64 protein-coding genes (2 of these 64 running past the window's edge) are annotated in these 54,326 nt (G+C 69.4%); 25 read left to right on the forward strand and 39 right to left on the reverse strand.

Features of this window, described 5'->3' with window-relative positions:
- The 3 genes from IE325_RS41310 to IE325_RS41320 all read left to right on the forward strand — a co-directional run.
- Positions 1–543, forward strand: the 3' portion of a protein-coding gene (locus IE325_RS41310) for a class I SAM-dependent methyltransferase (RefSeq protein WP_190075335.1). It extends 252 nt beyond the left edge of the window; 543 of the gene's 795 nt are visible here — the last part of the coding sequence; the start codon falls outside the window, past its left edge; it ends in the stop codon at positions 541–543.
- 186 nt (positions 544–729) lie between these two features.
- Positions 730–1,812 (forward strand): C40 family peptidase, encoded by a 1,083-nt coding sequence (locus IE325_RS41315; RefSeq protein WP_190075336.1) that lies wholly within the window; start codon positions 730–732, stop codon positions 1,810–1,812.
- A gap of 283 nt (positions 1,813–2,095) precedes the next feature.
- Positions 2,096–3,406, forward strand: coding sequence for a PP2C family protein-serine/threonine phosphatase (locus IE325_RS41320; RefSeq protein WP_190075337.1), 1,311 nt, complete (start codon positions 2,096–2,098; stop codon positions 3,404–3,406).
- A 47-nt stretch (positions 3,407–3,453) separates the two neighbouring features.
- Here IE325_RS41320 and IE325_RS41325 read toward each other — a convergent pair whose 3' ends face one another.
- From IE325_RS41325 to IE325_RS41335, 3 genes are all read right to left on the reverse strand, one after another.
- Complete coding sequence (locus IE325_RS41325) at positions 3,454–3,786, reverse strand: DUF2516 family protein (RefSeq protein WP_190075429.1); 333 nt, start codon at positions 3,784–3,786, stop codon at positions 3,454–3,456.
- A 141-nt stretch (positions 3,787–3,927) separates the two neighbouring features.
- A complete protein-coding gene (locus IE325_RS41330; RefSeq protein ID WP_190075338.1) occupies positions 3,928–4,635 on the reverse strand; it encodes a hypothetical protein in 708 nt (235 codons plus the stop codon).
- 143 nt (positions 4,636–4,778) lie between these two features.
- Positions 4,779–5,396, reverse strand: coding sequence for a helix-turn-helix domain-containing protein (locus tag IE325_RS41335; protein ID WP_190075339.1), 618 nt, complete (start codon positions 5,394–5,396; stop codon positions 4,779–4,781).
- A gap of 44 nt (positions 5,397–5,440) precedes the next feature.
- Here IE325_RS41335 and IE325_RS41340 point away from each other — a divergent pair, with 44 nt between their 5' ends.
- The 4 genes from IE325_RS41340 (at position 5,441) to IE325_RS41355 (ending at position 8,357) form a co-directional block, all read left to right on the forward strand.
- Positions 5,441–6,064, forward strand: a complete 624-nt coding sequence (locus IE325_RS41340; RefSeq protein WP_229912427.1) for a Clp protease N-terminal domain-containing protein — start codon at positions 5,441–5,443, stop codon at positions 6,062–6,064.
- 104 nt (positions 6,065–6,168) lie between these two features.
- Positions 6,169–7,029 carry a GNAT family N-acetyltransferase gene (locus IE325_RS41345; RefSeq protein ID WP_190075340.1) on the forward strand — a complete coding sequence of 287 codons (861 nt, stop codon included), beginning with the start codon at positions 6,169–6,171 and terminating at the stop codon, positions 7,027–7,029.
- Positions 7,030–7,165: 136 nt separating this feature from the next.
- Positions 7,166–7,330, forward strand: coding sequence for a hypothetical protein (locus tag IE325_RS41350; RefSeq protein ID WP_190075341.1), 165 nt, complete (start codon positions 7,166–7,168; stop codon positions 7,328–7,330).
- A gap of 91 nt (positions 7,331–7,421) precedes the next feature.
- On the forward strand, positions 7,422–8,357 hold the full coding sequence (locus IE325_RS41355; RefSeq protein ID WP_190075342.1) for an NAD-dependent epimerase/dehydratase family protein: 936 nt from the start codon (positions 7,422–7,424) through the stop codon (positions 8,355–8,357).
- Positions 8,358–8,497: 140 nt separating this feature from the next.
- Here the strand turns inward: IE325_RS41355 and IE325_RS41360 are convergent, their stop codons facing one another.
- Positions 8,498–8,845, reverse strand: a complete 348-nt coding sequence (locus tag IE325_RS41360) for a winged helix-turn-helix transcriptional regulator (protein ID WP_190075343.1) — start codon at positions 8,843–8,845, stop codon at positions 8,498–8,500.
- Between the two features lie 51 nt (positions 8,846–8,896).
- Here IE325_RS41360 and IE325_RS41365 point away from each other — a divergent pair, with 51 nt between their 5' ends.
- The gene (locus tag IE325_RS41365; RefSeq protein ID WP_190075344.1) at positions 8,897–9,790 is read left to right on the forward strand and encodes an NAD(P)-dependent oxidoreductase; all 894 of its coding nucleotides are present in this window, start codon (positions 8,897–8,899) and stop codon (positions 9,788–9,790) included.
- On the opposite strand, the gene IE325_RS41370 is transcribed toward IE325_RS41365, so the two are convergent.
- The gene (locus tag IE325_RS41370; RefSeq protein ID WP_190075345.1) at positions 9,759–10,316 is read right to left on the reverse strand and encodes an HAD domain-containing protein; all 558 of its coding nucleotides are present in this window, start codon (positions 10,314–10,316) and stop codon (positions 9,759–9,761) included. The genes IE325_RS41365 and IE325_RS41370 overlap by 32 nt on opposite strands.
- Positions 10,317–10,530: 214 nt before the next feature.
- Here IE325_RS41370 and IE325_RS41375 point away from each other — a divergent pair, with 214 nt between their 5' ends.
- Positions 10,531–11,370 (forward strand): nitroreductase/quinone reductase family protein, encoded by an 840-nt coding sequence (locus IE325_RS41375; protein ID WP_190075346.1) that lies wholly within the window; start codon positions 10,531–10,533, stop codon positions 11,368–11,370.
- 46 nt (positions 11,371–11,416) lie between these two features.
- Here IE325_RS41375 and IE325_RS41380 read toward each other — a convergent pair whose 3' ends face one another.
- From IE325_RS41380 to IE325_RS41410, 7 genes are all read right to left on the reverse strand, one after another.
- Complete coding sequence (locus IE325_RS41380; protein ID WP_190075347.1) at positions 11,417–13,474, reverse strand: HelD family protein; 2,058 nt, start codon at positions 13,472–13,474, stop codon at positions 11,417–11,419.
- 51 nt (positions 13,475–13,525) lie between these two features.
- Positions 13,526–14,194, reverse strand: coding sequence for a TetR/AcrR family transcriptional regulator (locus IE325_RS41385; protein WP_190075348.1), 669 nt, complete (start codon positions 14,192–14,194; stop codon positions 13,526–13,528).
- Between the two features lie 40 nt (positions 14,195–14,234).
- Positions 14,235–15,131 carry a hypothetical protein gene (locus IE325_RS41390; protein ID WP_190075349.1) on the reverse strand — a complete coding sequence of 299 codons (897 nt, stop codon included), beginning with the start codon at positions 15,129–15,131 and terminating at the stop codon, positions 14,235–14,237.
- 81 nt (positions 15,132–15,212) lie between these two features.
- Positions 15,213–17,396, reverse strand: a complete 2,184-nt coding sequence (locus IE325_RS41395; protein ID WP_229912428.1) for a phosphotransferase family protein — start codon at positions 17,394–17,396, stop codon at positions 15,213–15,215.
- A 224-nt stretch (positions 17,397–17,620) separates the two neighbouring features.
- The gene (locus tag IE325_RS41400) at positions 17,621–18,493 is read right to left on the reverse strand and encodes a GntR family transcriptional regulator (protein WP_190075350.1); all 873 of its coding nucleotides are present in this window, start codon (positions 18,491–18,493) and stop codon (positions 17,621–17,623) included.
- Positions 18,494–18,674: 181 nt separating this feature from the next.
- A complete protein-coding gene (locus IE325_RS41405) occupies positions 18,675–19,391 on the reverse strand; it encodes an HAD family hydrolase (protein WP_190075351.1) in 717 nt (238 codons plus the stop codon).
- Between the two features lie 29 nt (positions 19,392–19,420).
- On the reverse strand, positions 19,421–20,299 hold the full coding sequence (locus IE325_RS41410; RefSeq protein WP_229912429.1) for a winged helix-turn-helix domain-containing protein: 879 nt from the start codon (positions 20,297–20,299) through the stop codon (positions 19,421–19,423).
- A 154-nt stretch (positions 20,300–20,453) separates the two neighbouring features.
- Here IE325_RS41410 and IE325_RS41415 point away from each other — a divergent pair, with 154 nt between their 5' ends.
- The gene (locus tag IE325_RS41415) at positions 20,454–20,642 is read left to right on the forward strand and encodes a hypothetical protein (RefSeq protein WP_148000078.1); all 189 of its coding nucleotides are present in this window, start codon (positions 20,454–20,456) and stop codon (positions 20,640–20,642) included.
- Between the two features lie 39 nt (positions 20,643–20,681).
- Here the strand turns inward: IE325_RS41415 and IE325_RS41420 are convergent, their stop codons facing one another.
- Positions 20,682–21,608 carry a winged helix-turn-helix domain-containing protein gene (locus IE325_RS41420; RefSeq protein WP_190075353.1) on the reverse strand — a complete coding sequence of 309 codons (927 nt, stop codon included), beginning with the start codon at positions 21,606–21,608 and terminating at the stop codon, positions 20,682–20,684.
- A 130-nt stretch (positions 21,609–21,738) separates the two neighbouring features.
- Between IE325_RS41420 and IE325_RS41425 the strand changes: the two genes are divergently transcribed.
- Positions 21,739–21,918 (forward strand): hypothetical protein, encoded by a 180-nt coding sequence (locus IE325_RS41425; RefSeq protein ID WP_148000080.1) that lies wholly within the window; start codon positions 21,739–21,741, stop codon positions 21,916–21,918.
- 181 nt (positions 21,919–22,099) lie between these two features.
- On the opposite strand, the gene IE325_RS41430 is transcribed toward IE325_RS41425, so the two are convergent.
- The gene (locus IE325_RS41430) at positions 22,100–23,365 is read right to left on the reverse strand and encodes a GNAT family N-acetyltransferase (RefSeq protein ID WP_190075354.1); all 1,266 of its coding nucleotides are present in this window, start codon (positions 23,363–23,365) and stop codon (positions 22,100–22,102) included.
- Between the two features lie 173 nt (positions 23,366–23,538).
- Positions 23,539–24,162, reverse strand: a complete 624-nt coding sequence (locus tag IE325_RS41435) for an RsiG family protein (RefSeq protein ID WP_190075355.1) — start codon at positions 24,160–24,162, stop codon at positions 23,539–23,541.
- 145 nt (positions 24,163–24,307) lie between these two features.
- Between IE325_RS41435 and dtd the strand changes: the two genes are divergently transcribed.
- Positions 24,308–24,733 carry a D-aminoacyl-tRNA deacylase gene (gene dtd, locus IE325_RS41440; protein ID WP_190075356.1) on the forward strand — a complete coding sequence of 142 codons (426 nt, stop codon included), beginning with the start codon at positions 24,308–24,310 and terminating at the stop codon, positions 24,731–24,733.
- Positions 24,734–24,746: 13 nt separating this feature from the next.
- On the opposite strand, the gene ygfZ is transcribed toward dtd, so the two are convergent.
- From ygfZ to IE325_RS41470, 6 genes are all read right to left on the reverse strand, one after another.
- A complete protein-coding gene (ygfZ, locus tag IE325_RS41445; protein ID WP_190075357.1) occupies positions 24,747–25,718 on the reverse strand; it encodes a CAF17-like 4Fe-4S cluster assembly/insertion protein YgfZ in 972 nt (323 codons plus the stop codon).
- Positions 25,719–25,728: 10 nt separating this feature from the next.
- Positions 25,729–26,166 (reverse strand): Fur family transcriptional regulator, encoded by a 438-nt coding sequence (locus IE325_RS41450; protein ID WP_190075358.1) that lies wholly within the window; start codon positions 26,164–26,166, stop codon positions 25,729–25,731.
- A gap of 16 nt (positions 26,167–26,182) precedes the next feature.
- Entirely contained in the window at positions 26,183–26,758 is a 576-nt protein-coding gene (locus tag IE325_RS41455) for a heme-binding beta-barrel domain-containing protein (RefSeq protein WP_190075359.1), read from the reverse strand.
- A gap of 230 nt (positions 26,759–26,988) precedes the next feature.
- Complete coding sequence (locus IE325_RS41460; protein ID WP_190075360.1) at positions 26,989–27,852, reverse strand: hypothetical protein; 864 nt, start codon at positions 27,850–27,852, stop codon at positions 26,989–26,991.
- Positions 27,849–28,688, reverse strand: a complete 840-nt coding sequence (locus tag IE325_RS41465; RefSeq protein WP_229912431.1) for a hypothetical protein — start codon at positions 28,686–28,688, stop codon at positions 27,849–27,851. Before IE325_RS41465 ends, IE325_RS41460 begins: the two co-directional genes overlap by 4 nt.
- On the reverse strand, positions 28,685–29,398 hold the full coding sequence (locus tag IE325_RS41470) for a hypothetical protein (protein WP_229912433.1): 714 nt from the start codon (positions 29,396–29,398) through the stop codon (positions 28,685–28,687). Before IE325_RS41470 ends, IE325_RS41465 begins: the two co-directional genes overlap by 4 nt.
- Positions 29,399–29,548: 150 nt before the next feature.
- Here IE325_RS41470 and IE325_RS41475 point away from each other — a divergent pair, with 150 nt between their 5' ends.
- Entirely contained in the window at positions 29,549–29,911 is a 363-nt protein-coding gene (locus IE325_RS41475; RefSeq protein WP_190075362.1) for a DsrE family protein, read from the forward strand.
- Here IE325_RS41475 and IE325_RS41480 read toward each other — a convergent pair.
- The 9 genes from IE325_RS41480 to IE325_RS41515 form a co-directional block, all read right to left on the reverse strand.
- Positions 29,905–30,318 carry a VOC family protein gene (locus tag IE325_RS41480; protein ID WP_190075363.1) on the reverse strand — a complete coding sequence of 138 codons (414 nt, stop codon included), beginning with the start codon at positions 30,316–30,318 and terminating at the stop codon, positions 29,905–29,907. The two genes, IE325_RS41475 and IE325_RS41480, sit on opposite strands and share 7 nt — an antisense overlap.
- 9 nt (positions 30,319–30,327) lie before the next feature.
- Positions 30,328–30,588, reverse strand: coding sequence for a DUF3099 domain-containing protein (locus IE325_RS41485; RefSeq protein ID WP_190075364.1), 261 nt, complete (start codon positions 30,586–30,588; stop codon positions 30,328–30,330).
- 87 nt (positions 30,589–30,675) lie between these two features.
- Positions 30,676–30,963, reverse strand: a complete 288-nt coding sequence (locus IE325_RS41490; RefSeq protein ID WP_190075365.1) for a DUF1416 domain-containing protein — start codon at positions 30,961–30,963, stop codon at positions 30,676–30,678.
- A 67-nt stretch (positions 30,964–31,030) separates the two neighbouring features.
- Entirely contained in the window at positions 31,031–31,870 is an 840-nt protein-coding gene (locus IE325_RS41495; RefSeq protein WP_190075366.1) for a sulfurtransferase, read from the reverse strand.
- A gap of 127 nt (positions 31,871–31,997) precedes the next feature.
- Entirely contained in the window at positions 31,998–32,078 is an 81-nt protein-coding gene (locus tag IE325_RS47180; protein WP_350751515.1) for an Ms5788A family Cys-rich leader peptide, read from the reverse strand.
- Positions 32,079–32,285: 207 nt separating this feature from the next.
- Complete coding sequence (locus tag IE325_RS41500) at positions 32,286–33,020, reverse strand: LmeA family phospholipid-binding protein (protein WP_190075367.1); 735 nt, start codon at positions 33,018–33,020, stop codon at positions 32,286–32,288.
- Between the two features lie 266 nt (positions 33,021–33,286).
- Entirely contained in the window at positions 33,287–34,375 is a 1,089-nt protein-coding gene (locus tag IE325_RS41505) for a hypothetical protein (RefSeq protein WP_190075368.1), read from the reverse strand.
- Between the two features lies 1 nt (position 34,376).
- On the reverse strand, positions 34,377–34,631 hold the full coding sequence (locus IE325_RS41510) for a MoaD/ThiS family protein (RefSeq protein ID WP_190075369.1): 255 nt from the start codon (positions 34,629–34,631) through the stop codon (positions 34,377–34,379).
- A 36-nt stretch (positions 34,632–34,667) separates the two neighbouring features.
- On the reverse strand, positions 34,668–35,528 hold the full coding sequence (locus IE325_RS41515) for an alpha/beta hydrolase (RefSeq protein WP_190075370.1): 861 nt from the start codon (positions 35,526–35,528) through the stop codon (positions 34,668–34,670).
- A gap of 181 nt (positions 35,529–35,709) precedes the next feature.
- Here IE325_RS41515 and IE325_RS41520 point away from each other — a divergent pair, with 181 nt between their 5' ends.
- The 7 genes from IE325_RS41520 to IE325_RS41550 all read left to right on the forward strand — a co-directional run bounded on the left by IE325_RS41520 (position 35,710) and on the right by IE325_RS41550 (position 41,901).
- Entirely contained in the window at positions 35,710–36,489 is a 780-nt protein-coding gene (locus tag IE325_RS41520) for a winged helix-turn-helix transcriptional regulator (protein ID WP_190075371.1), read from the forward strand.
- A gap of 117 nt (positions 36,490–36,606) precedes the next feature.
- Positions 36,607–37,629 (forward strand): LacI family DNA-binding transcriptional regulator, encoded by a 1,023-nt coding sequence (locus IE325_RS41525; RefSeq protein ID WP_190075372.1) that lies wholly within the window; start codon positions 36,607–36,609, stop codon positions 37,627–37,629.
- Positions 37,630–37,865: 236 nt separating this feature from the next.
- Complete coding sequence (locus IE325_RS41530) at positions 37,866–38,888, forward strand: S1C family serine protease (protein WP_190075373.1); 1,023 nt, start codon at positions 37,866–37,868, stop codon at positions 38,886–38,888.
- Positions 38,889–38,913: 25 nt separating this feature from the next.
- Positions 38,914–39,093 (forward strand): hypothetical protein, encoded by a 180-nt coding sequence (locus IE325_RS41535; protein ID WP_190075374.1) that lies wholly within the window; start codon positions 38,914–38,916, stop codon positions 39,091–39,093.
- A gap of 63 nt (positions 39,094–39,156) precedes the next feature.
- Positions 39,157–39,891, forward strand: a complete 735-nt coding sequence (locus tag IE325_RS41540; RefSeq protein ID WP_190075375.1) for a response regulator transcription factor — start codon at positions 39,157–39,159, stop codon at positions 39,889–39,891.
- Positions 39,888–41,396, forward strand: a complete 1,509-nt coding sequence (locus tag IE325_RS41545) for a HAMP domain-containing sensor histidine kinase (RefSeq protein WP_190075376.1) — start codon at positions 39,888–39,890, stop codon at positions 41,394–41,396. The genes IE325_RS41540 and IE325_RS41545 overlap by 4 nt, the downstream gene beginning before the upstream one ends.
- Positions 41,397–41,499: 103 nt before the next feature.
- Positions 41,500–41,901, forward strand: coding sequence for a hypothetical protein (locus IE325_RS41550; RefSeq protein ID WP_190075377.1), 402 nt, complete (start codon positions 41,500–41,502; stop codon positions 41,899–41,901).
- Here IE325_RS41550 and IE325_RS41555 read toward each other — a convergent pair.
- From IE325_RS41555 to IE325_RS41565, 3 genes are read right to left on the reverse strand one after another with little or no spacing between them, the layout of a single operon-like run.
- The gene (locus IE325_RS41555; RefSeq protein WP_190075378.1) at positions 41,898–42,089 is read right to left on the reverse strand and encodes a DUF397 domain-containing protein; all 192 of its coding nucleotides are present in this window, start codon (positions 42,087–42,089) and stop codon (positions 41,898–41,900) included. The two genes, IE325_RS41550 and IE325_RS41555, sit on opposite strands and share 4 nt — an antisense overlap.
- Positions 42,086–42,289, reverse strand: a complete 204-nt coding sequence (locus tag IE325_RS41560) for a DUF397 domain-containing protein (protein WP_190075379.1) — start codon at positions 42,287–42,289, stop codon at positions 42,086–42,088. The genes IE325_RS41555 and IE325_RS41560 overlap by 4 nt, the downstream gene beginning before the upstream one ends.
- On the reverse strand, positions 42,286–43,110 hold the full coding sequence (locus IE325_RS41565; protein ID WP_190075380.1) for a helix-turn-helix domain-containing protein: 825 nt from the start codon (positions 43,108–43,110) through the stop codon (positions 42,286–42,288). The genes IE325_RS41560 and IE325_RS41565 overlap by 4 nt, the downstream gene beginning before the upstream one ends.
- Before the next feature lie 435 nt (positions 43,111–43,545).
- On the opposite strand from IE325_RS41565, the gene IE325_RS41570 reads away from it, so the two are divergent.
- From IE325_RS41570 to IE325_RS41585, 4 genes are all read left to right on the forward strand, one after another.
- Complete coding sequence (locus IE325_RS41570; protein WP_190075381.1) at positions 43,546–43,842, forward strand: hypothetical protein; 297 nt, start codon at positions 43,546–43,548, stop codon at positions 43,840–43,842.
- Positions 43,839–44,201, forward strand: a complete 363-nt coding sequence (locus IE325_RS41575) for a hypothetical protein (protein ID WP_229912434.1) — start codon at positions 43,839–43,841, stop codon at positions 44,199–44,201. Before IE325_RS41570 ends, IE325_RS41575 begins: the two co-directional genes overlap by 4 nt.
- Positions 44,202–44,542: 341 nt before the next feature.
- Entirely contained in the window at positions 44,543–45,400 is an 858-nt protein-coding gene (locus IE325_RS41580) for a hypothetical protein (protein WP_190075382.1), read from the forward strand.
- A 79-nt stretch (positions 45,401–45,479) separates the two neighbouring features.
- Positions 45,480–47,552, forward strand: coding sequence for a pectinesterase family protein (locus IE325_RS41585; RefSeq protein ID WP_190075383.1), 2,073 nt, complete (start codon positions 45,480–45,482; stop codon positions 47,550–47,552).
- A gap of 52 nt (positions 47,553–47,604) precedes the next feature.
- On the opposite strand, the gene IE325_RS41590 is transcribed toward IE325_RS41585, so the two are convergent.
- Positions 47,605–49,482: a sialidase family protein gene (locus IE325_RS41590; protein ID WP_190075384.1), complete on the reverse strand. Its 1,878-nt coding sequence runs from the start codon at positions 49,480–49,482 to the stop codon at positions 47,605–47,607.
- Between the two features lie 241 nt (positions 49,483–49,723).
- On the opposite strand from IE325_RS41590, the gene IE325_RS41595 reads away from it, so the two are divergent.
- A complete protein-coding gene (locus IE325_RS41595) occupies positions 49,724–50,464 on the forward strand; it encodes a carbonic anhydrase (RefSeq protein WP_229912435.1) in 741 nt (246 codons plus the stop codon).
- Positions 50,465–50,488: 24 nt separating this feature from the next.
- Here IE325_RS41595 and IE325_RS41600 read toward each other — a convergent pair whose 3' ends face one another.
- From IE325_RS41600 to IE325_RS41615, 5 genes are all read right to left on the reverse strand, one after another.
- A complete protein-coding gene (locus IE325_RS41600) occupies positions 50,489–50,887 on the reverse strand; it encodes a hypothetical protein (protein ID WP_190075385.1) in 399 nt (132 codons plus the stop codon).
- Positions 50,884–51,177 (reverse strand): hypothetical protein, encoded by a 294-nt coding sequence (locus tag IE325_RS41605; protein ID WP_190075386.1) that lies wholly within the window; start codon positions 51,175–51,177, stop codon positions 50,884–50,886. Before IE325_RS41605 ends, IE325_RS41600 begins: the two co-directional genes overlap by 4 nt.
- A 78-nt stretch (positions 51,178–51,255) precedes the next feature.
- Positions 51,256–53,010 carry an ABC transporter ATP-binding protein gene (locus tag IE325_RS41610; RefSeq protein WP_190075387.1) on the reverse strand — a complete coding sequence of 585 codons (1,755 nt, stop codon included), beginning with the start codon at positions 53,008–53,010 and terminating at the stop codon, positions 51,256–51,258.
- An 83-nt stretch (positions 53,011–53,093) separates the two neighbouring features.
- Positions 53,094–53,219: a hypothetical protein gene (locus tag IE325_RS46770; protein WP_268256392.1), complete on the reverse strand. Its 126-nt coding sequence runs from the start codon at positions 53,217–53,219 to the stop codon at positions 53,094–53,096.
- A gap of 162 nt (positions 53,220–53,381) precedes the next feature.
- On the reverse strand, positions 53,382–54,326 hold the 3' portion of the coding sequence (locus IE325_RS41615; RefSeq protein WP_190075388.1) for an LmeA family phospholipid-binding protein. It continues 279 nt past the right edge of the window; only the last 945 of its 1,224 coding nucleotides appear in the window; its start codon lies beyond the right edge, outside the window; the stop codon is at positions 53,382–53,384.

The raw sequence follows: 54,326 nt of genomic DNA on the forward strand, positions 1-54,326 counted from the left end.
GCCGCCGCGCTGCCGTATGAGCGGGACGGGCTCGTCTTTCGGCATGGGGGGTTTGAGATTCCGATCGCTCAGCGGCCCGTGTTGGTGCGGGCGGCGAATGTGTTGCGGCAGTACGAGGAGGGGGAGGTCGCGGGGGTCTGGGCTCGGCTCTGTGCGCGGCTGGCTGTGGGTGGGCTGCTGGTCGAGGGGACCTGTGACGAGATCGGGCGGCGGCATGTGTGGGTCGCGCTCGGGCCCGAGGGGCCTCGTACGGTGACCTTCGCGACTCGGCTGGGGTCGCTGGAGCGGCCTTCGGATCTTGCCGAGCGGCTGCCCAAGGCGCTGATTCACCGCAATGTGCCCGGTGAGCCTGTGCATGCCTTTCTGCGTGACTTCGACCGCGCGTGGGCGGCTGCCGCGCCCTATGCGTCGTACGGCGCCCGTCAGCGGTGGATGCGGGCGGTGCGGGAGTTGTCGGCGGACTGGCCGGTGACGGATGGGCCGGGGCGGTGGCGGCAGGGGGAAGTGACCGTGCGGTGGGGGGCGTTGGCGCCCCGCGGGTGAGTGGCCGGGCCCCCGGGGGAACGATCTCGGCGAGTCGTACGTCACAAAGGCGGGGAGACCGTCACTTCGGGGCATGACGGGGAGGGAACGGGGGGAAGCAGACCTCTGTCACTTTGCGCGCCGTCGTGGCACGATCCCCCGGACGTTCGTATGTTACTGACGGGACATCAGTTTGGGGGCACAGGTATGGGTACGGGCAAGCGCGGCCTGATCGCCGTTGCCGTGACCGTCGTCTGCGCGGTCACCGTACTGGGGGCGCCGGGTGCGGCGTTCGCCGCTCCGTCTCCATCTCCATCTCCTTCACCGTCGTCCGCCGCGTCTGCTGATGTCTCCAACAAGGATCTTGAGGCCGTGCGGGGGAAGCTGGAGAAGCTGTATCACTCCGCGGCCGTCGCCACCGATGAGTACAACGCCGCCGAGGAGGCGGCCGAGAAGCAGTCCGCCGAGATCGTGTCGCTGGCGAAGAAGATCGTCAAAGGGCAGGAGAGGCTCGCGGAGTTGAAGAAGCGGGCCGGGGCCGCGGCTGCCGCCCAGTATCGGTCGGGGGGACTGCCCGACGAGGCCCATCTGATGCTCAGTGACGATCCGCAGGCCTTCCTCGACGGTGCGCGGCGGGTGCTTCAGGGTGAGCGGGCGACCAAGGGGCTGCTCGCCGAAATGACCCGCACCCAGCAGGACTTGGAGCAGTACGCCAAGGACGCCTCCGCCCAGTGGCAGAAGCTGGAGGCCGGGCGCAAGGCCAAGGCCGCCGCGCAGAAGAAGATCGAGAAGCAGATCAAGGCGGCCGAAAAGCTCGAATCCCAGCTGGAGAAGGAGGAGCTCAAGCGCCTCGCCGAGCTGGAGGAGGAGGCCGCGCGCCGGGCACAGACCGACTGGCTGGACTCCGGCGTCCTCGACGACATCAAGGGCAAGGCGTCCGAGTCCGGGCGCAAGGCCGTCGAGTATGCGACGGCACAATTGGGCAAACCGTATGAATGGGGCGCCGAGGGGCCCAAGACATACGACTGTTCAGGGCTGACGTCGGAGGCGTGGGCGAGTGCGGGGGAAGGTATTCCGCGGACCTCGCAGGAGCAGTGGAAGCAGCTGAAGCGGATCGACATTCAGGACATGCGGCCCGGTGACCTCATCATCTACAACAACGACGCCAGCCATGTCGCCCTGTATGTCGGGGATGGTGCCATCATCCACGCCCCGCGGCCCGGGCGGACGGTGACCGTCGCGGGGGCCGGGTCGATGCCGATTCTCGGGGTGGTTCGGCCCGATGCGTGAGGATTCAGGGCGGATTGGGGTGCAGGGCGCGTGACTCGTACCACGTGACCCACAGCACGTCATATCGCCCTCAAACTGCCTGCTGACGTGACGTTCGTCATCCCTCGCCGCTCCCCGGCCTGTCCAACTGCGGTAGGGAACGCGGCATATGACAGCGGCCAGCGACCAGACGGCGTGTGCCACACCATTCCGCTGCGGCGCCGACACCCGCTATGGTCCCCGTCGGTGGATCGAGGTCCCTCGTTCCCACCAGCCCTCGGGGGGAGGGAAGGAACTCAACACGATGCCCGTACCCGTACCGCGGCAGAGAGCGATCCCGGCCGTGGAGACAGGTCAGGCGCCGGCCGCGTCCCCAGGCGGCACCTTGCGAGAGGTGGCTCCACGTAAGGGAGAACCGGTCGATAACACCACCCACACCAGTCTGACCCTGCTGCTGATCGAGGACGATCCCGGCGGCTCGGCCCTCGTGCCCGAGCTGCACGACTCGGCCGGCAAGCCGATCAGGGTGCGCACCGCCCGCAACCTCACCGAGGCCGAGCGGCTGCTCACCGACGACGTCCACTGCATCCTGCTGGACCTCGCCCTGTCGGCACCCGGCCGGGGCACCGACGACGAGCTGGCCGTGCTCCGGCACGTCCTGGAGCTCGCGCCCCGGCATGCCGTCCTCGCCCTCACCGCCTCCGGCGACGCCGAGCGCGCCGCCGAGGCCGTGCGTGTCGGCGCGCAGGACTATCTCTTCCGGGACGAGCTGGACGGCCGGCTGCTGAGCCGCGCGATCCGGTACGCCGTGGAGAGGAAACGTTCCGACACGGCCGAGCGGCGGCTTGCCGAGGGCCGGCTGCGGGCGCAGGAGAACCGGCGCCTGGAGCGCGGCCTGCTGCCCACGCCGCTCCTCGAGGGGTCGTCGCTGCGGTTCGCCGCGCGGTATCGGCCGGGGCGGTCGCGTGCCCTGCTGGGCGGTGACTTCTACGACGTCGTCCGCACCGCCGACGGCACCGTGCACGCCATGATCGGTGACGTCTGCGGGCACGGTCCCGATGAGGCCGCCCTCGGTGTGGAGCTGCGGATCGCCTGGCGGGCGCTGACCCTCGCCGGGCTGTGCGGGGACGCGCTACTGGGAACGCTGCAGAAGGTCCTCGAACATGAGCGGGCCGACGACGAGATCTTCGCGACCCTGTGCACGGTGGACATCGCACCGGACGGGCGCCGTGCCGGGCTGTGCCTGGCGGGGCATCCCTCACCGCTGCTGGCCCGGCCCGGGCGTACGGCACAGCTGCTGCCGTACGACAACAACGGGCCCGCGCTCGGTCTGCTGCCCGGGGCCCGGTGGCCCCGGATGGAGGTGAAGCTGGGGGCGGAGTGGAGCCTGATGCTCTACACCGACGGCTTGATCGAGGGGCGCGTCGGGGAGGGTCGGCGCGAGCGGCTGGGGCAGGACGGCATGGTGTCGATGGTCCGCCGCCAGCTCGCCGAAGGGCTGCGGGGCGAGGCCTTGCTGCGGGCCGCCGTCAATGAGGTTCGGGATCTCAACGGGGGCGAGCTGACGGATGACGTGGCTGTGTTGTTGCTGGATCGGGGGTTTGAGGGGAGTTGAGGGGGCGAGGCCTCGCACCCCTGGCAGTCACCCCCGCCCGGCGTTGATCAGCGGCCGCCGTTGTACGGACCGTACGGCCCGTCGCTGCTGGAGCCCCTTCTGCTGCGGCCGCCGCCGGGGAGGCCCTTGATGGCGGGGCGTACGTCGACCATGTACACGATGGTCGCGATGAGGCCGATGATCGGCAGGAACGACAGGATGTTGAAGATCAGGTTCACCACGAAGGCGAGGCCGAGGATGATCAGCCAGAACGGCTTGGTCTTCTTGTCGGCCGCCCGGTAGGCGTCCTCGCGGCGGACGGCCGCGTCGATCAGCGCGAAACCGCTGAAAAGGATCAGGGCCATGCTCAGCAGCCACATGAACCCCGCGAAGCCCTGCATCAGCACAACGTCCACCACCCGATTCGGCTCGTATCTACGCGGTCACGGTACCCGCAACCGCAGGACCGCTACCCGAACAACGGGCCGAGCACTCGCCAAGTGCCCGGCCCGTGCCATGCAGCCCCTTTTCACCCGTCCGGGTTACTTGGCGGGCGGCGTCGTCTTCTTCGCGGTGGTCTTGCGCGCCGGAGCCTTCTTGGCCGTCGCCTTCTTCGCCGGGGCGGCCTCGGCGGCGGGCTTGGCCTCGGTGGACTTGGCCTCGGCCTTGTCGTCCTTGGCCTTGTCCTCCTTGACCTCGACCGGCTCGGCCTTCGGCTCGACGGCGACCGCGAGCTCCTCGATCTCCTCGGCCGCCTCGCCGCGCCAGGTCTTCACGGCCTGCTCGCCGTGCTCGGCGACCTTCTCGTAGGTCTCGCGGGCCTTCACGGCGTACTCGGCGGCGACACCGAGGGTGCGCAGCGCCAGGTCCTGGGCGCTCTCGCCGAACTTCTTCAGGTCGGCGTCGATGTTGCTGCCGAACTTCTTGAAGTCCGCGTCCAGGTTGGTGCCGAACTTCTTGATGTCGGCGTCCAGGCCGCTGACGAACTCGTTGACCTTGGTCTGGAAGGTCTCCTGCGCCTCCTTGGCCTTCTCGCCCGCCTCCTTGGCACGCGTGGTGGCCTTCTCCTGGACGGCCTTCGGGTCGGTGTTGCGAACGGCCTCGAACCGCGCCGGCGCCTCGGTGCGCAGCTGCTCCACCAGGGCGGGCACCTTCTTGGCCTGCTGAAGGGCCAGGTCGGCGGTGCCGGCGGCGAAGTAGAGCGGGGTCGGGTCGCTGAGGGTCTTGCGCAGGTCGTCGGTGATGGCCATGGTGAGGGTCCTCCCGGGTTGCTGTTCAGATGAGGGTTCTGGTCCCCGCGGCCAGCCGGACGGCTGGTGTCCTGCGGCCGGCTGACGGCTGCCGTCTGCTCGCCGGTGCGCGTCGCGCGTACGGCGGCTCATACGGCTCCTCGTCAGCCGGCCGACTGCTGCGGGTCGGTCGGGTTCTCCGGGTCGGCGTCACTGCCGTCGGACGTACGGGTGTTGCGGGTGGTGCGGGTGGTGCGGGTCTTGCCGGTGGTGCGGGTACGGCGCGCGGCGGGCTTGCCGCCGTCGTCGACCGTGGCATCCGTGCCGTCGTCCCCGCGGGGCGTACGGCTGCGGCGTACGGCGGCCTCGGCGGCCGCGGTGCCTTCCGCCTTGACCGACTCGACCAACGCCTCCCCCTCCTCGGGGGATATCCCGAACCCGTTCTCCTTGCGGAAGGATTCGTAGATCTGGAGCAGCACCTGCTTCTGCCGCTCGTTCAGCGTGGGATCGGCGAGGATGACGGCGCGCGTCTCCACCTCGTCCCGGTCCCGCTCGGCGTCGAGGATGCCGGCCCGGACGTACAGCGTCTCGGCGGAGATCCGCAGCGCCTTGGCGACCTGCTGCAACACCTCCGCGCTCGGCTTGCGCAGCCCGCGCTCGATCTGGCTCAGATACGGATTGGACACCCCGGCGGCATCGGCGAGCTGCCGCAACGACAGCTGCGCGTTGCGCCGCTGCTCGCGCAGGTACTCACCGAGATTGCCGACGTTGAGCGATGCCATGCCTCCACCTTGCCCCACCCCCGCTAACTATTGCAAGCAGCCGCTTGCAAAAGTGCGCCACGCCACTGTGGGGGCGTCGGTGCGGTCATGACGGTCGCCGTCACGTCCCGGCACCGCCTCTGGACGATCTCATCGCGGAAGTCGACCGGAGATGCGACACCGCACACCGCCCCGGCGGGCAGGAACAGCCCAACTGGCTCGCCCTGCTGACAGTCGCCGCCCGACTCGCGGGTCAGTTGCAGGCGCTGGCGCACGACCTCGTGGAGGACTGCGTCGAGCGCTGCCGGAGGCACGGCAACTCATGGACCGGCATCAGGCGCTTCGACCGCTGGTTCGCCACCACCAGCCGGCTGCGCCTCGAGGCCATGACCGACGACCTCCAACAGTCGATGGTTCACGTCAAGCAGGCGGCTGTGCGCCACCGCAACAACTACATCGGCACCGAGCACCTGCTCTGGGGACTGACCGCGGAGAACAACAGCGCCACCCGCCTCCTGCGGGCCGCCGGCGTCTCACCGGACGCCGTCCACCGATCCGTCGGAACCCGGCTGACCATGGGGGCATCCCAGGCAGCCGAACGCATCGCCTGGACTCCCTACTCCCGCAAGGCCATCGACATCGCCGAGGCGCGATCGGAGCCGCAGTGGACACCACACGCCGATGCCTGAACCCTGACTCCGGCACGCACCGCCGAGCCCACCGCACAGCCGCGGCGAACGTCGAACTCAGGCGATTCCTCCCTTCGTCCCACAGCATCGGGAATGCTGACCCCATGCGCTCCGACGACTGGTACCTCACCGACGACGTCGACGACTTCCTCGCCCGCTCCGGGGACTTCCTGCGGTCGTGGCCCGGCCCGCATGTCATGGCGTTGACCTGGGCCGAAAGAGTGCGTACGCGCGGGCTGGGTGCCTTCGGTGCCGAAGGTGCCGTGTTCGGGGTGCTGGAGCGGGCCGGCGAGGTCCGCGCCACCTTTCATCGCCTCCCGCCCCGCGGCCTCGGCCTCACGCCGCTCACACCCGAGCAGGCCGACACGCTCGCCGCCCGGCTGGCCGCCCTCGGGCACTCCCTCCCCTCCGTCAACGCGGACCACCGCACCGCCACCGCCTTCGCCGAGGCCTGGCAGCGGCACACCGGCGCCACGCCGACGCTCTGGCACACGCGACTGCGTCTGTATCGGCTCGACACCCTCACTCCACCGGAGCCGCTGCCCGCGGGCCGGGGCCGGGTCCTGGGCGAGGGGGATCTCGACCAAGTCATGTACTGGTGCGGCGAGTTCGCCAAGGCCGTCGGGGAGGACGTCGCCATCGACGCCGACTCCTGGCCCCGCACCCGCTACGCCGACAAGCGCTACACGCTCTGGGAGACCCCGGACGGCACCCCCGTCTCCATCGCCGGCATGAACCCCCTGATCGGCGGCCAGATCCAGGTCGACATCGTCTACACCCCGGCCGAGCTGCGCGGCCACGGCTACGCGGCTGCCGTGACGGCGCAGGTCAGCCAGGCCGCGCTGGACGCCGGCGCCAAGGACGTCGTGCTGTTCGCGGACCTCTCCAATCCCACCAGCAACGCCCTGTACCAGCGCCTCGGCTATCGCACGCTGACCGACTGGGCGGCGTACGAATTCTCCTGAGCCGTACGGACGTACCCGCCGTATGGCCGTACGGCCGCACCGAGCGGCGTGTCCGGGCGGGCGGGGCCCGGGGGTCGGCGCAGGGTGGTGGTCGGTACGGGCGTCGTCGAGAGGGAGAGGGCGAGGAATCGTGATCGTGAAGCGTCGCGTGGCCGGCGTTCTGGCCGCTGTCACTGCCGTTCTGACCGCTGTCGTCGCCGGGCTGATGCTGGTCGCGGTGCCCGCCGCCGCCCGGGACGACCATGGAAACATCGAGCGGAACGAATGGAACATTCCGCTCGCCAACCTCCGCGTCCTCTAGCCGAGCTCCACGCCATGTCACAAACCCGGCTGCCCGGCTCGTCCAAGGTTTCGAAGGATGTGTTCCGGATGGATGCGGGACGGTGAGAGTCATGCGTGTGTTCGTGGCGGGCGGAACCGGCGTCATCGGGCGGCGGCTCGTGCCGCGGCTGGTGGAGCGTGGGCATCAGGTGACGGCCACGACGACCGGCGAGGCCAAGCTCGGCCTGGTGCGGGGGATGGGCGCGGAGGGCGTCGTGATGGACGGGCTCGACGCGGCGTCGGTCGGTGCGGCGGTGGCCGCGGCACGGCCGGACGTGATCGTGCACCAGATGACGGCGATCTCCCAGCCGCACTCCGGCAAGCCCGACATCAGGCACTTCGACCGCTGGTTCGCCACCACCAACCGGCTGCGCACCGAGGGCACCGACCATCTGCTGGCCGCCGCAAAGGCGACCGGCGTCCCGCATGTCGTCGCGCAGAGCGCCGCGATCTGGAACGGCGTCCGCGAGGGCGGCTGGGTGAAGACCGAGGAGGATCCACTGCCCGTGGAGAGCGGGCGGCTGCGCGCGATGGGCGAGGCGATCCGGCACATCCAGGACTCGGTCCTGGAGGCCGACGGAACGGTCCTTCGCTACGGCGGGTTCTACGGGCCCGGCGCCACCGACGACCAGGTCGAACTCGTGCGCAAACGGCAGTTCCCGCTGGTCGGGGGCGGTACCGGCTACTGCTCCTGGATCCATCTGGACGACGCGGCGAGCGCCACCGTACTGGCCGTCGAGCTGCGGGCACGGGGCGTGTTCAACATCGTCGACGACGAGCCCGCCCCGGCCAGTGAATGGCTGCCGTATCTCGCCATGTGCGCGGGGGCCAAGCCTCCGCTCCGGGTGCCCAAGTGGCTGGCGCGGCTGCTGGCCGGGGACGTGGTGGTGACGATGATGACCGAGGGGCGCGGCTTCTCCAACGCCAAGGCGAAGCGGGAGCTGGGCTGGGAGCCGCGCTATCCGTCGTGGCGGCAGGGGTTCCGGGAGGAACTGGCCGGGTCGTAGCAACCGCGTCACCTGCCACCCAGCGCCTGCCTACCAATACCCACTTATTTGTGCGTACTTGGCAGCGCTCCCCCGCCGCCGCACCCTGGATGTGGGTGATCGACGAGGCGGCGGACGGAGGAGGAGGAAGTCAGTGCCGGTCAGGAGACCGGCAGGGCCTCGGTCAGCCGCTCCAGGCGGCGGTGGCCCCAGTCTGAGAGCGGGCCGAGCGCCTCGGCCAGATCGCGGCCGAAGTCGGTCAGGGAGTAGACGGTCTTCGGCGGCAGTACGTCATGCACCTCACGGTGCACCAGACCGTCCTCCTCCATCTCGCGCAGCGCCTGGGTCAGCACCTTCTCGCTGAGGCCCGGCAGCCGGCGGCGCAGTTCCGCCGGGCGGTGCGGGCCGGACTCCATCAGCCACAGCAGCGATGTCTTCCACTTGCCGTCGATCACTGCGATCGCGGCAGTCACCCCGCAGACGTTCGGATCATGGCGCCGATTCGTCATGTCTCCACCCCTTTTGCCATCAATTATCTGTACTTTACAGGGAGTTCAGCAATGCCCACCTACGACCACGACTCCGCCGTCACCGTCATCGGTCTCGGCCCGATGGGCCGCACGCTCGCCGGTACGTTCCTGGACGCGGGGCTGCGGGTCACCGTCTGGAACCGCACCCCCGGGCGGGACCGGGACCTCGTCGAGCGTGGCGCCACGTCGGCCGCCTCGGCGGCGGAGGCGGTCGCCGCCTCCCCGCTGACCGTCGTCTGCGTGGTGAACTACGACGCCTCCGACGCCGTCCTCCGGCAGGACGACGTCACCGACGCCCTCAAGGGCCGTACGGTCGTCAACCTCACCGCCGACACCCCGGCCCGGGCCCGCGACACGGCCGCATGGGCGGCCGAGCACGGCATCCGCTACCTGGACGGCGCGATCATGACGCCGACCACGGCCATCGGGACCCCCGACGGAGTCTTCCTGCACAGCGGTCCCTCGGACCTGTACCGCGAGCACCAGGACGTGCTGTTCGCCCTGGGCGGCTCCCACACCCACCTGGGCGAGGACGTCGGCCGGGCCGCCTCCTACGACATCGCCCTGCTCGACATCTTCTGGACGGCGATGGCGGGCTACGCGCACGCCGTCGCCATCGCCCGGGCCGAGGGCATCACCGCACGCGAGCTGGCCCCCTTCGCCTCCGGTATCTCCGCGATCCTGCCGGCGCTGTTCGAGGAGTTCGCGGGGGACGTCGACGAGGGCACCTACTCGGGCGAGCTCAACCCGATCACCTCCGGCGTCTCCACCATGGCCCACATCATCGAGGCCTCCGAGTCCCACGGCATCGAGGCGACCGTCATGCGCGCCGCCGAGGGCCAGGCCCGCCGAGCCATCGGCCTCGGCCACGAGACGGACGGCTTCATGCGGGTCACGGAGATGCTGGGCCGCCCCCGGCGCTGACGGCCCCGGTAGCGCCGGTACTCCCGGTGATCCCGGTGATCCACTCCTCCATCGCGGCGAAGTCACGCTCACCGAGCCCGTAGCGCTGGTCGACGCGGTGGAGGAGAGCGGGCCCGGGGTGTTCGGCGGCCACCAAGGCCCGGTCGGCGTCGGTGATCTCGTCGTCGACCCAGACGAAGGGACGCCCGGCGGCCCAGGCCACCAGCGGCCGTGTCTTCCAGTGGGGGGCGCGGGGCCCGGTAGCGGGTTCCGCGTCCTCGTCCGGCCAGTCGACCAGCGGCAACGCCGGAAGACCGAGCCAGGGCGCGAGCACCGCATTCGCGTCGTCCATCCAGGTCGTGGCCCACACCAGCTCGACACCGAGGACGGTGAGCCGCTTCAGGCGGGTGCCGAGTGCGGGATCGACTCGGGTCAGCAGGGGGTGAGCGGGTCGGCCGGGCGCGGTGCCGGGCGGCTCGTGCAGCGGATACGGACGTTCCGCCCCGAAGGGGATCAGCGGACCGTCGACGTCGAGGAACAGGAGCATCGAAAACAGGATCACCCCTGGCAGGGGAACTGCGCTAGTGTCACCGATATGACTGCCGGGTCGGCCTTGTGCCGTGAGCGAGTTGGGTGTTGCCCGGCCTCTGAGTGAGGTCGCGGTGGTGGGCCAGGGGCCCGCCTCTTTCTCTTCGCCTTCGTCCGTACGGAAACCACCGACGGAACCAACGACGGAAATCAGCGACAGAGAAAGCGAGAGAATGCCCAACGACTTCAATCAGCAGGTCATCGACGAGTTCCGCGCCAACAAGGGCCGCGTCGGCGGCTACTTCGAAGGTGCCCGTCTCCTTCTGCTCACCACCACCGGCGCCCGCACCGGCCGCCCCCACACCACCCCCGTCGGCTATCTCCCCGACGACGACCGCGTCCTGGTCATCGCCTCGGCCGCCGGCGCCCCCAGTCACCCGGCGTGGTTCCACAACCTCGTCGCGAACCCCCAAGTCACCATCGAGAGCGGCGCGTTCACCTACGACGCGCGCGCGGTCGTCCTCGATGCCGAGGAGCGGGACCGGGCCTTCGCGCGGGCCGTGGAGGCGGATCCGGGCTGGGCGGAGTACCAGAAGAAGACGGAGCGGGTGATCCCGGTGATCGCCCTGTACGAGATGGCCCAGGACGGCCCCCCGAACATCAACGCGTCCTCCATGGGCGAGGCCATCAAGGTCGTCCACGACGCCTTCCGCCGCGAACTTGCCCTGATCCGCGAGGAGATGGCCAAGACCGAGGGCTCCACACTGGGCGCCCAGCTCCGCGTCAACTGCCTCACCTTCTGCGCGGGTCTCCACAACCACCACTCCGGTGAGGACATGGCCCTCTTCCCGTTCCTGGCCGACCGCCATGCCGAGCTGGCCCCGGCCGTGGCCCGGCTGCGGGAGGAGCATGAGCGCATCGCCGCCCTCGTCGAGGACCTGCGGCACGCCGTGACCGCCGAGCACCCGGACCCGGCCACCGCCCGCGCCGAGGTGGAGCGCCTCACGACGGAACTGGAGGCTCATCTGACGTACGAGGAAGAGCAGTTGATCCCGGTCCTCGACCCGGCGTAGGACGCGGACGCGGCATGACCGGAGAGCGGGAGGCCGACGCCCCTCATCACCATGGCAACGGCCTCCCGTGCACCACCTCCAGCCCCGCCACGGCCCGTGTCACCACCACATACAGCCGCCGCAGCCCCCGCTCCTCGTGCTCCTCCCCCTCCACGATCGCCGCCGGCTCCACGGCGACGACATGGTCGTACTCCAGCCCCTTCACCACACTCGCCGGTACGACGGCCACCCGCGCCCCCATCTCGTCCGCGCCCTCCGTCTCGATCCCGGCCGCCGCCAGCGCCTCCCGCACCCGGCCCACCTCCCCATCGGCCGCGACGACCCCCACCGACCCCTCCCGGCCCAGCGCGTCCCGGACAGCACCCACGACCGCGCCGGGCAGATCGCCGCCCGCCTCCCGGAACCGCAACTCCCCGTCCCCGCGTAGCTGGGGGTCCCCCCGCTTGCGGGGGAGGGCCGCCGGGACCTCCACATCCACCCGCTCCAGCAGCCGGTTGGCCAGCTCCAGCACCGCACGCGGCACCCGGAACCCGAGGGTGAGCGGTACGACCACCGCGTCCGGCTTCCCCAGCTGCCCGAGCACCGTCCGCCAGGACCGCGCGGCCCACGGCGTCGTGCCCTGCGCCAGATCCCCCAGCACGGTCATCGACCCGAAGACGGCCCGGCGCGCGATCGCCCTGCACTCCATCGGCGACAGGTCCTGCGCCTCGTCGACGACGACATGGCCGTACTGCTGTGGGTGCTCGATGAGCCCGGCGACCTCGTCGAGCAGCACGAGATCGGCGGCCGACCAGCGCGCCGACTTCCATGACCGCGGCGGCACGGCCCACAGCAGCGCCTTCTGCTCGTCGGCGTCCAGCACCCCCTCGGCGGCCTCCGCCAACACCCCCGGATCCATGAGCAGTTCGGCCACCACCTCCTCGGGCCGGACCCGCGGCCACACGGCGTCGACATACGCCCCGACCGCCCGCGACCGCGAGATCTTCTGCAGCCAGGCGGCACCCGGCGGCCCGCCGCGCCGCTCGGCCTGCTCCAGAATCATCTGCACCACACGTGTCCGCACCCGCTCCCGCCCCACGGCGTACGGCGGCTCCTCCGCCCGCACCCCGGTCAGGATCCGCAGCAGCCGCTCCTCCGAGACCCGCCACCGGTAGGAGCCGTCGGGAACGGCGAGCGGTCCCGATATGCCCGGCCCTCTGCCCACCCGGGCATAGAGGGCCCGACGCAGCACCTCCGCCATCCGCCCGTCATGCTTCACGGCCGCCGCCCGCGCCTCATCCGTCCCCTTGACCGGATGCCGGGCGATCTCGTCCCGCAGCGTGGACTGCCGTACGCCGGTCTCGCCGAGGGCGGGGAGCACCTCGGAGATGTACGACAGGAAGGTCCGGTTGGGTCCGAGGATCAGCAGGCCGCCGCGCCTGATGCGCTGTGGGTGGGTGTAGAGCAGATACGCGGCACGGTGCAGCCCGACCGCGGTCTTGCCGGTGCCCGGGGCGCCCTGCACACACACGGAGACGGCGAGGTCGCCCCGTACGAGATCGTCCTGCTCGGGCTGGATGGTGGCGGCGATGTCGCGCATCGGCCCGACGCGCGGCCGCTCGATCTCCCGGGCGACGATCTCGCTCGCCCGGGACTCGCCCCGGTCGAGATGCTCGTCCTCCAGGCCGGTCAGGTCGGTGGAATCCCCGCGGCTGCCCGGCGCCCAGCCGAACCGCCGCCGCACGGTGACGCCCTGCGGGTCCCGGGCGGAGGCCTGATAGAAAGCGCGGGAGACGGGTGCCCGCCAGTCGACGACGAGGGGCGGCTCGGCGGGATGCTCACTGATCCGCAGCCGCCCGATGTGCAGCGCCCGGTGCTCCCCGGCGGCGAAGTCCAGCCGCCCGAAGAACAACGGCCCCTCCGGCAGCTCATGCAGCGCCTTGGCCTGGCTGCGCAGCTGATAGCCGAGGACCTCGGCGTCGGCCCCGGACGCCGAGGCGTTCTCACCGATGACGACCTGTTCGTCGGCGCCGTCGACCATGCCGGCGAGGGCGGTGCGGCAGCGGGCGTGATGAGCGCGTTCGCGGTCGAGGGTGTGCCGGAGGGCGGAGTCGGTCGTCGTCATGCAAAAGAGCGTACCCAAATAACGTGACCGAGTTAAATTATTTACCGAGCCTCACTCGGACGAGTGCGTGAACGACGGCGACAACCCCATCTCCAGCAGCCCGAACGCCCGCTCCGCCGCCACCACCGCGTCCCCCTTGACCTCAGCCACCGGATCCCCCGCCGAGATCCGCCGCCAGTTCTCCTGCGCGAGGATCCGCTGCACGGCCACGATCTGCCCCGCCGCGAGCCGCGCCTCCAACCCGCCACCGAGCGCCTCGGCGAGCGCGGCCTCCGAACGCTCCAGATAGGCGTACATGCGCGCGACCAGGGCCGGCGTCCCGTACACCAGCGAGTGGAAGGCGAGCACCGCGGGATGGTCATTGACCCCGGTGATCGGGTCGCCCCGCTCGATCCCGTCCACGAAATGCCGCCGCAGCGCCTCGACGGGCGAAGGCCCCTCCCCCACGGCCCCCTCCCCCACGACCCGCGCCGCCTCGTCCTCGTGATCGGCGATCCGGTACAGCACGAGGTCCTCCTTCGCCGGGAAGTACCGGAACAGCGTCGGCTTGGAGATCTCCGCGGCGGCGGCGACCTCGGCGACCGAGACGGCGTCGAAGCCCTTCTCGATGAAGAGCCGGATGGCGGTCTCGGAGACGGTCTCGTACATCCGGCGCTTCTTGCGCTCGCGGAGCCCGACCTCCGTGCTGGTGCGGTCGTCGCTCGTGCCGGTCTCGCTCATGTCCGTGAGCCTACGCGCGACCTGCCCGGGGCCACCGGCCTCAGGCTGCGGCCCGCTGCGGCCAGTCCGGCCTCTTGGCGAGGAACCAGAGGTCGTCGAAGTGTTTGATCCAGGTGGCGACAGCCGCCTCGGCGGCAGCGGTACCCTCCCGCGACCACACGTTGAGATCGGTTCTGTAGCCCTTGGGGTCGTAGAACTCCGGCCCCGACTCGCGCAGCCGCATCCGTGCCGACACGTCGTACAGGCCGTGCAGCACCTGGCCCCGGTTGAAGATGCAGATCTTGTCGCGCGGGATGCCGGGATAGCAGCGGTACTCGCACTGGACGGTCAGTTTGCCGGGCGCGGTGAGCCGTACGGCGAGGTCGGACAGTATGTCGTCGTACTCCTGGCAGCGGCGGATCATGCGCAGCCGGAAGGCCGGGTCGTCCACCGGGCGGGTGTCATCGGTGTCATCGCCGACCCTGGACGGCACGGTCATGGGCTGCCCGAAGTCCGGCACCAGGATGCGCACCAGGACGCTCCTGGTGGGCCCCGGGTTGTCGAAGAGGCCCTCCAAGCGGTGGTACAGCTCGTTGTAGAGCGTCTCGCCGGTGTAACCGAGGAAGCTGATCTCCACCCGCCTGGCCTGGAAGGCCTCGCTGACGAATCCGCCCAGCTGGCTGGAGTTCACCAGGGCGCGCGACGGCACGCGTACCGAGGAGGACAGTTCCCGGACCGCGTCGTACAGCACATAGCCGACCAGGCTGAGCAGGGCTCCGCCGAGGAAGGCCTTGCCTTCCAGCGCCTCACCGACCGGCTTGACGAACTGGGCGATCAAGCCGGTGACGAAGATGCCGATGAGCACGACGCGGGTCACCAGCGGTTCGAAGCGTTCCTGGAACCGCCTCAGCCGCTGCCCCACCCCGTCGCCAGTCGGTCCGTTTCCCCCGCTGGACATCCCCGACCCACCCTCCGCCGCGTTGCCGACGGACCGTCATATGCCCGTGGGCAAAACACATTTGGGTGAATCATGGTGCCCCTAGGCCAGGGCGCGGGCAAGATACGGATTCGCCGTCGGACGGACCGGAAGGCCGAGGAAGGCGGTGGCCGCGGCCAGGGTCATGGGGTACGAGTTCACCGCGCGGTGGACGTTGGGTGCGTCCAGGCTCACTCCGGTGACCAGGCGGTCGAGGTCCACGTAGGCGGAACGGACGGTTTCGATGCCCTTGTAGACCCGCCAGTCCCGCCGCCAGTCCAGGGTGCACCCGCTCGGCAGCTTGAGCTCCCAGAGCCGGAACATACGATCCCGGATCTCCGGCCGGGTCGGTGTGAGGTGCATGTGCCGGACCAGGTCGTACAAGGGGTCGCCGACCAGCGCCATCTCCCAGTCGATGATGGTCAGCGCCAGGCGGTCGTCGCGGCGCACCAGATTCCACGGGTTCAGGTCGCCGTGCAGGAGAGCCGGGGCGCGGTGACTCACCTCGTGCCGGGAAAGGATCTCCCCCAGACGGTCGGCGTCGGGCAGTCCGAGATGCCGGGCCAGCTGCTGTGACTCCTTCGGCAACGCTCTCACCAGGATGCCGAGTTGCTCTCGCAGCCACTGGAAGAAGCCGCCTTCGCCGGCCGCCGGATCGACCTGCTTGTAGTCCACTTGCGTCAGTGCGCACAGCTGGTCCACGAGCCCGTCCGCCTCGTGCGGAAGGAGGCCGTGCACGGGGTGGCTGGGCGGCTTGTCGGGCGATCCGACGTAGGTGTGAATGGCGAACGAGTCGTTGGCGTAGCTCTCGCCCAGTGCGAGGGCTCTTGGCGCCGCCACTTCGATGGGCGCCTCCTCGATCGCGCGGAGCACGGCGTGCTCGCTGAGGAAGCTGGGCTCCCGGCGGCAGACGTTCGGCAACCTGCGCCGTACCACCACGGGGAAGTCGACGCCCAGCACCGAGACCACCGTGTTCAGGTGCCCGGTCCCCTTGAAGACCCGGTCCGCGGGGGCGGCGCCCTCCAGCAGCAGGGCCTTGCGTACGGCCGAGGCGGGGAAGTCCGTGCGCTCGGGGAGCCGGCGGTCGGCCTTCCAGGTGAAGGCGTTCCTGACCCAGGCCCGCCCGTTGATGCCACCGTGGCTGCGTGACGCCAGCCATCGGAACAGGGCGCGTTCGATCTCCCGCTCGCTCGGCACACTGCCCAGCCTGAGCGGTTCCGCCGCCGCCTCCAGGGCCCGGCTCACCTCCGCCGTAGCCCTGTCGAGCCTGTTCTGGGTGAACGGTTCCTCAAGCGATCGAGCGGCCCGCATGATGTCCGGGTAGACGGACTGCGCCCGCTCGAAGTCGACGTAACGACGCAGGTCCTTGCCGAGGCCATGAACGGCCGCGGGCCGGATCTCCCCCATGGCCTTGGCCCAGGCGTCGATGACTTCGTCCCACTGGTGGTTCGGGTAGCGCATACGCACCAGATGCGTCGCCAGGTCGTGCAGGGGATCGCCGTAGGTCGCCAGTTCCCAGTCGACGCAGATGAGCGGCGGGTCACCGTCGTAGGACACGATCAGGTTGTCCCGGTGCAGGTCCGCGTGGAGCAGGCTGTACGGCCGCCGGGTCATGGCGGGCACCCGGTCGGCGAGCCGGATCAGGGCGTCCTCGGGGATGCCGAGCGCCGCGAACAGCCCACCGAAGGCATGCCAATTGGGCTGCCGGATCTGACGGTCGGCGAGATGCGCCAGTGTCCGCAGAAACCCCTGGCTGTCCATGTCGTTGCGCGGCCAGGCCGCCGGCAGCGGCGGCAGCGCGCCCCGGCGCACCTGCGCCATCTGGGCGAGCAGCCCGGCCAGTGCCCTGACGACCAGGGTGTCGACGGGTTTGCCGTTCCCGCACACGCTCGACAGCGGCACGCCTTCCACATAACTGTGGATCGAGAAGCCGTCCCGCTTGACCAGACACCGCGGCACATGGGGCAGCACTCCCCTGATGGCGTCGAGGATCTGCGCCTCGTCGCTCCAGGTCCTGATCACCACGGGCAGCGCCTCGGCGCGCCGGACGCGCACGGTCACGGACGTGCCGACGTCCAGTCCCACGAGCGGGGCCACGGGACCCGTGAGCGGCAGCACATGGTTCCGGTTGTGGTGGCCGCTGCTCGCCTGGCCCAGCGTCTCGGCCTGCCATACGAAGTCTCTGATCGCGTCATCGGGCGTGGCGCGCTCCCCATGCACAGGACGGGGAAGGGGTGGTGCGCCCACTGGCCGCTCCGGATGATGACGAGGGTGGTCTTGCCAAACGGTTAACACGTGGTGTTCTGCCCCGCACGACATAGTGAGGCGTGAGCGGCGCGAACGGTGGTCCGCCACTCTCATTGCACGAAGTCTTTGCGGGGCCGCTCGCCGTCTGGCTTGTTCGCCATCACTTACGCACGAACGGGGACCGGTTGCTCAATCGGTGCGGGCATGCTAGCGCACGCGACCGGCTACTCCGCCAGCAGGTCCCAGACGGAGTCGAACCACTTCTGCATGCTCTCCACGAAGACGGTCCCCGACGCGTTCGGATCGTCATCCTTGACGTGGTGGGTGAGGGTGGCACCGAGGCCCAGCACATCGAGCGCGGTGACCTCCTCACCGGATTCCAGCGCGATCGTCCGCTCGGTCACCTCGTACGGCCCGTGCAACGCTTCGTCGCCATTGAACAGGTAGAGCTTGAAAGCCGGGGTCAGTGGCGCCCGGCGGATCTCCATGTCCACCGATGAGACCCACCCGTCGGTCTTGAGGGACATCAGCGACTGACGCAGCGACGTCGTGTGCCGCTCCGTGATGTCGCGCATCCGCTCCCGCGGGCGCGGGTCGTCCTTGTCGTCCTTGACGCTCGGATACGGCAGCGGCTGCGTCTCGGCGGGCAGGAGCATGCGCAGGGTGATGCGCCGAGGGCTGATGGAACGACTGCGTATCCGCTCGGCCTGCTGCTGGATACGCCAGTACAGGGATTCGGACGTCAACGTGTAGACGTCCAGTGTCACTTCGGGCTGCTCGAAGACCTCGCTGATGAGGGACTCAAGCGTGATGCCCCGGCGCGATCTGGTGGCCCTGGGGGTCGAGGACTGTATGCGCTGGGCCTTGACGACCCGGGAGCCGCTGCCCTGCCGCGATTCGATCCACCCCTCGTCGATCAGCTCCCGCAACGCCCGCTGGACCGTGTCCCGGGAGACTCCGAGCTCCTCCGCGAGGAGACGCTGAGAGGGGAGGAAGGAGTTCAGGGGGTAGGCCCCGTCGGCCATCCGCGCACGCAACTCGTCGGCGACCCGCTGGAACTCCCTGCCGCCACCGTCGCCGCTCTGCTGTGCGTCCACATATGGACCGTACCGCTTCCGGTCCAGTCCCAAACCAGCATCCAGTCAACCAGCCCACCACACAGGCTTGTTGGTTAAGGGATCTCCACGACCGGGCAGACCACTGATAGTCAACCAGTCCAATTGGACGACTGGTTGAGGCATTGCAGGAAACCGGAAGGCAGGTGGAGGAATGCCCCAGTTACTCAGCCCGCAGCATCTCCAGAACCGGCCCCAACGACTGAACGACCGACTCGGCCCCGGCCTCCCGCAAGACCTTCGCCTTCCGCTCGTTACGCGCGTAGCCCAGAAACGGCACCCCGGCCCTGTTCGCCGCCACAAGGTCCGAAGGGGTGTCCCCGATCATCAGGGCAGCAGCCGGCGCCGCGCCCATCGCGTTCAACGCCTGCCTCAAGAAGTGCGGGTCCGGCTTCAGTTGGTGGAGGTTCTGGGTGCGGCCGTAGACATGGGGGGTGAAGCAGGGGAGGAGGCCGCGGCCGTCGAGGTAGGTGCGGACCACTCGGGGGGAGTTGTTGGTGGCTATGGCCAGGCGGGAGCCGATCGCCGTCCAGGTGCGGATCAGCGGGTCGGCGTAGGCCGTGGGCATCGCGGAGGAGGTGGCGCGGAGTTCCTCCTGGGTGAGACGTTCCTCCAGTTCCGCGACCAGGTCGCTGCCGGGGTGTCTGCGGTCCACTGCGCGCAGCACGACGTGGGGGTCGAGGGACTGCCGTTCGTCGTCCGTCAGCAGTCCGTGCAGGCCGCGGCCCTCCAGCCAGTCCACCAGGTCGATCGCCACCCGTTCCGCCTTGTGGCCGGCGAAGAGGCGGCAGATCGGTCCGTCGAAGTCCCAGAGCACGACGCGAGCGCGTGTGATCAGTTCCCGTAGCTGTTCGGTGTCGTTCTCGGTCTCTGCGGTCACGGGTTCAGTCTGCGTCGTATCAGAAGTCACTAGGAGAGTGTCAGGTCCGTGCTGATGGTTTCCCAGAGGGCGTCGAACCACTTCTGGGATTCGTCCACGAACGCGGCGTCGCGCTGTCCGGCCTGCCGTACGAAGGAGAAGAGCAGGGACTTGGAGCCCAGGGCGTCGTACATCTCCAGGGTCTGGCTCTCGTACTCCTCCTGTCGTTCGGTCAGGACGTAGTAGCCGATCAGGGCTTCGTCGCCGTTGAGGAGGTAGAGCTTGACCGGGGGTGTGAAGGGGAGGGCGCGGAAGCTGACCTGGACGTCGATGCCGACCGTGGAGCGGATGGCCTGGAGGTTGTGGCGCAGCACCTGGGCCTGGGCGTTGCGCATCGCCAGCCAGCGGTCATGGACCGGGTCGTCCGCGCCGCGGCCCTCCACCAGCACGGGAAAGGCAAGGTTGATGTCGCGTGAGGGCAGCAGCAGCCGTACGTCGATCGACTCGGGGCGGATCTTGCCCTCGTGGATGAGGCGCAGGGGTTCGCCGAGGGCCAGCATCAGGGTCTCGGAGGTGTGGCATACGACGTCCACGCGGACGTGGGGTGCCGCGAAGGCCTCGGTCAGGCGGGGGGCCAGGCTGACCATGGTCGGCTGGGGGGCGCCCCGTGTGGGCGTCGGCAGCGCGATCCGTGGCGGGCTTCCCTTGCTGACGTTGGTCAGCAGGCCGTCCTCCTGGAGCGCGCGCAGGGCCTGGCGTACGGTGCCTCGCTCGACGCCGAACTCCTCGGCCAGCTCGGCCTGGGTGGGCAGGCGGTCGCCCGCCTTGAGGTCTCCGACGCGGATGCGTTCCCGCAGGATGTCGGCGATCTCCTGGGGCGAGAGTCTCCTGCTGCCGTTCACTGCCACGTTCTCCTGGGTCACGACCAAAACGCTACAACTCGCATCCATCTAGTGGGAGTTGTTTGTGACTTGTTTCAAGGTAGTCGCCAAGTGGGGATAAGTTAGTCAGAGTTGGCAAGTGGTTGGTTGAGTTGGCGGAAGTAATCCTTCCATCCCCGGAAGTCCGAAGGAGGAAACACCGATGCCCGTCCTCGCACTCCTCTCCGCCGTCTTCGTCGTCGGCGTCGAACAGACCCTCCAGTGGAAGTACGGTGCCACCGGCATCATCGGCCTGCTGCTGCTCACCATAGGCATCAAGGCCAAGAGCCCGGCCGTCAGCTCGATAGGAGCGGTCGTCCTCGCGGTCCTCGTCTCCGGACCCGCCCTGTGAGTAGATATGAAAACGCAGGTCAAACGATGTGGGGGATGATCAGCTCGTGAGCACCAGCTCCGAACTGATCGTCTCCCACAGCGCGTTGAACCACACATGCGACTGCTCCACGAACGTCATGTCCCGCAGCCCCGCGCCCTGCTCGAAGGCGAACAGCATCGACTGGATGCCCGGGGCGTCGTACATCTCCAGATGCTGCTGCCCGATCTCCACCTCGCGCCGGCTGAGCGTGTAGTAAGCGAAGAGCGCCTCCGTGCTGTTGAGCAGATACAGCTTCACCGGCGGCGTGAACGGCAGCGCGCGAAAGGTGACCTGCACATCGATGCCGTGCGTGGAGCGCAGCGCCAGCAGATTGTGCCGGAGCACCTGCCCCTGGGCGTTGCGCTGGGCGAGCCACCTGCGGCGCAGCTGCTCGTCGGCGTCGTCGGCCGAGTCCTCCACCGACGTCGGGAAGGCGAGCGGGATGTCACGGCTGGGCAGCAGGACACGGACGTCGACCTTGGCCGGTTTCAGCTGCCCGGCGTGGATCTGGCGGAGCGGTTCACCGATGGCGAGTGTGAGGGAGACCGAGGTGAGGCAGAGGGCGTCGATCTCGACGTGCGGATGCGCGAAGGCGGAGGCGATACGCGGGCCGAGGGTCACCGTGGTGGGGGCCGGCGGGGCTCCCGGGCCGGTCAGCGCCTTGGCAAGGTCGGGGGCCACGGTCGCCGGGGCGCCCTTGGACACATTGGTGAGCAGATGCTCGGACTGCAGGATGCGCAGCGCCTGCCGTACGGCGCCGCGCTCGACGCCGAACTCGTCGGCCAGCCTGGCCTGCGTGGGCATGCGCTGGCCAGGCCGCAACTCGCCCGAGGTGATCCGGGCGCGCAGCTCGTCGGCTACCTCGCGATGTGACTTCTGTGGCCCCTGTTGCCGCTGTGGCCTCTTCCGTCCATTGACGGAGGCGTGTTTCGGCTCCACGACCAAACATTACAACTTCCCGCCATCTTTGGGCAGTTCCTGGGATGGTGGTTATAAGACGCTTCCAAGCGGTCATAAGTACAGTGAAGTTGGTCGCCAACTTAAGCAACATGGTCAAACTTTAGGAGGGTTGGCCATGCCGCTCGTCTACCTCGCCGTCGCCGCGCTCGTCATTGGATTCGAACAGCTCATCCAGTGGAAGTACGGGCCGATGGGCATCATCGCGTTCCTCGCGCTGACCATCGGCATCAAGGCAAAAAACACCATGATCGGCGGCATCGGCGCGGTGATCCTCGTCATGCTGCTAGCCCACTAGGCCACCAGGTTCGGCTGGCCGGGCTCCCTTCCGGAGGGGAGCCGGGAGCCCGACCAGTCAGCACAGCCACAACTGAACACCGACAACTCAACATCGCTCCGCACAGCCACAACTGAACAGCTCGCTACGGATGAGCAGAACAGTCAGAACAGTCGGATCAGTCGTCGAGGGAAGGGAGAGCTCAGAAGACGTCCGGGCACCACGGTCGCCGGGACGTACGCAGCAGGGCGTCGGCCACCACGGCGGCGCCCGCTCGTTCTTCCCGGACCCGTCCCAGCGCGGCCAGTCGTACGGCGGACTCGTCGCCCAGCCAGAGCGTGGCCAGGTCGGCGATGTCCAGGGTGAGTTCGGCGGTGGCCGTGGTGGGCGTACAGGACGCCGACCCGTCCGCCGCCGCCTCCAGCCGGAACCGCCCGCCGGCCAGCCCCGCCCCGTCCACGACCTCCAGCACCAGCGTGCCCGCGCGGTCGTACGTACGCGCCTCCAGAGCCCGTACGACATCCAGGATCCGCACCCACAGCCAGTCCGCCTGCGAGGTGATCCCGGCCGCTCGTGGATCGGGGAGGAAGAACGGCAGCAGGTCGTCCGGGGCCCGCCAGCCGCACTTCACCGTCATGATCCAGTCGATCGAGCACAGGTAGCGCCACAGGTTGCGTTCGGCGGCCGGGGTCGTGGTGTTCAGCCAGTTCACGGTCGCCGTGTTGAGGGGCTGCTTCTTGCCGTCGCTCCAGTGGTCGTCCGCCGTGTACGACACCAGCCCCTCGACGTGGCCGTCCGCCGAGCGGTACACGGCGAAGAACGGCTCCGTCCACGGGGACCTGTCCAGGCGCAGCGCCCCCGTCTGGACCTGCCACCATCTGTCGTCCCGGTCGACGGCACCCGGCTGGGCGCGGCGCACCCGCTCGTACAGCTCCGGGCCGATCTTGCGTACGTCCGCGGGGTCCACGAGGTCGATACGGCCGCCGTCGTCCGGGCCGGACCATCTCGGGTCGAGGCCGGTGCGGGGGACGTCGATGGTCCACTGGGCCGTCCAGGTCGCCGGGCCGAAGCCGTAGCGGCCGTAGATCGGGTACTCGGCGGCGATCAGGGTCGCCACGACGTCGCCGCGGGCCTTCGCCGCCGTGAGGTCGTGGGTCATCATCCGGGTGAGGAGGCCTCTGCGGCGGTGGGTGGGGGTGACGGTGACGTTGGAGATGGCGTCGGCGGGGACGGGGGTGCCTCCCACCGCTGTGAGCTCCTGGGCGAAGGAGCGGAACGTGGCGACGCAGCGGCCGGTGTCGAAGGCGGCGAGGGTGCGGGTGGGGTCGATGTACGACGCGCGGTCCGCGATCTCCGTCTCGGTGACGTCGGGGGTGCGCAGGAAGCCGGTGTTCAGGGCCCGGATCCAGTCGGGGATGTCGGCCACCGTGATGGGGCGGACGTCGATATGGGGTTCGGGGCGGGTCATGGGGCCACGGTAGGTGGGGGTGCGTGGGGGTGTCGCCGCATTTTCCTCGCCCCCGCCGCCCCTACCCGTCCCATCCCGGGGGCTGCGTCCCCGGCCCCCCGCTGCCGGCCCTGAACGGGCCTTGTCCTCAAACGCCGGACGGGCTGAAAGATGCCGACCGGCGCCGAGGGGTGCTACGTCAGCAGATCGTCCACCTGCGCCTCCCCCTCCCGGTACCGTCGCGTGATCTCCGCGCTGCATTCGTCGGCCGTCCGCTGGAGGCGTTGGCGGCGGCCCGAGACCTCGTGTTCGTAGCGGACCAGTCGGCCCATCGCCGTGGTCAGTTCGGTGTCCGTGCGGGCGGTCAGGTCGGAGAGTTCGACCTCGGCGAGCATGTCGGCCGCCAGGCGTCGGTACTCCTCGCTCTGCGGCGTGCCCAGCGTGACATGGCGCGCGGAGGAGCGATGGCGGGCGGGGGCGTCGGTGAGGATCTCCGGGAGGCGGTCCACCACCGATGCCGCGCCCGCGGGAGAGCGGCGGGCGAGTTCCGCCCGCAGGATGTCGATCCGGCCCTGCAGCAGTCGCCGTACATAACTCAGGTCCGCCTCGTCGCGCTGCGCGTCCCGCCGCAGGGTGCGCAGTTCGGGCAGACTGAGCACGGTCAGGTCCTGCTCGGGCGGTGCCACGGGCAGCCGGGCGTGCGGACCCGGGCCCGGATCCTCGGCGGTGCGCTGTGTGGGCGGCCTGAGGCCGGCCGGCTGGCCCGCCTGTGTCAACACGGCAGCCCCAGGAGGCTGCTCGGTACTCGGTGTGCTCATGTGCCTCTACCGTCCCCTCGACCGGCGTGTGGGAGCATCGTGCCATCCCAAAGGGCAACTATGTGACCGAGCACCCATGAACAGCCCCAGATGGGGGGTTAAGGATCCAAAAAGAAACCCTCCCCGTACACGGCATGATGACGGTATGCGAGCTGTGGTGCAGAGAGTGGACGGCGCGAGCGTCGTCGTCGAAGGTCGGACCGTCGGGCAGATCGACGGTGAGGGGCTGTGTGTCCTCGTGGGCGTCACCCATGAGGACACCAAGGAGAAGGCGGCCCAACTCGCGCGCAAACTCTGGTCGATCCGGATGCTCGACGATGAGAAGTCGTGCAGCGACATCGACGCCCCGCTGCTCGTCATCAGCCAGTTCACGCTGTACGGCGATGCGCGGAAGGGACGCCGGCCCACCTGGAACGCCGCCGCCCCCGGCGATGTCGCCGAACCGCTCGTCGACGAGGTCGTCGCTCAGCTGCGTGCGCTGGGCGCGACCGTGGCGACGGGCCGGTTCGGCGCCAAGATGCGGGTCAACCTGACGAACGACGGCCCCTTCACCGTCCTCATCGACCTCTAGAGCGACCGAGCTCCTACGGCTCGACCACGACCTCCTGCGCCGCCGCCGTCTCCCCTGCCACCAGCCGCGCGTCCACCGCCACGTTCCGCTTCACCAGTGCCAGGGCCACCGGGCCCAGCTCGTGGTGGCGTACGGAGGTGGTGATGAAGCCGATCTTGCGGCCGTCGGGGCCCTCGTCGGCGAGGTGGATCTCGGTGCCGTGCGGCGGGAGGTGGACCTCGCTGCCGTCCAGGTGGAGGAAGACCAGGCGGCGCGGGGGCTTGCCGAGGTTCTGGACGCGGGCGACCGTCTCCTGGCCCCGGTAGCAGCCCTTCTGCAGATGCACCGCGGTGCCGATCCAGCCCAGCTCGTGCGGGATGGTGCGGTGGTCGGTCTCGAAGCCGAGGCGCGGGCGGTGATGCTCGACGCGCAGGGCCTCGTAGGCGAGGATTCCGGCCGGGGGGCCGGCCGCCGCCTTCTCCGCGTAGGACTCCAGGTCGGCGCGGGGGAGGAAGAGGTCTCGGCCGTAGGGCGTCTCGCGTACGACGACGCCCTCCGGTACCTCCGCGATCGACCCGGCGGGCAGGTGTACGACCGCGAAATCGGCGGTGCTGTCCGCGACTTCGACCCGGTAGAAGAACTTCATCGACTCCAGGTACGCGATCAGCGACTCCTGGGTGCCGGGCTCCACATGGATCCAGACGGTCGTGCCGTCGTCGACCAGATACAGCGCGTGCTCGACATGGCCGTGCGCGGAGAGTACCAGCGCCTCGGTGGCCTCGCCCGTCGGCAGGTCGCTGACGTGCTGGGTGAGCAGGAGGTGCAGCCAGCTCAGCCGGTCGTCGCCGGTGACCGTGACGACTCCGCGATGGGACAGGTCGACGAAACCGGTGCCGTCGGCCAGGGCGCGCTGCTCGCGGAACAGATCGCCGTAGTGCGCGGCGACACCTTCGTCCACGCCCTCGGCGGGCACGGCACCGGGCAGGGTCAGCAGGGGGCTCTTCATATGCCTAAGCCTACGACTCGGTAGTTGAACTCTTCAGGGAGCAGTCCCGGCATCTGCCGAAGATCGCGAAGTGCTTCATGTCGGTCTCGAAGCCGAACTCGCGGCGCAGCTTCGCGGTGAACTCAGCGGCGACCGACACATCGGCCTCGATCACGTTCTGGCAGTCCCGGCAGACCAGGTGGATGTGGTGGTGGCGGTCGGCGAGGTGGTACGTCGGCGCGCCGTGCCCCAGGTGGGCGTGGCTGACCAGACCGAGCTCCTCCAGGAGCTCCAGGGTCCGGTACACCGTGGAAATGTTGACCCCCGACGCCGTCTTCCGCACTTCCACGAGGATGTCGTCGGGGGTCGCGTGCTCAAGGGTGTCCACGGCTTCGAGCACGAGTTGCCGCTGCGGCGTCAGCCGGTAGCCGCGCTGCCTGAGGTCGCTCTTCCAGTCGGTGCTCACCACACCGACGAGTGTAGGACTACTTGAAGAAGGCGATGCCGTCGTCCGGCATGTCGTCGGGGAGGGCCTTGGCCCAGCGCTCGACGTCCTCCGGGGTGACGACCCTCTTCAGGTGCGCCGACATGTAGGGGCGCAGCTCGACCTCGGGGGTCTGCTTCTCGCCGACCCACATCAGGTCGCTCTTGACGTAGCCGTAGAGGCGCTTGCCTCCGGTGTACGGGCCGGAAGCGGCCGTACGCGCCACCGCGTCCGTCACCAGGTCGATCTGGGGCTTCTTGTCGGCCATCTCGCCGTACCAGATCTCGACGACGCCGTCGTCGCGGACCATCGTGACCTCGACCTTGCGGTCGGCGTCGATGCGCCAGAAGCCGTGCTCGGACTCCAGGGGACGGACCTTGTTCCCGTCGTTGTCCAGGACCCAGGTGTGGGACTGGTACTCCAGGAAGTCACGGCCGTCGTGGCCGAAGGTGACCTCCTGTCCGAAGTTGCACTTCTCGGAGCCGGGGAAGTCGTGCACGCCCGCGCCGGCCCAGTTGCCGAGCAGGAAGGCGAGCGGGACGAGGTCCTTGTGGAGGTCGGACGGGATCTCGATCATGAGAGGTGAATTCCTGGATCTGTGGTCAGCGCTGGCCCTGGTACAGCTTCTTCACGGTCAGCCCGGCGAAGGCGAGGACGCCGACGCAGACCAGGACCAGCAGGGCTTCGAAGAAGATCTCCACGGGGTGCTCCTCGATTGAGCGGAGGTTGTGCGCTACGTACACAGGGCCGGCCCCCAGCTTACGCGGCCGGGGACCGGCCCTCCCTGTGAGGTACGCCCTCGCGGGGTCAGCCCAGCAGCTGGCTCTGCAAGGTCACCGTCTGGCGGAACGGTACGGCCTTCGCGGTGCCCTTCCGTGACTGCACGACCACGCCGAGGACGTCACCGGCGGGCAGATACGCCTGCCGCACATGCTCGGCGCCGTACGGCTTCACCTCGTCGTAGGCGTAGCGGGCGAACTCGCCCGGCCAGGGCAGCTCGGCGAAGTCGTGGTCCATGGCCGAGATCTCGGTGCCGCGCACCTTGTAGCCGGGGCCGCTGAACGGGGCCACGTCGTCGACCAGCTCGGCCACGACGGCCGAGGTGTCGAAGTGGAGCAGGTAGATCCGGGTGTGGGTGCCGTCCTCGGTTCTCCAGCCGCGGGCCGCGATGTGGCGCAGCCCGTTGTCCACGAGCAGCTGCCGGATCTCGGCGCGCTCGTCCTTGTCGGCGAACTCCGCCAGGAAGTCCTTCGTCTCCAGCCAGCCGTCCGTACCGCGCAGCGGCTTGTCGTCCACGGCCCCCTCGGGCGCCGGCAGCACGAGGGCCCGCAGATCGGCGTAGTGCGCCTCGGCCTTGTTCGCCTCGGCGAAGGGCTGCGGGCTGCCGGACGGCAACGGCGGCTTACTGAGCGTCGGGTACGCCCACCGCCCGTCCGACTCGGTCGCCAGTCCCGGTACGTCCGTCCGCTCCATCCCCGCGATCCCGTACGCGGTGCCCGTCCCGACCGCCGCACAGACGACGACGGCCGCGGTCCAGCGCAGGACGGCACGCAGGACGCGGCGGTCCTTGGCGGGGGCGGGCGAGGGTGCCGTTTCCGGGGCCGGTGGTGCCGCCTCCGGGGCCGGGGGTACGGCCGGGGGCTCGGGCGTCAGCTGCGGTATCTCGGTCATACGGCTTCTCCCGGCTCGGCGATGCGGTCGAGCTGGGTGCTCAGGAGCGTCGCGACTGCCTTGCTGTCGAGTGGTCGGACGCCGTCCGCGGAGACGCTGACCAGGACCTCTCCCGCGTATCCGAGGCACGACATGCTGTCGAGTTCCGCGCTGAACGCCTTGGGCGCGAGGAAGCACTTGGCGTCCTTGTGGCCCTTGACCTTGGGACCCTTGCGGAAGATCTCCATGGCCCCGAGGAAACCGTTCTGCAGGTTCGCCATGTCGCGAGCCGCCGCCGTGCTGTCCAGCCGGCTGAGCACGATGCTCACGCCGTAGACGCCGTCGCCGTCGCCGTCGTTGAGCCCGCCGCCACTGCCGCTGAAGTAGCTGCGCATCGCCACGCCCTTGACGCGAAACCGGTCCATCCGCTTCTCCAGCTCCCGGCGCTGCGAACGGGGCAGCTCACGCAGCGACTCCCGCTGCAGGGCCGCCGCCTCGGCCTCACTGAGCTCCCGGTCCGAGCCGAACTCGGCGATGTCCGGACCCTTGGTCCAGTCGCCGGTGTCGTACGGCACGAGCATCCCGGCCAGGCCGTCGGCGCTCGGCGCCTTCTCATCGGCGGGCTTGTCCGCCGGGAACTTCCACACCGGCGCCCCCGCGTCCCGATCGGCGTCCCGCACGGTGACGACGGTGTATCCGGTGCCGGCCACGAGCGCGCCGACCACCAGGACGGCGCCGGCGACGGCGGCGATACGACCGCGACGACGCGGGCGCTTCTCGCTCACGGCCGGGGTCTCGCTGAGGGGCGCGGACCCGGTCCCGGTCTCGCCCTCGCTCATGGGCTGTTCCTCGCTCACAGCCGCTCCATCTGCCGTTGGGCCAGACCCATGATCGTCTTCTTGCTGATCTTCCGGTCGCCGGAGATGAAGATCTCCAGGACGATGTCGCCGCGCCACGCGAACGCCTGCGCCGTGTGCACCGGCAGATAGCCGGGCTCGGTGTAGGGGTCCTTGTAGACGTAGGCCCTGCCGCCCCCGGTGCCGGGGACGAGCCAGTTGTCGTTCTCCTCGAAGTCGGCGAAGTACTGGCCGGTCCGCATCCGCTGGGCGGCCCCGGCGGTGTCCTCCTGCCGGAACTGGACCAGCCGGATCTCCACCGACAGGTCGTTCTCCTCCCAGGCGACGACGGCCGCGCGCCGGAACTCCGACTCGGTGGCCTCACGGAAGGCACCGTCCGGGCGCTCGAAGGTCTCGGAGTAGGCGGCGACGTCCATCCAGCCGTCCTCGGAGGTCGTCAGTGCGGCCGTCCTGGCGCCGCGCGGCTTCTTCAGCAGCAGCTCGCGCAGGTCGCCGTCGGTGCGCACCCGCCGGTCCTGCGCGGCAGACAGCGGCTCGGGCGCCTCGCCCTTGGCCTGCGTCAGCTTCGGCTGGGAGAGCGGGGGCAGCTTCGTGGGCTCGCGGTCGGCCTGGACGAGATAGCCGACACAGGTCCCGGCGACCAGTCCGAGCACTACGGCCCCGGCGATCAGCGCCACCGTCCGCCCGCGCCTTCTGGCCTCGGGTGTCATGGCCTCGGGCGTTATGGCCTCGGGTCTTATGGGTTCAGGTTCTTCCAAGACGTCCCCCCACGGAACGTGAAGTGCGCATTCCGTATGCGCGCGCACAGGAGACCCATGGGTGACGCACGGGGTTGTGGGGATCTTGATTACGATTCGGCCATGGCGAAGAAGCTGGTGATCAAGGTGACGGCGGGGGCCGATGCCCCCGAACGCTGCTCACAGGCCTTCACGGTCGCGGCGGTGGCCGTGGCCAGCGGGGTCGACGTCTCCGTATGGCTGACCGGCGAGTCCGCGTGGTTCGCGCTGCCGGGCCGGGCGGCCGAGTTCGAACTCCCGCACGCGGCCCCGCTCCCCGACCTGATCGACTCCGTCCTCGCGGCCGGCCGCCTCACCCTGTGCACCCAGTGCGCGGCCCGCCGGGACATCACGGAGAAGGACGTCATCGAAGGCGTACGCATCGCGGGCGCGCAGGTCTTCGTGCAGGAGGCGATGGCGGACGAGACGCAGGCGCTCATCTACTGAGACGACCGAGCCGACTGGGAATCCTGGGATGCCTCGGTCCACAGGCAGAAGGGATGCCCGGCGGGGTCGAACAGCACACGTACGTCGTCCTGCGGCTGGTATTCGGCGAGCGTGGCACCCTCGGCCACGGCACGTGCGGTCTCGCTCTCCAGGTCGTCGACCTCGATGTCCAGGTGGAGCATCATCTGCTGCTCGCCGGGCTTCCTGGTGGGCCAGACCGGCCGGGTGTACCCGGGTTCGGTCTCGAAGGCCAGGGCCAGGCCCTCCGTACCGGGCGGCGGGCCGATGAGCAGCCAGTCGGGCTCCTCGGCACGCACCTGGTAGCCGAGCAGCTTCAGGTAGAACCCGGCGAGTTCATGGGCATCGTGCGCGTCCAGCACCACGGTGGACAGCCTTGTGGGCGACATGCGCGTCTTCTACCGCGGCCGTTTCTTGCCGTCCAGCTCGTCCCACCACTCGTCGGACTTCGGGTCCCCGGAGGGGTCGTCCCACCAGCGGTCCTCCGGCCCCCGTCGGTTGGCGACCATCGCGGCGAGCGGGGGGATGACCATGGCGACCAGGCACATGGCCACGGCGGCCGGGATCGACCACAGGCGCACGACGCCCCAGGCCAGGACGAAGAGGGCGATGCAGGTCCCCATCATGGCGAAGTACACGTGCCGTCGCCGTGCGTACATACATCCAGGGTAGGTCCGGATATGCCGAAGGGCCGTACCCCGGGGCGTCCAACCCATGGGATACGGCCCTTCAGGAACCGAGCGGTGTCAGACCGCGATCGCGACCTCGGCGAGGCCGCCCTGCTGCGCGACGACCTTGCGCTCGGCGGTGGCACCGGGGACCAGGGCGCGGACGGTCCAGGTGCCCTCCGCCGCGTAGAAGCGGAACTGGCCCGTGGCGGAGGTGGGGACCTCAGCGGTGAACTCGCCGGTCGAGTCCAGCAGTCGGACGTAGCCGACGACGGGCTCGCCGTCCTTGGTCACCTGGCCCTGGATGGTGGTCTCACCGGGCTTGATCGTCGAGGCGTCGGGGCCGCCGGCCTTCGCTCCACACATGTCTTTCTCCAGATTCAGAGGGGTCTGACCGGAAGGAAGGCCGGTCGGGGTGAGGGGTTTTCGGGACTTACTTGTTGGCGCCGAGCTCGATCGGGACGCCGACGAGGCTGCCGTACTCGGTCCAGGAGCCGTCGTAGTTCTTGACGTTCTCCACGCCGAGCAGCTCGTGCAGCACGAACCAGGTGAGGGCCGAGCGCTCACCGATACGGCAGTAGGCGATGGTGTCCTTCGCCAGGTCGACCTGCTCCTCGGCGTAGAGCTCCTTGAGCTCGTCGTCCGACTTGAAGGTGCCGTCGTCGTTGGCGTTCTTGGACCACGGGATGTTGCGGGCGCTCGGGACGTGGCCCGGGCGCTGCGACTGCTCCTGCGGCAGGTGCGCCGGGGCGAGCAGCTTGCCGGAGAACTCGTCGGGCGACCGCACGTCGACCAGGTTCTGCGAACCGATGGCGGCGACCACGTCGTCACGGAAGGCACGGATGGCGGTGTTCTGCGGCTTGGCCTTGTAGGTGGTCTCGGTGCGCTCCGGGACCTCCTCGACCAGCTCGCGGGCGTCCAGCTCCCACTTCTTGCGGCCGCCGTCGAGAAGCTTGACGTTCTCGTGGCCGTAGAGCTTGAAGTACCAGTAGGCGTAGGACGCGAACCAGTTGTTGTTGCCGCCGTAGAGGATCACCAGCGTGTCGTTGGCGATGCCCTTCGCCGACAGGAGCTTCTCGAAGCCCTCCTGGTCGATGAAGTCGCGGCGGACCGGGTCCTGGAGGTCCTTGGTCCAGTCGATGCGGATCGCGTTCCTGATGTGGTTCTTCTCGTAGGCGGACGTGTCTTCGTCCACCTCCACGATCGCGATGTCGGCGTTGTCCAGGTTGTCCTGGACCCAGTCGGCGTCGACGAGGACGTCGCTGCGGCTCATGCTCTTTCTCCTCCGGGGCAGTTGCGGCGGGGCGTGCGAGTGCGAGGGGGTGCGCGGCGCTCGGACCGAGACGGCGCACCTGTGCCCTGGTCAGGGCGGGGGGAAACGCAGAAGTCGGAGCTTCCGCTCAGAAGGGGCGACAGAGCATGGCGGCAACGCGGCACAGGTCGACTGCCCGCCGCTTCGTGAGATCCGCCTGTCGCTTCATGCCGTCGATCGTAGGGACGGACAGGCAGGCGTGTCACCGGTGTGTCGCATTCTGAGACACGATCGTCCGGAATGTGGGATCGGAGACGTCTGCGCGCCACCGCCGCACGGCTTTCGACCGGATGCGGCGCGCATCACAGCTACGGTACGGACGACACCGTCTCGCCCATTGGACACGCTACGTCCATGTCCATCGCCCGACGCCGTACTACCCGGCGAGGCGGACGTTCGAACCCTTCACCGTGATCTCGACGCCGTCCTTGGCCGCCTGGACCTTGTCGAGCTGGATGCCGCCGGGCAGGCCGTCGATCTTCTGCTCGAAGTCGGTGATCGCGCGGGCGCGGCTCTCGGCGATGGTGGTGCCGCCGAAGCTGGGCAGGGTGTCGGCCTTCACGCGCACGGTGTCGCCCTGGGCGGTGACGGAGCTGAGGACGGTGACCGGCTCGGGCAGCTTGGTGCCGAGGACGGTGGCCTCGACGGCGACCTTGATCTTGCCGTTGCCGCCATCGGAGAGGCCGACGACACTCGCGGTGACACCGGGGGCGACCTGGGTCGGCTCGGACTTGGCCGTCTTCAGCAGCTCGGCGTAGGAGACGGACGCGGTGCCGGTGGCGGTGGCCGCGGTGGCGGAGCTGTAGTCGCCGGAGAACTCGACGCCCTGCATGTTCGCCTTGAGGTCGTCGATCCGGATCGACTTGCCGTCGGTGCCGGTGGCCTCGAAGCCCGTCATGCCGACCTCGACGTCGTCCAGCGCGCCGCTCGCGACCTGGGTGAGGAAGGGGAAGCCCTTGATGGACACGTCCGGGGTCTCGGCGAGGTTCTCGCGCGTCTGCAGCTTCCCGGCGACCTCGTCCTCGGCGAATCCGACGGCCAGCCGGTCGGCCAGCACGAAGAGGCCGCCCAGGACTATGACGACTATGAGAAATATCCGCAGGGCGCGCATGTTGTGGTGTTCCCCCACCTGAAACGGTCACTGACGACCGGGTGGCCGTCCAGCGCGAGCGTAACCCTGGCCGGGGCGGTGACCGGGGGTTTGTGGATCATCTGTGACAGGAAGGCGGGCGATCGAGCCCGAGCAGTTCCTCGCCCCCGCCGCCCCTACCCGTCCCATCCTTCTGGGGCTCCGCCCCAGACCCCGCTCCTCAAACTCCCCCAGAGGGGGCACCCCCAAGGGGCTGAATTTCAGCGGGGGCGCAGAAGGCCCCTGCCTCACGCCAGTGCCCGCCCCAGCACATACACAACCGGCGCCGCGGCCGCCAGCGGCAACGCCACGCCCGCTGTGAAGTGGACGAAGCGCGACGGGTAGTCGTAGCTCGCCACGCGGTGGCCGATGAGCGCGCAGACCGCCGCACCCCCGCCCAGCAGCGCCCCGCCCGAACCCACGTCGGTGATCGCCCCGGCCACCGCCCCCGCACCCACGCCCGCCACCAGCGCGGCCACCGCGGAGGCCACCGTAGGCAGCGGCAGCGCGCGCACCACGACCGCGACGGCGACCGCCACCGCGCCCACGGTCACCGCGTCCGCCTCCGCCGCGAGATACCCGGCGGCGACGATCGCCAGCGCCGCCGAGACGACGGTCGCCATCAGGCCGTACATCCGCTCGTCCGGATCGGCGTGCGACCGCAGCTGGAGCACCAGGGTCAGCAGCACCCACACGCCCAGCGTGCCGAGGATCGCCGCCGGCGCCCCGTCGGCGACGAGCAGCGCCACGTCCGCCGTCAGCGCCCCGGCGAAGGCCAGCGCGATGCCCTGCCGGGCGGGCCACATGCCGTTCAGCCGGAACCAGCCCGCCGCCGTCACCGCCTGCAGCACCACCAGCGGCACGAGCAGGGCGTACGACCCGATGGCCGCCGCCCCCGCGAGCAGCAGCCCCAGCAGCGCCGTGAGCCCGGCGGGCTGCAGCCCCGGCTCGATGATCGGGGAACGTCCCTCCAGGCGGGCACGCTGGGCGTCGGTGACACGGGAGTTGCCGGCGACCGTGGCGGGGCCGTAGGACGGCTCGTCCTCGTCGGGCGCCGGGCCGGCCGGGGCCGTGTGCGGAGGCGACTGGGCCTGCGGTGCGCCGCCCCAACCCTCGCCCTGATGCTCCTGATAGCCCTGATACCCCTGGTACGACACCGGCGTCTGCACCTGCGTCTCCCAGGTCTGCCCCTGCCACTGCTGCGTGTACTGCTGCTGGCCGGCCTGCTGATCGTCGTACGCCTGCTGCTGCGCGGGCCACCCCTGCGGCGCCGGCTGCTGCGCCTGCTGCTGGTACGGGTCGTACCCGTCGTGCCCCTGATACGGCTGGTTGCTCATCTCACCCTCCTGCGAACGGCGGGAGCACCTCGACCGTGCCGCCGTCGGCCAGCCGTACCGTCTCATGTTCGCGGGTGCCCACGGGGTCACCGTCGATGAGGAACGAGCATCGCTGCAGGACGCGCGTCAGTTCCCCGGGGTGTCGCGCACGCGCCGCGGCGAGCGCCTCGGCGAGCGTGTCCGCGTCGTGGGGCTCCTCGGCGACCCCGGCGGCGGCCTTCGCGGCGGCCCAGTAGCGCACCGTGACCTTTGCCATCTGGTTCCTCAATCGATCGATCGACGTGGGCCCAGGCTAGCCCGCCAGGACCGCCCGGCCGGCCGCCCAGTCCCCGATGCGGGCCAGCAGCGGGTCGGCGGCGGCGTGCTCGGCGTGCCCCATGCCGGGCTCCAGCCAGAGTTCGCCGTGGTCACCGGCCGCGGCGGCCAGCATCCGGGGGTGGTCGAGGGGGAAGTAGCCGTCCAGCTCGCCGTGCACGATCAGCAGCGGGGTGGGCGCGATCCGCGGCACGGCCTCCACCGGGGACATCGGCACCGGGTCCCAGCCGCCGTGATGGATCCGGGTCCGGAATCCATAGCGGCCGACCAGACGCCCCTCGGGCCGGGTCACCAGCCAGTGCACCCGGCGCATGGGGGGCGTGCCCCGGTAGTACCAGCGCGCGGGCGCGCTGACCGACACCACGGCGTCCGTACCCGACGCGGGCTCCTCGCCGTACAGCGCCGCGTGCCGCAGCACCACCGAGCCGCCCATGGAGAAGCCGATGGTCGCCACGCGCGTGTGCCCGAGCTCACGGGCCCAGCGCACCGCGGCCGCCAGGTCCAGCACCTCGCGGTCGCCGACCGTGGAGCGTCCGCCGGACGCGCCGTGCCCGCGGAAGGAGAAGGTGATGACGGGGGCATGCGGGGTCAGGGCCTCCACCACCCGTCGCACATGCGGCTTGTCCACATCGCCCGTGAAGCCGTGGGCCACGACGAACACCAGGTCATCGGCAGATGGACGGGAGGCGTCGTATACGACCGTGCCCGGGTCGTATACGGAATCGATCGCGATCCCGTCGTCGGTGGTCAGAATCGTCCGCAAAGATGTGCGTCTGGTCGTCTCAGAGTTCGGACGAACCGTCGATCGTGCCACATGACCTGCCGTGCGAGCGCCCATGTCGGCTATTCTGCTGGACAGAGGACTCGGGCAGCGTAGCCCCCGGGTCCTTTTGTGCTTTCGGAAGCGTTGTATACGAAGCGGGAAACTCCAGGTGACCGCGGGTGTACGAGGCCCCGGGATCGCAGAGCAGGTGACGTACCACACGCGTCCTCGCAGGGACCGAGGAGGAACCAGACGTATGAGTTCACTGCTGCTCCTGACCAATGCCCTCCAGCCGTCGACGGAGGTGCTCCCGGCACTCGGCCTGCTGCTGCACAACGTGCGCGTGGCACCGGCGGAAGGACCCGCCCTCGTCGACACCCCGGGCGCCGACGTCATCCTCATCGACGGCCGGCGCGATCTGCCCCAGGTGCGCAGCCTGTGTCAGCTCCTCCGGTCGACGGGACCCGGCTGTCCGCTGGTCCTCGTCGTGACGGAGGGCGGCCTCGCCGCCGTCACCGCCGACTGGGGCATCGACGACGTACTCCTCGACACCGCCGGTCCGGCGGAGGTCGAGGCGCGGCTGCGGCTCGCCATGGGCCGCCAGCAGATCGTCAGCGACGACTCCCCCATGGAGATCCGCAACGGCGACCTGTCGGTGGACGAGGCGACCTACAGCGCGAAACTCAAGGGCCGGGTCCTGGACCTGACCTTCAAGGAGTTCGAGCTCCTCAAATACCTCGCCCAGCACCCCGGCCGCGTCTTCACGCGCGCGCAGCTCCTCCAGGAGGTCTGGGGCTACGACTACTTCGGCGGCACCCGAACGGTCGACGTGCACGTACGGCGACTGCGCGCGAAGCTCGGGCCCGAGCACGAGTCCCTCATCGGCACCGTCCGGAACGTCGGTTATCGATTCGTTACGCCGGAGAAGGTCGACCGCGCAGCCGAAGAAGCCAAGGCCAAGGCTGACCGGGCAAAGTCGGCGGATGCGGACGAGACGGCCGCCCTGGACGACGCCGAGGTCCGTGCCGACGCCTAGCGGGCGCTCGGGCGGGGCACCTGGGCCGTCACTTTCGCCCATGAGGGTGGCGGCCGGGCGGCAAGGGACCTCCTTCACGCCCTGCCCAGAGCGGGTCCATCCGCGTAGACTCCGCGCGTGGCCAAGGTGACTCGCGATGACGTGGCGCGGCTGGCAGGGACTTCCACTGCCGTCGTCAGTTACGTCATCAACAACGGACCCCGGCCGGTCGCCCCGGCCACGCGCGAGCGCGTTCTCGCCGCGATCAAGGAGCTGGGCTACCGGCCCGACCGGGTCGCCCAGGCGATGGCCTCGCGGCGCACGGACCTCATAGGCCTGATCGTCCCGGACGCACGCCAGCCCTTCTTCGGGGAGATGGCGCACGCGGTCGAGTGGGCCGCCGCCGAGCGCGGAAAAATGGTCCTCGTCGGCAACTCCGACTACGTGGGCGAGCGCGAGGTCCACTATCTGCGGGCGTTCCTCGGGATGCGCGTCTCCGGACTCATCCTCGTCTCGCACGCCCTGAACGACCTGGCCGCCGCCGAGATCGAGGCGTGGGACGCCCGGGTCGTCCTGCTCCACGAGCGGCCCGAGGCCATCGACGACGTCGCCGTCGTCACCGACGACCTGGGCGGCGCCCAGCTCGCCGTACGGCATCTGCTGGAGCACGGCTACGAGTACGTCGCCTGTGTCGGCGGCATCGCGGAGACCCCGACCGTCGGTGACCCGGTCTCCGACCACGTCGAGGGCTGGCGGCGCGCGATGGCCGAGGCGCGGATCCCCACCGAGGGGCGGCTCTTCGAGGCGCCGTACAACCGCTACGACGCGTATCGCATAGCGCTCGACATTCTCGCCGGGCCGCAGCGGCCGCCCGCGATCTTCTGCTCCACGGACGACCAGGCCATCGGTGTACTGCGGGCCGCGCGCGAGCTGCGGATCGATGTGCCGGGGGAGCTGGCCGTCGCCGGATTCGACGACATCAAGGAGGCGGCGCTGGCGGACCCGCCGCTGACGACCATCGCGTCGGACCGCTCGGCGATGGCTCGGGCGGCGGTGGACCTGGTGCTGGACGACGGGCTGCGGGTCGCCGGGTCGCGTCGGGAGCGGTTGAAGGTGTTTCCGTCGCGGCTTGTCGTCCGACGGTCGTGCGGGTGCGCCTAATAGCCCGAGGGGCTGTGTCGTCTTGCGGCTTTCGGTCGTTTGTGGCTGGTCGCGCCCACGCGGCGGAGCCGCATATTGATACGGCCCCGCGCCCCTAGCGGCGCACTGTCTGAACGTTTTCTGAGAACGTACCGCTCGCCCCGCAGAAGCCTCCTTACAACGGGCATACGGGCTTCTGCCGGGCTTCTCAGCCGGCACTCAGCAAGCTCTCATGGTCGGGCGACATGCTCATTTCCATGACCGAGAGCTTCCGCCGCAGCGGCGAGTACGAGGACCCGTACCAGCAGCAAGCTTCCTCCGTGAACCCGGAGTGGCCGCCCCCGCTGGCGTACCAGCCGCCGGCCGCCCCCACCGCTCTCCTCACCGAGCCGGTCGCCCAGCCCCGCAGGGCCAGGCGCGGCCGCGGCCCCGTCGCCCTCCTCGCCGCCGTCGCGATAGTCGCCGCGGCGATCGGCGGCGGCACGGCGTACGGCATCCAGGAGCTGACCGGCAACGACACCGTCGCCTCCTCCAGCTCCACCAGCACCAATGTCGTCCCCTCCAGCCAGAAGGGCACGGTGTCCGGGGTCGCCAAGGCGGTCAGCCCGAGCATCGTCGAGATCAACGCCCAGTCCAACGCCGGTTCCTCCACCGGCTCCGGCGTGATCATCACCAGTGACGGCGAGATCATCACCAACAACCACGTCGTCTCCGGCGCCTCGACGGTCAAGGTGACGACCAGCGACGGCAAGTCGTACACCGCCGATGTCGTCGGCACCGACAGCAGCAAGGACCTCGCGCTCATCAAGCTGCAGAACGCCTCCGGCCTCACGGCGGCCACCCTCGGCGACTCCGACGGGGTCCAGGTCGGCGACGAGGTCGTGGCGATCGGCTCCCCCGAGGGCCTGACCGGCACGGTCACCAGCGGCATCGTGTCCGCCCTGAACCGTGACGTGACGGTCTCGACGGACGAGGGCCAGCAGCAACAGCAGGGTGGGGGCGGGTGGCCCTTCGAGTTCGGCGGTCAACAGTTCAACGGCGACCCCGGCTCGTCCACCACGACGTACAAGGCGCTCCAGACCGACGCCTCCCTGAACCCCGGCAACTCCGGCGGCGCGCTGATCGACATGAACGGCAACATCATCGGCATCAACTCGGCGATGTACTCGGCCGCGGGCTCGGGTTCCTCCGACGCGGGCAGCGTGGGCCTCGGCTTCGCCATCCCGATCAACACCGTCAAGGCCGACCTGGCGAAGCTGCGCGACGGCTCGCAGAGCTGACGTCGCGGAACTGAAGGAGTACGCCATGATCACGCAGGTAGAGCATGCGTCAGCGGCCGGTGGTGCCGCCGACATCACCCTGGCCCTGGCGGTCGCCGGTGCCCTGCACGCCCCGACGGCCCCGTCCCGGGCCCCGGAGCTGGCGACCGCGGGACGCCGCACCTCCGCGGCCCGCAGCCGTCGCCGCCGTACCGTACGGGGCTGAGGACGTGCGACGCTGAAAAGCGCAGTCCAGCCCTCCTGCCCTTCTCTTCAAGGATCCGAGCCCATGAGCCCCGCCGATGGCGACCGTGACCCCCAGCGCATCCTGATCGTCGACGACGAGCCCGCCGTGCGTGAAGCACTCCAGCGCAGCCTCGCCTTCGAGGGGTACGACACGGAGGTCGCGGTCGACGGCGCGGACGCGTTGGAGAAGGCGACCGCCTACCGACCCGACCTCCTGGTCCTCGACATCCAGATGCCCCGCATGGACGGCCTCACCGCCGCCCGCCGTATCCGCGGCGCGGGCGACACGACCCCGATCCTCATGCTGACGGCCCGCGACACGGTCGGCGACCGCGTGACCGGGCTGGACGCGGGCGCCGACGACTACCTCGTCAAGCCCTTCGAACTGGACGAACTCTTCGCACGCGTACGGGCGTTGCTGCGCCGCAGCTCGTACGCGGCGACCGGATCGGGGCCGGTGGACGACGACGAGGCGCTGACCTTCGCCGACCTGCGCATGGACCTCGCGACGCGGGAGGTCACGCGGGGTGGGCGGCCGGTGGAGCTGACCCGTACGGAGTTCACGCTGCTGGAGATGTTCATGGCGCACCCACGCCAGGTGCTGACGCGTGAGCAGATCCTCAAGGCGGTGTGGGGCTTCGACTTCGAGCCGTCGTCGAACTCGCTGGACGTGTACGTCATGTACCTGCGCCGCAAGACCGAGGCGGGCGGCGAGCCGCGGCTGGTGCACACGGTGCGGGGCGTGGGGTATGTGCTGCGACAGGGCGGGGCCGAGTGAGCAGGGTTATTCGCCGGTTCCGGTCGTTGCCGATCAGGTCGCGGCTGGCGCTGCTGGTGGCGGCGGCGGTGGCGTTCGCGGTGGCGGCGGTTTCGGTGACTTGTTGGTTTCTGGTGCAGGGGAAGTTGTACGAGCAGGTCAACGCCGACCTGCGGAAGATGTCGATGCCGCAGCGGTACAACCAGGTCGCGGCCCTCCTCGACGCCTGTCCGAAGACGGTCCAGTCCGATCAGAACGACGGGACCGACCAGAACGGTGCGGGCGGGCTGCACACGCAGAACACGTACATCCAGCTGGTCAAGGCCGATGGCACGCCCTGCGTCTCCTCGACCTCGGCGGGCACCGTCAAGGTCACCGACGCCGACAAGAACGTGATCAAGCAGGCCGCCGACACCGGCGGGAGCGCCCTCGACGGGATCATCCGCAACGGCACCGACACGGACGGCAATCCCGTACGCGTCTTCACCACACCGCTGCTGGTGAACCAGACCCCGATGAGCCCTGCCCAGCTGTACCCCGACACCGCCCTCGTCGTAGCGGTCCCGCTCAAGAACACCCAGTCCACCCTCAACGACCTCGCCCTGATCCTCCTCCTCGTCTCCGGCGTAGGAGTGATCGGCGCAGGCGCCGCAGGCCTCGCCGTGGCCCGCGCGGGCCTCCGCCCCGTCGACAAACTCACCGAGGCCGTCGAGCATGTCGCCCGCACCGAGGACCTGAACATCCGCATCCCGGTCGAGGACGACAGCGAGGACGAGGTGGCCCGCCTGTCCCGCTCCTTCAACAGCATGACGTCGGCCCTGGCCAGCTCCCGCGAGCTCCAGCAACAACTCATCGCCGACGCCGGCCACGAACTCCGCACCCCCCTCACCTCCCTCCGCACCAACATCGAACTCCTCACCCGCAGCGAGGAAACGGGCCGCCCGATCCCGGAGGCCGACCGCAAGGCCCTCCTCGCCTCGGTGAAGGCCCAGATGACGGAACTGGCTGCCCTGATAGGCGATCTGCAAGAACTGTCCCGCTCGGAAGGCCAGCGCGGCGAACGCGTCCAGGTGATCTCCCTGGAGGACACGGTCGAGTCGGCGCTACGTCGGGCCCGCCTCCGTGGCCCGGAACTGACGATCACGGCGGACATACAGCCCTGGTACGTACGAGCAGAACCGGCAGCGCTGGAGCGCGCGGTGGTCAACATCCTCGACAACGCGGTGAAGTTCAGCCCGGAGGCCGGCACGATCGAGGTCGCCCTCCACGCCGGCGTCCTCACGGTCCGCGACCACGGCCCCGGGATCCCCGCCGACGAACTCCCCTACGTCTTCGACCGCTTCTGGCGTTCGCCGAGTGCAAGGGCGTTGCCGGGTTCGGGGCTGGGCCTGTCGATCGTGGCCCGTACGGTGCAGCAGGCGGGCGGTCAGGTGACGCTGGCGCGGGCGGAGGGCGGCGGCACGGTGGCGACCGTACGACTGCCGGGGGCGCCGACGCCACCGCCGGCGGAGCCGCAGGAGCTCTGACCTCAATTCGGGGTTTGCTCGGCGGAGTTGCTTAACCAAAGCGGCTGGGAATGGAGATCCACTTTCCGGCCGGTTCCCCCTACGCTTGAGGCGAGGGGGAGGCATGTTGAAGAACTCGCGATCGAAAATCGCCCTGTGGACCATCCTGGGCGTCGTGTGCACGGGCGGTGCGGTCTCGCTTCTCGTCCTGGCGTTGGTGTCGGGTTCGGACGAGGAGCCTCACGGGCGGGGGACCGCGTCGACCAGCTGGTACACCACGAGCCCGCCGGAGGCCTCCGAGACCCCGATCGGAGAACCGAGCGATCCCGGCCAGGGAACAACCCCGGTGACCGTCGTGACCCAGACCGTCGTAGCGGTATCTCCGGGCGGCGGCGGTGACGGCCCCGGCTCGCTGATCACGGCCTTCGGCTCCCTACTGAGCGGCGCCGCAGCGGTCGGCACGCTCCTCCACGCCGTCCACTTGAGCCGCCAGAACCGCACGACCACGGGGCCGGACGGTGCCTAGCTCTTGACGGCGGCGAGGAAGGACGCCCAGGGGGCGGCGCCGAAGAGGAGTGGCCGACGGTCCGGGATTTTGCTGTCGCGGACGGGGACGATGCCGGGGTGGCCGTCGGCGACCTCGAGGCAGTCGTTGTCTCCGCCCGCGCTGTAGGACGACTTACGCCACACGGCGGTGGTGAGGTCTGGGATCACGCGGTCTCCTTCACGCCGTGCACGAAGGCGGACCAGGACGACGCCTCGAAGAGCAGCACGTGGCCTGCGGGGACCTTGCTGTCGCGGACCGGGACTATGCCGGGGTGGCCGTCGGCGACCTCGACGCAGTTGTTGTCTCCCCCGTCGCTGTAGCTCGACTTGCGCCACACAGCGGTGGTGAGGTCGGGGGTGTTCGTCATGATCTGTGCTCCTCCAGTACGCCCCTGATGAACGCGAGCGAGTCCGACAGGGACAACGCCAGGTCGCGAAGCCGATCGTAGGACGATCGCTCCCGAAGAACCTCGTCCGGATCCTCGATCAGCCGACCGCTGCTGTTGCCTTCCGTGTAGGCAACGGCGTTTCCATCCCTCTGCCAGAGCAGCGTCAGCGATCCGTTCATATGGTGGTGCGCTCCCGCCGAGAACGGCAGCACCTGGAGCGCCATGTTGGGCCACAGCGCGACGGTCTCAAGATGAAGCAACTGGTCGTGCCAGGTCTTGCCCCTGGCAGCGGGGCGCCGTAAGGCGAACTCGTCCATGATGATCCGCACCTCGGGCTCCGGCTTCTGCCTCAGCAGGTACTGCCGTCCGAGTCGTGCCGCCACCTGCTCCTCAACCAACTCGTCGCCACCGGCCGTTGTCTGAGCCCCAGACAACACCCCCCGAGCAAAGTCCTCGGTCTGGAGAAGCCCTGGAATCCCCAGCGAGAACTTCCACATGATCCGCGCTGTCGCCTCCAGTGCCATGAACTCCTTGTACTGGTCCTTGAACGCGTCCAGCCGAGCCGCCTTCCACTGGCTAACCAGCAGGTCACCGATGCCGTAGTACCCGTCCAGGTCCTCCATGACCGTCACTTTGGACAGCCGCTCCCCGGACTCCAGCCGACTCAAATAGCTCTTCTCATACCCGGTTTCATGGGCCAACTGCCCCAGTGACTTCCCGGCCTTCTCCCGCAGGACCTTCAACGTCTGCCCCAGGATCGCCCGCCCGGAAACCGGCTCGACGTCAACCTTTTCGCTCACGTCACCCCTCTCCGTTGTCTGGCGCCCCAGACAACACCTAACCCCTTCCGCAGCGTACGCCGCACCTGTGACGATCGAGGCACGAACGGTAATCACCGCTCGTCAGACCCCTGCCATGCCAAAACCCCCGCGACCGATGGCACTCGGTCCGGGGGCATGGCCGACGCACGAACACAACAAGGACGTCGACATGCGCGAACGTACCGCCCGACTCATCGAATCGCTACTGATTGCACTCGTACGAGCACTGCTCCCGGCCGACGGCCGGCACCGAGCGGCCCCGCCGCCCCAACCTCCGGCCCTCAAGCGGCCGTTGCCACCGACTCCCCCCGCCCGACCATGCCGCTGCGAGCGCGAACGCATCCTGCAACGCCGCCGCGCCCACTGGGCCGTCGCCTACGGCACCACCGCAGCCCCGCGCCAGGAGACCCCCGCATGAGCCCCCACGAACTCCGCCTCCTCCCCTGGACCACCCCCGACGGCAAGCCCTGCTACCTCAGCGCCGACAGCGACCGCAGTCTGCTCTCCCGGCTCGCCGACGACGTAGAGGCAGCCCAACTCGACTCGGGAGAGCAGGTACTGGCCGGAGCAAGAGCAGTCCTCGCCGACACCAAGGCCGGCGAACGAGCCGTCCGCTTCGCACTGACGCGAGCCTCGGAATCCCTGGAGGACGCACTCCGCATCGCGGTGAGCCGTGGTGAGCGCATTGGGGCGGGCGAAAACCGACCATGACTCACGAGGTGGATCCGAACTCCTGCGAGAGAACCCCCAAGGCGATCCGCGCGGCCCTGCAACGCCGCTATCTGGACGACGTGGAGCAGACGGTCAAGAGAGTTGTCGAGGGCGACACTGAGGTGAGCGCCTATTCGATCAACTATGCCGATCACGCGGCTCGGCGAAAGGCCACGCTGAGCGCGCCCCAGCGCGCATCGCTGGAGCAGCTTGAGAAACGGCTCAGCCTGGACCCGTTGGGAGCGCCCGCGATCGGCAACCGGGACAACGGCTGGTCGGTCACCTTCCCGAACGGCCTCGTCTTCTGCACCGTGTCCAGCCGCTGCGTGATCAACGCCATCGACCTGATCGCCCTTTGAATCACTCCCCAACTCCCGACGCAAGTCGGTCATTCGGCCGAGAGCAAGGCAGAGAACAGCCCTCGAAGCTCGACCGTTCGGCCGAGGTGGATGAACCGCGAGGCACGCGAAAGTAGAGGTGCGGCGCCCGGTCCCACCCCTCCCCCGGAACGGGCCGGGCGCCCGCGGGGCGGACGCGTACCGCGGAACCGGACAGGCGATGACAGAAACCCCTCCCAGCTGTCGATGTCCTGTCAGCCACACTCGTTCCCGACCCTACCCGCGAGTTCTCTGCAATCTTCCTGGCGCATACGCGGACGCCATCGCATCCGCGCGGACATCACAGGAGTGAGCCAACCCCCATGCGACTCATTCGCAGATCAACCCTGAAGAAGAGCGCCCTGAGCATCGCCTCCGCCGCCCTCGCCATATCCGGCGTGCTGGCAGGGGCCGGTTCCGCCGAAGCCGCCGGGCCCGGTGGGGCGCAGAATGTGCGGGGTGTCGACCCCGGGAACACCGATCTGATGATCGAGCGGCTCTGCAACCAGGAGACGAGCCTGACCGGCGTCTATGGCGCCCTCAACGTCGACACCGGCGAGTTCAAGACCCGTGACGAATATCTGCGGGACGTGTTCGGGCTGTGGAAGCCCGCCGGGCCGTGGGAGCTGTTCCGCGGCTGGTGCGGGTACGCGGAGGCATCGACCTGGTCCATCAAGGGCGAGCCGATCCGTACCTCCCGGTGGATCGGCAACCGGGGCTCGGCGGACGACAAGGAGACCTTCGTCAGCAGCTACAGCACGAAGACGTTCGCGAAGAAGAGCGTCGGCGGCACCATCAGCCTCTCCCTCGCCAAGAGCATCTTCTCCGGCAGCGTCGGCGGCAGCGCGGGGTACGAGTGGGGCTGGGAGAAGGAGTCCCGGTTCGAGACCCGGAGCGAGAAGACCATCCCGCCTTGTCGTCAGGTCGCCGTGACCTGGACGCCGTATCAGCGCGTGGTGCGTGTGAACCCGGTCTTCTACGTCGAGGACTACGAGTGGAACAAGGGCGACGGCGACGTCACCACCCACACCTGGCGTGGCCGGGACGCCAGTTGGAAGACGATCTACTCGTACGGGTATTACATCGACGGCGTCTCCGACAAGCTCCTCCCCAACGGCCAGCCCGACGGTCGTGAGGACAAGATCGAGGAGAAGCTGGACCCCGACACCTGCACCAAGTAGGCAACTTGCAGGCAACCTTTCCGTGCGGGGCGGCGACTGGTCCCCGGACCACATCCCCCCGCACGGAACGGATCGCCGCATGAGTGAGCAGCAGCACAGCAACGCCCGGCACCGGTACCGCAGAGGCCGCAAGGCCCTGGCGATCGGCGTCCCCCTCGCCCTGACCGCCGCCGGCACCCTCGCCTACGGCACCGACCTCGGCCTGTTCGGCGAAGACGCCCAGCAGCGGGCCTCCGCCACCACCGCCGTGGCTCCCGAATGGGCGGCCGCTACCGCCGACGGGTTCGCCTCCGTCAACTCCCTGGGCCAGAACGGCACTTACGGCGGCCGTGACGGGCAGATCGTCACCGTCAAGACGCAGGCCGACCTCGAGAAGTACGCCACGGCCACCCAGCCGTACGTCATCGTCGTCGCCGCCACCATCGACATGAACCCGGTCGGCAAAGAGATCAAGGTTCAGTCGGACAAGACCATCGTCGGGGCGGGGACGGCAGGGCACATCGTCGGCGGGGGTTTCTTCCTCGGCCAGGGCGTACATAACGTCATCATCCGGAACCTCACCATCCGGGACTCCTACCAAGGCGTCTGGAACGACAAGGACCACGACTTCGACGCCATCCAGATGGACGGCGCCCATCACATCTGGATCGACCACAACGATCTGCGGCACATGGCCGACGGGCTCATCGACGTCCGCAAGGACAGCACCGACGTCACCGTCTCCTGGAACAAGCTGAGCGACAACAACAAGACCTTCGGCATCGGCTGGACCGAGAACGTCAAGACGGACATCACCATCCACCACAACTGGTTCCGCGAGACCGAGCAGCGCAACCCCTCCACCGACAACGCCGCCCACGCGCACCTCTACAACAACTTCCTCGAGGACGTGGCCGGGACGACCATCAAGTCCTCCTACGGCAACTACTCGCGCGGCAGGACCAAGATGGTCCTGGAGAACTCCTACTTCCAGGGCATGAACAACCCCGTCACCAAGGACAGCACCGCCACGCTCGTCCAGAAGGGCAACACGTTCGTCGGCACGAGTGGTCGTAACGAGAGTGGTGGTACGGCCTTCGATCCCAAGAGCTTCTACGGGTACACGGCCGACAAGACCGCCGACGTGCCGTCCAGGGTCAAGTCTGGTGCCGGGCCGCGAAGTTCGATCGGTACGACCGCGGCAAGCACCAAAGCCGCCACCACCCTCACCGTCGCCAAGGACGGCAGCGGCCAGTACTCCACCCTCCAGGCCGCCATCAACGCCGTACCGGCCAACAACCCCTCCCGCGTCGTCATCCAGGTGCAGCCGGGCACGTATCGCGAGGCCGTCACCGTGCCCGCGAACAAGCCGCACGTGACGATCGTCGGGACCGGTGCCAGCCGTAAGGACACCGTCATCGTCGAGGGGCACGCCGCCGGGATGACCAAGCCCGGAGGCGGCACGTACGGGACGCCCGGCAGCGCCACGCTCAGCGTCAAGGCCGACGACACCCAGGTGCGCAACCTCAGTGTCACCAACGACTTCAACGAGGGTGCCAACCAGTCCCTCAACGGACACCAGGCCGTGGCCCTGCTGACCCAGGCCGACAAGGTGTTCCTCGACAGCCTCATCGTCACCGGCGACCAGGACACCCTGGAGATGGAGACGGCCGCGAAGGGCGCCCTCGGGCGGGTCTACGTCAAGAACTCCTACATCCTCGGCAACGTCGACTTCATCTTCGGGCGGGGTACGGCCGTCGTGGACAGGTCTGTGATCACGCTGCGGAAGCGGTGGGACGGTTCGTCCGCCGGGTATGTCACCGCGCCGAGCACCGAGGCGAACCGCAAGGGCATCCTCATCACCAACTCGACCGTCAACGGTGATGTGAGCAACGGCAGCTTCTTCCTCGGGCGGAACTGGCACCCGGGTGGTGACACGACCGTGGACCCGCAGACGACGGTCCGGGAGACCAGCCTGAGCGGGGCCATCAAGTCCACTCCGTGGTCCGACATGGGCGGCTTCCCCTGGAAGGACGACCGGTTCGCGGAGTACAAGAACACCGGCGCGGGCTCCGGGTCCGCGAGCTCCAACCGGCCCCAGCTGACCGATGCGCAGGCGGCCGGGCAGGAGGTCGCGGACTGGCTCGGCGACTGGGCGCCGAACGCGTCCTGAGGGGCGTGGGGACTGGGCCGGGTGCTCTGCGCGGGCACCCGGCCCCGGGATATCAGCCGCCCGTGGTCACCTGATCCAGGGGCAGCCACAGGGTGGTGTTCGTGGACGGGCCGATGTTCGTCTGGCGTACGCGGGTGACCTCGGCGTCGGTCAGGGCCCGGTTCCAGACGCGGACCTCGTCGATGGCGCCGGTGAAGAACGCCCGGCTGTCCATGCGCTGGCCGATGTGCACGCCGAACGGTGAGGTTCGGCTGACGGATCCGGACACGCCGGCCGTGCTGATCGCCCTGCCGTCGATGAACAGGGTGAGCCGCCCGCCACCGCGGCGCAGGGCGAGGTGGTGCCACTGGCCGTCGTTGTGCGCGGCGGTGGTGCTCACGGAAGCCGACCGCACGGTCGTCGCGCCGCTGCGCACCGTCATCAGAGCGCGCACCCGGTTGCTCGCCGGTTCGCCACGCAGCCAGAACTGGGGTTGGCCGCCGCCGATGCCGCCCATCCACAGCATCGGTTGCTCCCCTGTTCGACTGGTGTAGCGGAACCAGAGCGAAGCGGTGAAGCTCTCGGTGCCGAGCTTGAGTTGGGAGCGGTGCGGCAGGCGTACGGCGTCGTTGGCGCCGTCGAAGGCCATGGCGCCACCGAACCTGCCGGACGTGGTCGAGGCCCCGCCGAGTACCTTCGCGCGCTGTGCGGACGGGGCGCGGTCGGCCGTGGTCGGGTCAGGGCCGCGGCGCGGTGTGAGCCATTCCTCGTTGAACCGGGCGAAGCGGATCTCGTCGCGGGCGTCGACGGTGCCGCCCTCGTACATCAGGCCCACCACGCCGCCACCGATGCCCACCATGTCGGAGTAGCCCGCCCAGTCCTGGGTCACCACGGTGCCGCGGTCCACGCTCTCCCAGGTGTTCCCGCCGTCGTAGGAGGAGCGGATCATCATGGTCCGGCGGCGGTCCGGGTCGCCGGGGCAGGACAGCAGCATGCGGCTGCCCAGTTGCAGTGTCGACCCCTGGACCTGCGGAGTGTAGAGGTCCGGCAGGGCACGGAACCGGTTGGTGAAGGTCTCGCCGCCGTCCTGGCTGAAGGTCTGGGTGCGGTGGCCCAGATCGGTGCCGTCCTGCTCGCGGCCGCTGACCAGGATGGTGCCGTCGGTGCGCTCGGTGAGGGTGAGTTCGGAAGGCTTCTGGCGGAAGGTGCCGTTGGTGGCGATGGGCCAGGAGTCGGTCGCGCGACGTCGCCAGGTGTTGCCGCCGTCGTCGCTGACGATGAGGGCCGCGTGGTCGTCGGTGACCCTGCTGCCGTTCCAGGTCTCGGCGTTGACGCCGAAGACCAGTCGGCCGGCGCGGCTGCCGCGGGTGAGCTGGATCCCGTGGACGGGGCCGGTGGCGTACCAGGAGTTCCAGTTCGAGGGCTTGATCTGGGCGCTCAGATTGCGCGGCTGGGTCCAGGTGCGGCCGTCGTTGTCGCTGTACTGCAGGTGAGGGCTGCGTTGGCACGGGACGGAACAGCTGTTGCCGTTCGTGCTCGCCTGGTTGTGTGTCTGCGGGAGCAGGATGCGGCCGTTGGTCCGGTCCACGACCGGGGCCGGATTGCCGTGGGTGTTGCCGCCGCCCTCGCTGACGACCTGGAGCGGGCCCCAGGTGCGGCCGCCGTCGGTCGAGCGTTTCAGCACGATGTCGATGTCCCCTGCGTCACCGCAGTTGCGCACACGGCCCTCGGCGAACGCGAGGAGCGTGCCTTGCGTCGTCCGCACGATCGCCGGGATCCGGAAGCACGCGTAGCCCGGATCCTGGGATGCCCTGAAGATGACCTGTTGCTGGAACAGCGGTGCGGCCTTGGCGGGTTGGGCTTGCGCGGAGCCCGCGAGGGCTGCTGCGGTCGCCATGATGGCACCCAACGCGATTCCGGCTCTCAGACGTTCGCGAAGCTTCAACTGCATGGATGGTCCCTCAGTTTGTCTTTACGCCTGCACACCCCATGTCTCATCTATACACAATTGATGTCATTTGTCCGGAAGTAACACACCGCCGCACGTGGGCCGTTCCCGCAGGGCGGAAAGTCAAAGCCGACACCGGACAGCGCCAAGGGCGGACCAAGGCTCGATCATGGCTTTCCCGCACCCGGCCATGATTTGGTATCACGAACGGTTGTCCGGTCATTCGGGCGTACGTTCCTGCCTCGTGAACGCTGATAGATCAGTCGGCGCCCGGCCGGCCGCACCCGCCCCGGCCCGCCGCGCACTCCTGCGGTACGGGCTCACCGGAGCCGCGACGCTGGGGGCCACCGCCGCCCTCGGCACGGCCCCCGCCTCCGCCACCCCCGCCCTGCAGCACCGGCCCGGCACGCCCGACGAGGCGCTGCGCGAGCTCGCCGCGGGCAACCGGCGCTGGCGCAACTTCTGCGAGCGGCACCCCGACGAGTCACCGGCCGTACGGCAGGCGCTGACGTCGGGGCAGCATCCGTTCGCCGTCGTGCTCGGCTGCATCGACTCGCGCGTGCCGCCGGAGCTGGTCTTCGACCAGGGGCTCGGCGATCTGATGACCGTGCGCTCCGCCGGTGAGGTCCTGGACGAGGCGGTCCTCGGCAGCGTGGCCTACGGCGTGCTCGAACTGGACATTCCGCTGGTCATGGTCCTCGGGCACCAGTCGTGCGGGGCGGTGAAGGCCGCCGTGGAGAGCGATGAGACCGGGGAGCGGCTGCCTGCCCATATCCAGTACATCGCCGACCAGATAGCGCCGTACATAGACCACACCGTGGAGGGCAACGCCCGGATCGACGCGACCATCGACGCCAACGTCCGCGCCGTCCGCGCCCGCCTCGCCGCCGAGCCCGACCTCGCCGCGAAGGTGACCTCCGGCGAACTCGCCATCGTGGGCGCCCGCTACGAACTGACGACGCAACGGGTCCACCGGGTCGTCTGACGCCGGAGCCCGGCGTGCTCGGCGCTAGTGGAAGCCGAGCATGCCGGGGGAGTCGATGTCGACCGTCACCACACCGGGCGGGTAGTTCTGCTCGCGGTCGGTGAGCAGGATCGACATGCCGGTGAACTCGGCACGCGGCAGGGCGCAGTACAGCGCGTGGCACGTGTCGGCTCCGCCGTAGCCGTCCCGGATCATCGTGCCGACGCTGACCGATGCCACGGTGTCCAGGGGGTCGACGACCACCGAGGAGAAGGCGAGCAGTCGCCCCGCGGCGCCCGCGTCCTCCGACTCAGCCTGTATGAGGCAGGTGGCGGGAATCCGGAGGAGGTCACCCGGCGTACGGGCCATGTTCCCGGCGAGGAGGTTCAGCGTCTTGTGCCCGTCGGCGAGGGCACGGGCGGCGCCGGTGTCCAAAATGATCACGCAGCCGCTCCACGGGCGAGGCTGATCTTCTCGGCAGCGATCCGATAGATGTTGGCCAGCACGTCGGGCGCCTTGTCGAACTCCTCGTCACTGATGTCGAGGCCGATCTTGTCGCGGACGACCTGCCGGTCGGCCGCCAACTGCTGGGCGATCTGGTCAGCCGTGAGTTGCTCCGAGGCAAGCTGCTCCACCAGTTGCCCCAAGGTCACCCCCCGCTCCTTGGCCACCTGGGCAAGGTGGTCGCGGGCCTGCCGGGACACCTGGATGGTCGTGTGCGCGTTCTCTGCCATGACGCCACCATAGTCATGCCACAGCACCCTGTGCCCCGGGTTTCGGTGCGACGCACCCAAAGGAGTGACCAGCCGCGCTCAGAGCCTCAGCACCAGCGTGTCCTCCGCCCTCGGCCCCGCCAGCCGCGCATACGTCCCACCCCGCCCCGCCAGTTCCGCGTGCGTCCCCGCCTCCACCAGGCGGCCGTCGTCCACGACCAGGATCCGGTCCGCGTCCGGGGCCAGGGTCAGGTCGTGGGTGATGAGGATGGTCGTACGGCCGGACATCAGGCGGCGCAACGGCTGTACGACCTGGCGCGCCGCCACCGAGTCCAGGCCCGCCGTCGGCTCGTCCAGGATCAGGACGGGGGCGGCGCGCAGCATCGCGCGGGCGATGGTGAGGCGCTTGAGCTGGCCGCCGGAGAGGGCCGCCGTGCCGGGCGCGATCGGGGTGTCGTAGCCCTCGGGGAGGGCGGTGATGAAGTCGTGGGCCGCCGCCGCGCGTGCCGCCTGCTCGATGTCCGCCTTGCTCGCGCCGGGGCGGCCGCAGGCGATGTTCTCGCGGATGGTGCCGTTGAGGATCAGCGTCTCCTGGGGGAGCAGGGCGACGTTCTCGCGCAGGAAGTCGAGGCCCATGTCCCGTAGGGGTACGCCGTCCAGGGTGATCACGCCGGACGTCGGGTCGTAGAAGCGGGTGAGGAGCTTGGCGGTTGTGGACTTGCCTGCGCCTGACGGGCCTGTGACGACGATCAGTTCGCCGGGGCCCGCCGTGAAGGTCACGTCGTGGAGCGACCGGCCTGCCGCCCCGGGGTAGGTGAAGGACACCCCGTGGAAGCCGACCCAGCCCCGCACCGGCCAGGGTGCGACCGGTTCGGCGGGGTCGGTGACTGCCGGTTCGGCGTCCAGGATCTCGCCGAGGCGCTGGGCGCCCGCGGTGGCGGCGGTGAGGGTGAGGCCGAGTTGGCCGAGGTTGCGGATGGGTGGGTAGAGGTAGCCGACGAAGGCCGCGAAGGCGAGGAGCTGGCCCAGGGTCATGCGGTTCGCCGAGATCTCCCACACGCCCAGGCCGATGATCGCCAGGACGCAGATCGTCTCCACGACCTCCACGAACTGCTCGTACATCTCGCTGAGCCGCGCGCCCCGCACGGACGCCTTCATCCACGCCCGCGCCTCGCGGTCGAGCAGCTTCTCCTCGGCCCTACGGCGGTTGTACGCCTGGGTGAGGACGATGTTGCCCAGTGACTCCTCGACGACCGAGGTGATGCCGCCGTCGGCTACCCGTTCGTCCTGGGAGGCGGTGCGGATACGGCCGGCGAAGCGGCGGGCGGCCAGGAGGAAGAGAGGGGAGAGGAGGAAGGTGGCGAGGGCGAGGTCCCAGCGGAGGTAGAGGGCGGCGGCGGAATAGAAGAGGGCGGAGAAGGCTGCCGCGACTGTGCCTACGACTCCGGATACGACCATTTCCTCAATGGCGTCGACGTCTCCCGTGAGGCGTTCGACCAGGTCGCCCTGGCGGTGCTGCTGGAAGAAGTGCGGGGGCATGTCCTGTACGTGCCGGAACACCTTTGCGCGCAGGCGCAGTACGAATCTCTCGGCGGTCCAGGTGGCCAGTGAGTTGCCCAGGTAGCCGACGAGTGCGCCCAGCGCCGCCACGCCCAGCCAGGCCGCCGCCGGGCCCCAGAACGCCGACAGTGAACCGGCCTTCAGCGCGTGGTCGGTCAGTTCGGCGAACAGCAGGATCGAGGCGGTCTCGGCGAGCGCGGCGGCGATGACGCAGGCCACGATGACCGCCAGCCACTTGCGGTCCCCGCGTGTCAACGGCCAGAAGCGGCGGAAGGCCGTACGCACTTCTCTCATGAGCGAGTCCCTTTCCCGGTTCCCGGACATGACGGAGGCGGGGTCACCGGAGCACTCCGGTGACCCCGCCTCATCCGTCCGTCTCAGCCCTTGTCACCGACCGGGCGGCGCTTCGGGGCGCCCTTCTTCGCGCAGGGCTTCTTCTTGTTCGCCGGCGCCGGGGCGGGCTTGCGGGTCTTCTTGACGGGGGCGACCTTGTGGAAGCTCATTCGACTTTCTCCTTCTCGGTTTTCGTGTCGTTCGCTTTCGACATGGAAAACACTACGGGACACCGGAGACGGAAAAGGCCAAATTCACTTAGACCTCGATGAATTGAGCCTGAGACTAATTTTCAGGGAAATCCGGGAACTGAACGTGAATTCACACAGGTTTTATTTCCGACCGGGTCGGCCCTTTCCGCCTATCGCGAGACCCGCCCCCTCCAGCCGCACCCTGATCCCGTCCTTCTCCACCCGCACGTCCCGCAGCCGCACCTGCCCGCTGGGCGGCTCGGGCAGCTGGAAGCCCAGGGACAGCTGGTCGGCGAGGACCGGGCGGGTGAGCCGGGGCAGGGCGTCGAGGAGGGCGGGGTCGAAGCCGAGCAGGGCGAGGATCTTCGGGTGGTCCAGAGCGAGGTCGATGAGGTTCAGACTCATGGCCTGGCGGACGAAGCGCGGGGTGCCGGTCAGCTCGGTCAGCTTGGCCTCGTTGCGCAGGGCCTCGCGGACCAGGGAGTCGGGCACGCCGAGGCGCCGTACCACCGACGGGATGGACAGCAGCGCCTTCGCCTTGCGCGTCTCGCGCGTGAGCCGGGCCGCCGAGCCCCGGCTCAGATGCAGGCCCTCCTTCGCGCGGGCGCCGGGGCGGTACGTGGCCAGGTCCCCGATGTCCAGGCGCATTCCGCCGATGTGCGTGGCGATGCCGCGGTCGCCCTCGCGCACGATCCGCGCCTCGGCGCGCAGCCGTAGGTCATGCCCGGCGACCGCGAGCGTGCCGCGCGCCCGCACCCGGTCGCGGCCTTCTCCGGTGAACGTCACCTGGGACGCGCCGAGTTCACGGTTGAGGTCGGCGAAGGAGAGCAGGACTTCGCCCTCCAGCTCGGGGACGTCGGCGCCGCGGATGTCGGCCGGGCCGTCGGTGTCCAGCCGTACGTTTCTCGCGGTCGCCGTCACATGGGCGAGCGAGACCCGGTCGGCGGCCACGTCGGGGACGGTCACCTTGACCGAGTCCAGCCGTTCGTCGGCGAGTTGGGTGAGGAAGGGGAAGCCGTCGATCTCCACCTCGGGGGCGGCCGCGAGGTGCAGCCGGTCCTTGAGGGTGTCCGCCGCTCTGCGCTC

Origin of the sequence: Streptomyces lanatus (assembly GCF_014655715.1) — a bacterium.
GTDB lineage: Bacteria > Actinomycetota > Actinomycetes > Streptomycetales > Streptomycetaceae > Streptomyces > Streptomyces lanatus.

Bases quoted from the DNA above. Each gene is read 5' to 3' on its own strand.
- IE325_RS41490 (WP_190075365.1), bottom strand. From the start codon at position 30,963: ATGTGTGGAGCGAAGGCCGGCGGCCCCGACGCCTCGACGATCAAGCCC.
- IE325_RS41475 (WP_190075362.1), top strand. From the start codon at position 29,549: ATGGCGAAGAAGCTGGTGATCAAGGTGACGGCGGGGGCCGATGCCCCC.
- IE325_RS41430 (WP_190075354.1), bottom strand. From the start codon at position 23,365: ATGACCCGCCCCGAACCCCATATCGACGTCCGCCCCATCACGGTGGCC.
- IE325_RS41365 (WP_190075344.1), top strand. From the start codon at position 8,897: ATGCCCACCTACGACCACGACTCCGCCGTCACCGTCATCGGTCTCGGC.
- IE325_RS41495 (WP_190075366.1), bottom strand. From the start codon at position 31,870: ATGAGCCGCAGCGACGTCCTCGTCGACGCCGACTGGGTCCAGGACAAC.
- IE325_RS41515 (WP_190075370.1), bottom strand. From the start codon at position 35,528: ATGGGCGCTCGCACGGCAGGTCATGTGGCACGATCGACGGTTCGTCCG.
- IE325_RS41345 (WP_190075340.1), top strand. From the start codon at position 6,169: ATGCGCTCCGACGACTGGTACCTCACCGACGACGTCGACGACTTCCTC.
- IE325_RS41505 (WP_190075368.1), bottom strand. From the start codon at position 34,375: ATGAGCAACCAGCCGTATCAGGGGCACGACGGGTACGACCCGTACCAG.
- IE325_RS41580 (WP_190075382.1), top strand. From the start codon at position 44,543: ATGCGACTCATTCGCAGATCAACCCTGAAGAAGAGCGCCCTGAGCATC.
- IE325_RS41585 (WP_190075383.1), top strand. From the start codon at position 45,480: ATGAGTGAGCAGCAGCACAGCAACGCCCGGCACCGGTACCGCAGAGGC.
- IE325_RS41370 (WP_190075345.1), bottom strand. From the start codon at position 10,316: ATGCTCCTGTTCCTCGACGTCGACGGTCCGCTGATCCCCTTCGGGGCG.
- IE325_RS41605 (WP_190075386.1), bottom strand. From the start codon at position 51,177: ATGGCAGAGAACGCGCACACGACCATCCAGGTGTCCCGGCAGGCCCGC.
- IE325_RS41360 (WP_190075343.1), bottom strand. From the start codon at position 8,845: ATGACGAATCGGCGCCATGATCCGAACGTCTGCGGGGTGACTGCCGCG.
- IE325_RS41530 (WP_190075373.1), top strand. From the start codon at position 37,866: ATGACCGAGAGCTTCCGCCGCAGCGGCGAGTACGAGGACCCGTACCAG.
- IE325_RS41330 (WP_190075338.1), bottom strand. From the start codon at position 4,635: ATGGCCATCACCGACGACCTGCGCAAGACCCTCAGCGACCCGACCCCG.
- IE325_RS41385 (WP_190075348.1), bottom strand. From the start codon at position 14,194: ATGAGCGAGACCGGCACGAGCGACGACCGCACCAGCACGGAGGTCGGG.
- IE325_RS41335 (WP_190075339.1), bottom strand. From the start codon at position 5,396: ATGGCATCGCTCAACGTCGGCAATCTCGGTGAGTACCTGCGCGAGCAG.
- IE325_RS41500 (WP_190075367.1), bottom strand. From the start codon at position 33,020: ATGCGCGCCCTGCGGATATTTCTCATAGTCGTCATAGTCCTGGGCGGC.
- IE325_RS41540 (WP_190075375.1), top strand. From the start codon at position 39,157: ATGAGCCCCGCCGATGGCGACCGTGACCCCCAGCGCATCCTGATCGTC.
- IE325_RS41575 (WP_229912434.1), top strand. From the start codon at position 43,839: ATGACTCACGAGGTGGATCCGAACTCCTGCGAGAGAACCCCCAAGGCG.
- IE325_RS41470 (WP_229912433.1), bottom strand. From the start codon at position 29,398: ATGACACCCGAGGCCAGAAGGCGCGGGCGGACGGTGGCGCTGATCGCC.
- IE325_RS41425 (WP_148000080.1), top strand. From the start codon at position 21,739: ATGCCGCTCGTCTACCTCGCCGTCGCCGCGCTCGTCATTGGATTCGAA.
- ygfZ (WP_190075357.1), bottom strand. From the start codon at position 25,718: ATGAAGAGCCCCCTGCTGACCCTGCCCGGTGCCGTGCCCGCCGAGGGC.
- IE325_RS41455 (WP_190075359.1), bottom strand. From the start codon at position 26,758: ATGATCGAGATCCCGTCCGACCTCCACAAGGACCTCGTCCCGCTCGCC.
- IE325_RS41560 (WP_190075379.1), bottom strand. From the start codon at position 42,289: ATGACGAACACCCCCGACCTCACCACCGCTGTGTGGCGCAAGTCGAGC.
- IE325_RS41590 (WP_190075384.1), bottom strand. From the start codon at position 49,482: ATGCAGTTGAAGCTTCGCGAACGTCTGAGAGCCGGAATCGCGTTGGGT.
- IE325_RS41325 (WP_190075429.1), bottom strand. From the start codon at position 3,786: ATGCAGGGCTTCGCGGGGTTCATGTGGCTGCTGAGCATGGCCCTGATC.
- dtd (WP_190075356.1), top strand. From the start codon at position 24,308: ATGCGAGCTGTGGTGCAGAGAGTGGACGGCGCGAGCGTCGTCGTCGAA.
- IE325_RS41520 (WP_190075371.1), top strand. From the start codon at position 35,710: ATGAGTTCACTGCTGCTCCTGACCAATGCCCTCCAGCCGTCGACGGAG.
- IE325_RS41375 (WP_190075346.1), top strand. From the start codon at position 10,531: ATGCCCAACGACTTCAATCAGCAGGTCATCGACGAGTTCCGCGCCAAC.
- IE325_RS41570 (WP_190075381.1), top strand. From the start codon at position 43,546: ATGAGCCCCCACGAACTCCGCCTCCTCCCCTGGACCACCCCCGACGGC.
- IE325_RS41510 (WP_190075369.1), bottom strand. From the start codon at position 34,631: ATGGCAAAGGTCACGGTGCGCTACTGGGCCGCCGCGAAGGCCGCCGCC.
- IE325_RS41480 (WP_190075363.1), bottom strand. From the start codon at position 30,318: ATGTCGCCCACAAGGCTGTCCACCGTGGTGCTGGACGCGCACGATGCC.
- IE325_RS41315 (WP_190075336.1), top strand. From the start codon at position 730: ATGGGTACGGGCAAGCGCGGCCTGATCGCCGTTGCCGTGACCGTCGTC.
- IE325_RS41550 (WP_190075377.1), top strand. From the start codon at position 41,500: ATGTTGAAGAACTCGCGATCGAAAATCGCCCTGTGGACCATCCTGGGC.
- IE325_RS41435 (WP_190075355.1), bottom strand. From the start codon at position 24,162: ATGAGCACACCGAGTACCGAGCAGCCTCCTGGGGCTGCCGTGTTGACA.
- IE325_RS41610 (WP_190075387.1), bottom strand. From the start codon at position 53,010: ATGAGAGAAGTGCGTACGGCCTTCCGCCGCTTCTGGCCGTTGACACGC.
- IE325_RS41355 (WP_190075342.1), top strand. From the start codon at position 7,422: ATGCGTGTGTTCGTGGCGGGCGGAACCGGCGTCATCGGGCGGCGGCTC.
- IE325_RS47180 (WP_350751515.1), bottom strand. From the start codon at position 32,078: ATGAAGCGACAGGCGGATCTCACGAAGCGGCGGGCAGTCGACCTGTGC.
- IE325_RS46770 (WP_268256392.1), bottom strand. From the start codon at position 53,219: ATGAGCTTCCACAAGGTCGCCCCCGTCAAGAAGACCCGCAAGCCCGCC.
- IE325_RS41380 (WP_190075347.1), bottom strand. From the start codon at position 13,474: ATGACGACGACCGACTCCGCCCTCCGGCACACCCTCGACCGCGAACGC.
- IE325_RS41390 (WP_190075349.1), bottom strand. From the start codon at position 15,131: ATGTCCAGCGGGGGAAACGGACCGACTGGCGACGGGGTGGGGCAGCGG.
- IE325_RS41485 (WP_190075364.1), bottom strand. From the start codon at position 30,588: ATGTACGCACGGCGACGGCACGTGTACTTCGCCATGATGGGGACCTGC.
- IE325_RS41460 (WP_190075360.1), bottom strand. From the start codon at position 27,852: ATGACCGAGATACCGCAGCTGACGCCCGAGCCCCCGGCCGTACCCCCG.
- IE325_RS41320 (WP_190075337.1), top strand. From the start codon at position 2,096: ATGCCCGTACCCGTACCGCGGCAGAGAGCGATCCCGGCCGTGGAGACA.
- IE325_RS41535 (WP_190075374.1), top strand. From the start codon at position 38,914: ATGATCACGCAGGTAGAGCATGCGTCAGCGGCCGGTGGTGCCGCCGAC.
- IE325_RS41415 (WP_148000078.1), top strand. From the start codon at position 20,454: ATGCCCGTCCTCGCACTCCTCTCCGCCGTCTTCGTCGTCGGCGTCGAA.